This window comes from Bacteroides sp. GM023 (assembly GCF_014750685.1).
GTDB lineage: Bacteria > Bacteroidota > Bacteroidia > Bacteroidales > Bacteroidaceae > Bacteroides.
On record NZ_JAAXGE010000001.1, the window covers coordinates 288,357 to 346,027 of the forward strand.

Here is a 57,671-nt window from a genome sequence, read left to right on the forward strand (position 1 = left end):
ACCAGCGTGAACATTATATCAAGATATGTAAGATTGTCAATGGTGATGTGAGTGCCGAAGTGATAGCGACCGACTATGAAGGTATGATCCGTGAAGGCGAAGAACTTGCTGCACTCAATCCGCATATCGTAGTGAAAGTGCCTTGTATTGCCGATGGTATCAAAGCTATCAAGCATTTTAAGGAGAAAAAGATTCGTACAAACTGTACATTGGTCTTTTCCGTAGGACAGGCATTGCTGGCCGCTAAAGCCGGAGCTACTTATGTTTCACCTTTTGTGGGACGTTTGGATGATATTTGCGAAGATGGAGTAGGACTTGTTGGCGATATTGTACGTATGTATCGTACCTATGATTACAAGACGCAGGTACTGGCCGCCTCTATCCGTAATACCAAACATATCATCGAATGTGTGGAAGTGGGAGCAGACGTGGCTACTTGTCCGTTGAGTGCCATCAAAGGATTGCTCAAACATCCGTTGACCGATTCGGGATTGAAGACGTTCCTTGAAGACTACAAGAAAGTGAATGGCTGAATTTAAGTGAGATGCAATTATATAGTGTGGGTGGACATCCATGTAGTATATCTACAGGATGTTCACCTTTTTTCTTTTCGCTTCTCTTTATATTGCGTGGGCGTTTCTCCGGTATATTGCTTGAAAGCGGTACTGAAGTAGCGTGAAGTGGTGAATCCCACTTTCTCGGCAATTTCGGTAAACGTCATTTCTGTTCCGGTGATGAGTACGATTGCTTTTTCCATCCGGAACTTATTGATATAATCATTGGCTCCCATATCTGTCAGGGCTTTCAGCTTGTTATAGAGTGAAGCACGGCTCATTCCTATCTCTTTGCAGATGAAAGTAACATCTAAATCACTGCTATCCAGGTTTTCCTGAATAATCTGATTCAATTTCAACAGGAATGTTTCGTCTGCCTGGCTGAACGTACTCTCTTCCGGTGCGGGGATTAATCCTGCGTTCAGATATCTTTTCTTGGTAGACTCCCGATTCTTTAGTCGGTTGCGGATAATTTCCATCAGCATTTCTATCTCAAAAGGCTTTGTCAGATAGGCGTCTGCTCCATTCTTGTAACCGCTCAACTGGCTTTGTTTATCATCTCTTGCCGTCAGCAAAATGATAGGAATGTGGCTGATGGTAATATCTTCCTTGATGTTTTTACAAAGTTCATATCCGTTCATCCGTGGCATCATCACGTCGCTGACAATAATATCCGGGGTATGGCTCTTGATAAGTTGTAACGCTTCCACACCGTCCGAAGCAATGATTACCCGTTTGAAATACTCTCCTAGTGACTTTTTCAGGAAATCCGTCAAGTCAGAATTATCATCTACTACCAGGATAGTATATGGACTTGTGTCGAAATCATCATTATTGGGTATTTGCTCGTTGCTGTCGTCACTCATTAATTCGTTCAGATATGCTTTGGGTTGGCAGATAATCTCTTCCGATTTTTGTTTCAACGGCAGTTCAAAGAAGAAGGTAGCACCTGCTTCCTGATTGTCACGTGCACCGATAGAGCCACCGTGCAGCTCCACCAAAATCTTTGAATACGACAGACCGATACCGGTTCCGCTCTGTTCTCCTGTGCCTTGATAGAAACGGGTGAAAAGTCTTTGTGTATTTACTTGTTGCAGACCGCTTCCCTGGTCAATGATAGAAATACGTACGCTGCCTTCATTCGCAAGAAGCTCCGAAGTAATCGTTATTTCTGTGTCCTGCGGACTATGCTTCAGTGCATTGATAAGCAGATTACTCAAGATAATCTCGCATTTGTCCTTATCGAAACTTACTGTTTCTATTTGCGGGTCGAGCTGATAGCGGATGCGTACATTCTTTGCTTCCCCTTCACTGGTAAAGTCCTGTGATACGTGCTCAATCCATTTATTGAGGAAGTGCGGCTGTATCTGCAATTTACTTTCGCCGACTTCCATCTTGCGTACATCGAGCACCATATTTATCAAGTTCTTCATTCGCTGCGATTGCCTGTAAATAGCTTTTATAGGCAGGTATTGTGTCTCTTCGGGAGACAGCGATTTCAATATCCGGCTAAGTGGAGCATGTATCAATGTCAGCGGGGTACGCAGTTCATGGCTTATATTAATAAGGAAACGTACTTTTTCTTCATACACCTGTTGTTCGTGCTCCTTCATAGCCCACTTCAGCTTTTCTTCTTTGCGTTTCAGCGTTCTTCGGAAAGTTTCGATGATGGCGGCAGTGATGAAAACCGCGCAACTAAGGATGAACCACCATGTCCGGTACCAGGGAGGAAGAATTGTTAGCTCCAATACCTGCTGGCTGGGAATCCAACTACCGTCTTTTGCCGTGCACGAAGCCATTATTTTATAACTTCCCGGCGGAAGTGAACGTATGGCCAGTTCGGGACTGTAAGATTCAATCTGTTGGTCGTTCAGCCCTTCTATCTGATAGCGGTACATTTTCTGACGGAAAATATCTTCTTCCCTTGACATGATTCGAATCGTGATATTGCTGTTCCAGGGAGCGGAAATACCTGCCGGATCACCATCTATCTCATTATTGACAGATTCTCCGTTGATGACAACATCCGATAATTGTAGTTTGGGAAACTCGCTGGTGGCTAAAGGCAGGTTGCTGTTGATGTGTAGTAACCCTTTCACACCACCCATGTAGATGTTTCCCTGCGAACTTAATAAACGGGGCTTGGACAAATATTCATTTTGGATGGCTCCGTCCGATTCGCCGAATAGAACGAATTTTTTCTCATTGATTAGCCAGGCGAAAAGCATATTGTCCGTACCTATCCAAACTTTTCCCTGTTGGTCGCATACTAGCAGGGTGACTTCCGTAAAAAGAGAAGTCGGTATCGGAGTCTGTACTTTGGTAACGGGGTTGTAATGTATCAATCCATAATTGTTGCCTATCCAAAAACTGCCGTATTCGTCCAATGAAACAGAGTTGATTAGCGTGTCTTTACCACATTGGTACAATGTTTCCAGTCGGTTAGTCCGGTTGTCCAGGCTGAAAATATGTTTCGTGTCGTTCAGATACGTATAGTTTTGGTGATTGGTTATCGGTAAGGTGGCACCGATAATATCCAATCCCTGCTGTTCGGTCGCAACACTGAAAGTCTGTTCTTTCAGGTTGTACTGATAGACATGGTCTCCGAGTAGCAACACGCTGTGAGGAGTATTTTGAAATAGGTTCACCGTTTTTCCCCGGCTTCCGAGACGCGTAGATGTTTCAGTATCTATTATAATGAACGGAGTTTTCTTGCCGGTTGCCGGATTGAAGACAAATACGCCTTGGGAGAAAATAGAAAGCAGCAGGTTGCCGGAAGTAAAGGGGCTGATAGACGCTACCTTATCTTCCCATGTGGTAGGGTAGTGGGTGAATTTCTCCGTGTGGGGATTGAAGAGATTGATACCGCCGCCGTCTGTACCTATCCATACTCGGTCGTCCGCTTCCTGATAGAGACTTAGAACGGTGTTGTTACTTAATCCCCGGTCGCTGCCCGGCAATACATCCGTATAAGTTTTCATGGAAACTTCCCGGATGCTGATTAAGCCATTACGGATGCTTCCCGCCCACATATTATTGTTCCGGTCGTTGTACAGGCAAAGGATGGAATTAGCGGGAAGTGAGTAGTTGTCGCTTCCGGGAACGTGTTCCAATAAAGAGAGATGCCCTGTTTCAGGTTCAAGGATATTGATACCGCCACCGTCTGTTCCAATCCATATCTGTCCTTCCCGTTCGGCAAGGCTTAGTACTACATTATTACTTAAAGCGGAATTATGGGTGGTGTAGGATGCCAATCGTTTTCCGTCGTGAGTAAAACAACTTATTCCTGCATTGTAGGGGGCAATCCAAATCCTGTTTTGCGAGTCGATAAGCATATTCATAATCTCCTTTCCGCAATCGAAAGGGGGAAGGCGGTGCTGTCCGGTATTCAAATCCAGCAGAAGTAAACCCTGCCACCGGCTGCAACAAAGGAGCGTATGTTCATCCCACAAACTTAATAATGTAATATTAAAATTAGGTTCTTTATCTAACTTCTGTAAGAGACGGAGAGAGGAATCCTGATAGCTATAAAAATACACTTTGTTTTGAGAACCGAACAGGACTCCATCATCGGTCAGGCAGGTGGAATACACGATGATATGATTCCCCTTTTCATCCGTGGGGAGATAGAAATCATCACTTTGGCGCTGATAGCATGCCAGTCCTTTTTCAGTCAGAATCCATATGTTATTCTGCTTGTCTTCCGTGATTTGGTTGATTAGGTTATGAGGAAGGGAGTGGGGATTATCTGTCTGATGAATGTATTTCTTTAGTTCGTGTCCGTCATATCTTCCCAATCCCGACCGGGTACCTATCCATATAAAACCCTGTTCATCCGCCAGGATGCACCGTACGGTGGAGGGCAATCCGTCTTTCAGGGAGATTTGTTTGTAGTAATAGTGACCGGCCTGCAGGGGGAGTATACCGGCAAACTGTATGATAAATGTTATACATAACAGGACAAGGATTCTTATTCTCATGGGATTAGGTCAGTTAAACTGAAACAAAGATAATATATTCAGATGAATATTTGTTAAAACTACTGTCTTATTTTGTATTCCTTTGAATAAGAGGATAATAATTAAAAGAAAATTCTTTTCTTTGTAAAAAATAACGTGACTATGAAAGCTAAACCTATCTTTAATTTTATTTTATTGTCTATGTTGGCGCTGGCCTATACATCATGCAATGATGAAATAGATAATACGTTGCGTTTTGCTGATACGGCATCTATCGTAGATAACACGATTGATGTATGTTATCCGAACTCTGATCCGGAAGGAAGAGCAGGAGCTATAACCATTATTGGTGGAGACGGTGACTACTCCGTATATTGTGATAATCCATCCGTTCTTGAAGTAGACAAGAAATTCCCGAATGCGTTTGTTTTACATCCCAAAGGCTGGGGCAACGCGACTGTCATTGTGATAGACGGAACGAAAAAATCTATCCTGCTGAATGTACGTGTGAAACAGCAGGAACAAAAGATTGTTGTCAATGGATTGGGCGTGAAAATTATAGAACCGGACAACCAACCTCTGTCAGATGAAGTGAAAGAAGCAATCCGCCTGAAAGCATTGGAGTTTATTCCTGTGAAAAAAGTAGGTGGCGGCTATCATTTGGTGTGGGATGATAAAACGAATTATAAAGAGGGAACGCTGATTGTTTACCCCGAAGAATATGGTAAGGAGGAAGGGCAGCAGACAGGTACTTTCTCATTCAATCCTTTTGAACAAGGGGATGATTTGGATACTTATCAGTTCAAATATACTTTCAAGGCGGAAGAAGTGGAACATATCTTCTTTATGGATGAAGACCGTTCTCCTTTGAGCCGTACAAGCGTTATGACTCCGATTCCCTGGCTGGAAGATATCAGCGAACATTTTCAGAAAGACTATCCGGGAATAAAGGTATATACTCAGCAGATTTGGTAAAGTGTATCCGGTTTTATCGGTGAGAAGATAGCATTATTTATTCATAATCCCTATCTTTGCTCGAAAATATACGACTATGATTACCGAAGAACTACAGAAACTTTATCAGGCATATACGGGCGTTCCCGCTGAAAATATAACAGAATTACCATCTTCCGGTTCCAACCGCCGTTATTTCCGGCTGTCGGGCATACAGACATTGGTCGGAGTGTATGGAACTTCTATCGACGAGAATGAAGCCTTTCTCTATATGGCAGAGCATTTCCGCAAAAGTGGTCTGCCTATTCCCGAAGTTCACATCGTATCGGAGGATAAGACCTATTACCTGCAAGAAGATTTAGGTGATACCTTGTTGTTTCATGCCATTGAGAAAGGGCGTGCCACCAGTGTATTCTCCGAAGAAGAGAAAGAATTGCTCCGCAGAACGATTCGCCTGCTTCCCGCTATTCAGTTTGCCGGGGCGGACGGGTTTGATTTTTCCCGTTGCTATCCTCAGCCGGAGTTCAATCAGCGTTCCATTCTTTGGGATTTGAACTACTTCAAATATTGTTTTCTCAAAGCTACCGGAATGGAGTTTCAGGAAGACAAACTGGAAGATGATTTCCAAAAAATGAGTGATGTCCTGCTTCGCAGTTCTTCCGCTACCTTCATGTATCGTGATTTTCAAAGTCGTAATGTGATGATAAAGGACGGACAGCCTTGGTTTATCGACTTTCAGGGCGGGCGCAAAGGACCATTCTATTATGATATTGCTTCTTTCCTGTGGCAAGCCAAAGCGAAATATCCCGATAGCCTTCGCAAAGAACTTTTACAGGAATACATAGAAGCCCTTCGCAAATACCAACCGATTGACGAACCTTATTTTTATAGCCAGCTTCGTCACTTTGTTCTTTTCCGTACCTTGCAGGTATTGGGTGCATACGGTTTCCGTGGTTATTTCGAGAAAAAGCCTCATTTCATTCAAAGTGTTCCTTATGCCATCGCCAATCTGCGTGAACTGTTGAAAGAAGAATATCCTGAATATCCGTATCTCTGCAAAGTATTGCGTGAACTTACCGGGCTGAAACAGTTTACAGATGATTTGAAGAAACGCCAGCTTACTGTTAAAGTAATGAGCTTTGCCTATAAAAAAGGAATTCCCGAAGACCCGACAGGGAATGGCGGCGGTTATGTCTTTGATTGCCGTGCCGTAAATAACCCCGGTAAGTACGAACGTTACAAACCTTTCACCGGATTGGATGAACCCGTGATAACTTTCCTTGAGGAAGATGGTGAAATTCTTCACTTCCTCGACAATGTCTACGCCTTGGTAGATGCTTCCGTGAAACGCTATATGGAACGCGGATTCAGTAATTTATCCGTTTGCTTCGGTTGTACCGGCGGACAGCACCGTTCTGTGTATTCAGCCCAGCATTTGGCGGAACGCCTGAATCAGAAGTTCGGGGTAAAAGTAGAACTGGTACACCGTGAACAGAATATAGAACGTACGTTCGAAGCAACCGTATAAAGGATATTTATGAAAGCAATGATATTTGCAGCCGGTTTGGGTAGCCGGCTGAAGCCACTGACCGATACGATGCCCAAAGCCTTGGTGCCCGTAGCAGGGCGGCCGATGTTGGAACATGTAATAGTAAAGTTGAAAGCATCCGGCTTTACCGAAATAGTGATTAACATCCATCACTTCGGCGAACAAATACTTGATTTCTTGAAAGCGAATGATAATTTCGGGCTTACTATACATATTTCCGATGAACGCGCCCTGCTGCTTGATACAGGGGGGGGGGTAAAGAAAGCCCGCTCTTTCTTTGAAAATTCCAATGAACCTTTCCTTGTGCACAATGTGGATATTCTTTCGGATATTGACTTGAAAGAACTCTACGAATCTCATTTACAGAATGGTGGTGTCGCTACCTTACTGGCCAGCCGGCGCAAAACTTCCCGTTACCTGCTTTTTGATACAGAAAAGAAACTCTGCGGATGGATTAATAAAGATACGGGACAAGTAAAGCCGGAAGGTTTCCACTATGACGAATTACTTTATCAGGAATACGCCTTTAGCGGCATCCATGTTCTTTCTCCTTCTATCTTTCAATGGATGGATACCCCTCGTTGGGAAGGAAAATTCTCTATTATGGATTTTTATCTTGCTACCTGTCAGCAAATAAAATTTTTTGGTTATTTGACGGAGAATCTGCAACTCATTGATATAGGTAAACCGGAGACACTGGCCAAGGCAGAAGAATTTGTAAAAGGTTTGAACCTTTGAAATTTTATTTATACTACTAAAGTGCCACATTGAGATACCTAAAGGGCTTTTCTAATTCTATTTCTATTGTAATACAAAAGATTTGTGTAAGTTTGCTTGGATAAACAAACAATATTGTTGAACTACATAAATTTTGTAGCATGGGAAATGAATCTCCATTAGCTTTACTAAGTGGAGCGGCTGATAATTTATTGTATAATATCTTTGAGAACCTATCTGTAGGTCTAGAGTTATACGATAAAAGTGGCTTGATGATCGAAGTAAATCATACGGAATTACAATCAATGGGGATAAAGAACAGGGAAGAGCTTTTAGGGCGTAGCTTGTTTGACATTCCAAGTCTTTCTGATAAAGACAAACAGCAAATAATGAATGGAGAAACCATACATCTCTTGGCAGAGTATGATTTCGATAAACTGCATCGCTGTTTTCCAACCTATTTATCAGGTACCAAGCATTTTGAAATTACTGTTTCTTCCGTATTCAGCGAAGAGGGTAAAATAATAAACTACTTGGTAATCACCCAGGATATTACTGAACGTATTCTATGGCAACGTAAATACGAAAATCTCTACGAAGATGCCTTGTGCTCTAAGCAGGAACTAATCAAGAGCGAACAAAAAATGATAGAATTGCTCCATCATAATGAACTGGTATTGAACAATACCAATTCCGGACTCGCTTATATAACTAACGATTATATTGTACAGTGGGAAAACGTTTCGCTTTGTAGTAGAAGCCTTTCTTATGAAGCTTACAGAAAAGGGGAAGCATGCTATAAAACGGCTCATAACCGGACTACTCCCTGTGAGAATTGTGTGATGCAGCGTGCCCGGAAATCCGGTCAGGTAGAAACGATTCAATTCCTGCTCAATAATGAACATACCATTGAAGTATTTGCTACACCTGTATATAATGATTTAGGCGATATTGAAGGTGTCGTTATTCGTGTGGATGATGTCACCGAACGTCAGCAGATGATCGGTGAATTGGAAAAAGCAAGGAAACAGGCCGAGCAATCGGATAAATTGAAATCCGCCTTTCTTGCAAATATGAGCCATGAGATTCGTACTCCGTTGAACGCGATTGTCGGTTTCTCTGATCTGCTTATGATAACTGATAATCCGGCCGAGAAAGAAGAATATAGTAAAATCATTAATATAAATAATGAGCTTCTATTGAAGTTGATTAATGATATATTAGACCTTTCTAAGATAGAAGCCGGCTCAGTGGAACTGAAATACGAAGAATTCGATTTATCAGTTTACTTTGATGAACTGGCAACTTCCATGCAATGGCGTATCGGAAATCCCCAGGTTCGTCTGATTACTGTTAATCCATATGCTGCCTGCATGGTAAGACTGGACAAGAAACGTTTTGCCCAAATTCTCACGAACTATGTGACGAATGCCATCAAATATACTCCCGAAGGAACTATCGAGATGGGGTATGAAAAAGTGGAAGAGGGAATTCGCATCTATGTTCGCGATACAGGTATCGGCATACCGGAAGATAAAAAAGACAAAGTATTCTATCGGTTCGAGAAACTGGATGAGTTTGCACAGGGAACCGGACTTGGATTGTCTATCTGTAAGGCCATCATAGATGCTTGTGAAGGAAGTATCGGGTTTGAGTCAGAGCATGGAAAAGGTTCTTTGTTCTGGGCTATCCTGCCATGTATAGATGAAATAGAAGAGGAAGGGCTGACTGCTTCCCAACAGAGAAGCGGAAGAAAGTCGAGGAAAGATGCTGCTGTGGCTGCAAAAGAAGAAAAAGTAGAGAAAAAGACTATTTTGGTAGCGGAAGATATTCAAAGCAATTTCTCTCTTGTGTCTTCTCTATTGAAAAACAGATGTAATTTGCTACATGCGGCAAATGGGCAAAAAGCTGTTGAAATCGTACAAACCCAGTCGGTCGACCTTGTATTGATGGATATGAAGATGCCGATAATGGACGGCCGTATTGCCACTGCCGAAATCCGGAAGTTCAATACCCGTATTCCGATTTTAGCATTGACTGCCCATGCTTTTGAAGCCGACCGGGTAGCAGCTCTGGAAGTAGGTTGCGATGATTACTTAGTAAAACCTATTAATGGAGCAAAATTGATGCAAGCATTGAAGGAGTACGGCTGTTAGGCTGGCTCTTTCTTTCCGAAATAAGTTATATACGGCGGTATTCCACATCAGGAATACCGCCGTATTTTTCTTTGTAATCTTAAACATTGCGTACTTTACCATTAATGCTTTCTTTATTTGTATCGAAAGATGTTCAATAATGTCTAATGCAGGAGAAAAGGACGATGAAATGGACGATTTTAGACAAATTTGGATATAAAATAGCGATTTTGGAACATTCTATTTTTACAGCCTTCCTATTTTTGTGGCTGAAAATGTTGCTCGAAGTGATGATACTCGTCTAACATTCTCACTACTCGGTTTTTTGAGATTTATTTTTGTTAGCTAATAAATTTGTATCTTTATTATTAAATGTAATATTATGAAAAGAAAGAAGCTTATGAAAAAACAAAGCTACTTTGTTGTTCTTCTGATGCTGCTCCTATTATTCCCTTCAGGAGCATTTGCACAGCAACAAATGATTAAAGGACAGGTGGTGGACGATAAGGGGGAAACCGTTATCGGTGCTACAGTCATGGTAAAAGGAGGGCAAGAAGGCGCCATTACCGATATTGACGGAAATTTCTCCGTGAGAGGTAAAGTCGGAAGCACGTTGACCATTTCTTATGTAGGTTTTATTCCTCTCGAAGTGAAAGTGACGAAATTGGAAGGCAACCGTTTCGTTCTCAAAGAAGATTCTAAAGTACTTGATGAAGTTGTCGTAGTAGGTATGGGCAAGCAGAAACGTAACACGATAACGGCTGCCGTAGCTACTGTGAAGTCCGACGCAATTGTTAATCGTCCGGTAACCGACCTGACCAGTGCCCTGCAAGGTAATGTGGCCGGTTTGAACTTTGCTTCGGATGCCGCGGCAGATGGTGTCGGTGGTGAAACCGGTGCTGAAATCAAGTTCAATATCCGTGGAGTCGGTTCTATCAATGGCGGTGAACCTTACGTATTGGTGGACGGTGTGGAACAGAGCATGCAAAATGTGAATCCTGCCGATATTGAAACGATCAGCGTTTTGAAAGATGCTTCTGCATCGGCAGTTTACGGTGCGCGTGCTGCTTATGGTGTGGTATTAGTTACTACCAAAAGCGGACGGAAAGAAAAGACACGCGTCACTTATCGCGGAACGGTTGGTTTCAGTTCTCCTATTAATATGCCACAAATGATGAATTCATTGGAATATGCGAACTATTGTAATCAACGTGATGTGAATATGGGACGTACAGCGCAGATTTCCAATGCTACCATTGAAAAGATTAAAGGATTTATGGCTAACCCGTATTCGGCAGAGTTTCCCGGTATCGGCCCGAACCAGGCAGGCGATGGCTGGGCGGCATCCGATAATGTTCAGTATGGCAATACGGATTGGTTTGATTATTATTTCAAAGACCGTGCTATCCGTCATTCGCATAACCTGAGTGTACAGGGTGGTGGAGAAAAAGCCACTTACTATGTAGGTTTGGGATATACTTATCAGGAAGGTTTGATGGATCAGGTGCAGGATGACTTGAAGAAGTATAATATTAACACGAAGTTTTCAATTACGGCAACCGACTGGTTGAAATTCCACTTCAACAATAACGCGACGGTGAACATCATCAATCGTCCGATGGCTAATCAGACTATCTTTTATGGTACGATAGCGAATACGGCCCCCACTCGTGTCACTCACTTACCTATAGAACAGACAGAGTTTTCTACACCCACCTGGAATGAACAGCTTTATCTGAAAAAATCGAATTACAATCAGAATCGTATTTCGGATGCGCTGTCTTTCTCTGCTATTATCACTCCGCTGAAAGGCTGGGACATTATGGGAGAGATGAAAGCTCGTCTCGATGTCGAAAATAATAGTTTTAAACTGAAGAAAAGCAATCATGCATTACCTAACGGACAGATAATAGAAACTTCAGGAAACCGTCAGGGGTATCAATATCCGGGTATGAGATGGCAGAATACACGTTTCGGCTCATTGACACGGGGTAGCGCATTCAATTACTACTTGTCTCCCAGTGTCTCCAGTACCTATATGAATCAATGGGGCGATCATGAATTTAAAGCGATGGCAGGTTATCAGATGGAACTTCAGGAAAACTCCAGCGAATATATGTACAAGGATGGAATGTTAAGTGAAGATACCTATTCATTCGATAATGCCGACGGAACCATCTATGCAGGAGAAGCACGTACCCATTGGGCTACCATGGGATTCTACGCTCGTATGAACTGGAATTATCAGAATACTTATTTTCTGGAACTTAGCGGACGTTATGACGGCTCATCCCGTTTTGCACCGGGACATCGTTGGGGATTTTTCCCCTCTTTCTCTGCCGGCTATGACATTGCCCGTACCAACTATTTTATGAACTTGAATATGCCTGTATCACAGTTGAAGGTACGTGTATCCTACGGACGTTTGGGAAACCAGAATGGTGCCGGACTATATGATTACTTGGGAATGATGACTCTTGATCCGAATAATGTGAACGCATGGTTGCTTCCGGGCGGTGATGGGATTAGTAAAGGTACTATTTCACTGACTCCGAAAATGATTAGCCCCTATATCACATGGGAAAAAGTGGACACAGCTAACTTTGGTTTGGATCTTATGTTGCTGAAAAATCGTTTATCCGTAACGTTTGACATCTACCAACGTACGACAAAAGATATGATCGGTCCTGCAGAAGCTATTCCGGCAGTCAGTGGTATTATTCCGGATGACCGTGCAAAAATTAATAATGCGACTCTGCGTAACCGTGGTTGGGAACTTTCTGTTAATTGGCAGGATAAGTTGAAATGTGGTTTCAGCTATGGAATAGGATTCAATTTATTCAATTACAAGGCCGTTATTACAAAGTACAACAATCCCGAAGGTATTATCTACAATAACCACACAGGTTTGGATCGCAACAAAGGTTATTACGAAGGAATGGACCTGGGTGAAATTTGGGGGTTTGTGGCAGATGACCTGTTTATGACCAATCAGGAAATTGATTCATATCTCAACAGCAAAGACCTGTCTTTCTTCAAGAACGATAATCTTTGGCAGGTAGGTGATTTGAAATATTTGGATACGAATCGTGATGGAAAGGTAGACCCGGGAAAAGGAACTTTGGAAGATCATGGTGACTTGAAGGTAATTGGTAATGCTACCCCAAAGTATTCATTTGGTATTAACTTGAATGTGGGCTATAAAGGATTCTCTGTTTCTACATTATTCCAGGGCGTGGCTAAACGTGATTTCGCTTTGGCAGGAAGTACTTATCTCTTTGGTGGAAAGAACTTCTTCAAAGAACATCTCGATTATTTCAGCCCGTCAAATCCGGATGGGTATCTTCCTCGCCTGACAGACCCCAAGACAATAGATTATAATACAAATATTGGTTATAATACGAGCCGCTATTTGGTGAATGCCGCCTATATGCGTATGAAGAACCTGACAGTGTCTTATACATTCGATAAGAAACTCCTGAAAGCTATGCGACTGGAAAATTTGAGAGTATATTTCACGTGTGACAATCTGTTTACTATTACTAAGCTGCCTAAAGCCTTTGACCCCGAAACACTAAATCAGGTAAATACTTGGGCAGGTGGTAGTAATGCAACCGCTCCGGGACTTACTTCCGCAGCCAACGAAAATGGTAATGGTAAAGTGTATCCGATGAACAGAAATTTTGTATTTGGTCTTGATTTCACATTTTAATAACAGAGAAGTATGAAACGATTTTATTTATATATAGTATTGATGGCAGGTCTTGGAACATTTGTTTCTTCTTGTTCCGATTTCTTGGACCGCGAGCCGCTGACCGCTCCGAACAACGAATCGTTCCTGTCGGGGGAGGCGCAGGTACGGGGATATATCAATGGTCTTTATACAGCCCTTCCGTCATTGGCGAAATTCGGCATGGGAGTGCGTGGAGAAGAAAAGAACAGTGACAATATCCTTTCCGAAATTTACAACAAGCGCCTGAATGGTGAGGAAACCTTGTTCTCCAGCAGTGAAAGTTGGGAAATCGGTTATAAGAACCTGCGTAATGTGAACTATTTCTTTCACTATTACTTGGTACCCGAAGATTTGGAAACTGAAGAAGTGAAGTCATTCAAAGGTGAAGCTTATTTTTTGAGAGCTTACTGGCATTTCATTCAGTTGAAGAAGTTTGGTAATATACCTATTATGGATGGCTTTTGGGATGAACACGCTACAATAGCCGGTTTGCAGATACCACAGAAAGACCGTGGGGAAGTAGCCAAGTTTATTCTGGAAGATTTGGACAAGGCAGAGAAACTATTATTCGATAGAAGTAAGTATAGTGGTTTGCGTATTTGCAAAGAAGCGGCTATGTTACTTGCTATGCAGGTTGCCCTATACGAAGGATCATGGGAGAAATACCACAAGAATGATGAGTTTGCAGCCGCTACCGATCAATCCGCCTATTTCTTCGGAGAAGTATTAAGATGGGGAAATATGCTCTTTAAACAAGGGATAAAAATAAATTCCAAAGAAACGAGTAGTAGTATACTTAGTCCGGGAGATGCCTATGGGCGTCTATTCAATCAGAGAGATTATTCCGATGTTTCAGAAGTGCTGTTTTGGAGAAAATACTCGATAACTGACGGTGTGTTTCATGCACTGTCCGGTCTGCTGGGTGGAGGAGTTGTTGACCAGGATGGACCTGCCGGTATAGCAGGAGAGTTGGTGAACACCTATTTGTATGCTGACGGAACACCTGTTGATCCGAATGATAGCAAGTTTAAAGATTTCAATGAAACTTTCAAGAATAGAGATTTGCGTCTTACTGAAACTATTATGAGCAGCGGATATAAGTTTAAATCTACTGCCAAAGGCTCTCGTCCGATGAAAGTGGAAGATATCTCTAGCGGCGATAAGAAGATTAATCCTCCTTTCCTTGCCGGTGATGGTAGCGCAAAAAATGTGACAGGATACCATATCCGTTTGGGGGTAGATACTACTTATGTTTCGGGCGATAGCGAAACAGGACTTGTGATTATGCGTTACGCCGATGCGTTGTTGAGTTATGCTGAAGCTGCCGAAGAACTGGGTAAGTGTGATGATGACGTACTCAACAAGACATTGAAACCTCTGCGTGAACGTGCTGGAGTGACTTTTGTAACACCTGTTAAAGACCCTAATTTTACGGATTATGGCTATGCACTGACTCCCGTAATGCAGGAAATCCGTCGTGAACGTCGTGTTGAACTCGCTTTGCAGGGTTATCGTTTGGATGACCTGATGCGTTGGGCAGCCGATAAGGTAATTGTTGGCAAACGCGGCAGGGGAGCATACCTGGGGCATGATGGAGTCCTGTACAAATCGTTTTCTGAAGATCAGAAAGAAGCGTTAGCAAAAGTTTTGGTAGATGGTAATGGCTGGATGGATCCTTTGCAGGAGATGATACCGGGTGGTTACCAGTTCAATCCGAAAAGAGATTATTTGCTGCCTATCCCACCAAGTGAACTGGAACTGAATAAGCAAATGAAACAGAATCCGGGTTGGAAATAATAAGATGTTACAGACTCTATAAAAGATATAGTATATGAAAAAGATTTTAGAATGGACATATTTGTGGATGCTGCTCTTACTGGTAGTAGTGAGTATGTCAGGATGTTCTGACGATGATAATGTAAGCCCGTTGGCAGAACCTGTACCGTTGAAAATGACATTGAACAGTACGGATTTGGTAATGGGAGAGGTACTGGAAATCACTTTCGATGTGACAGGGACGGAAGAAGGGAAGAAAGCAATGAACGAAGATTTGAATATCAGATTGAGCGCTACTACGGATAAAGGAGCAGTGGATCAATTAGTGTTCGACGATTTTCCTTCAGTAGTAACCTTGAGCAAAGGCGAAGCAACTAAAAAGATTCAGATTCCTGTAAAGAAGGAAGGGCTCAACAGGGAACGTTCCGTTGAAATATCAGCTTTTGCCCGTGGATACAGAATGTCGGGTGCTTTACAGATTGTGACTGTAAGCGATTATCATTACTCCAAAGTATCCCTGAAGAACAATGCCGATAACACGGTGAAAGAAGGACAGACTTTTGTATTGGTAGCTTCCGTTAATACAACGTTGAAAGATGACCTGACTATTACGATTATTCCTAAAGCCGGAGAAGAGGAACGTTACGAGAATCTTCCTTCAGAACTGGTTATTCCTGCCGGAACGAACTCGATAGAAAGTGAACCGGTCACCATGAAAAAGGATGTGAACACGACCGAAGATGAAGAACTCACACTAGACCTTGCTACTGTTCCTGTTATGAGCCGTTATCCTTTGCAGGCAACGAAGTTGACTATAACGAAGATTGATATCCATAAGAACATGGGCAGTGAAGTGAGAGATGAACGTTGGCTGTATGAGGATGCCGACCAATTATTTGTTTCTCCAAAGAACGAAGCTGCCATTAAAACCTGGGGACAGACCAATTATGTAGTTATGAAAGAAGGAGACCCTCATCCGAATAGCGGTAAAGTACTTCCCGATGGTAAGTGGAAATTCTTCCGTGCGTATGAGTTCCATAAGATTTCTACGTGCCTGGCAACGAAAGAAAGTAATGATAAAACCTATGTCAGCAATGAATATCCTTTAGGTTTTGCCGATCAGAATACGGCAGCGGTAGAAACTGCCGGTTCCGTAGATAATGCCAAATACGCATGGGTGACAGATGAAGGATACTTGAGAATGATTTCATTGAAGGAGCGGACTCCGGGTAACAACGGTACTAAAGACTTCGGTACTTCTGCCTTCTACTCCTGTAAGTTTATGAGAGGGAACGTAAACAGTCCTACTTGGGCTTCATCAAATATCCGTATCTATCCGGGAATGCGTATTGAAACACGTGCACGTATCCGTGGAGCGGAAAATAGCGGAATGTTACCGGGTATTTGGTTGCAGGGTAACGAACAAGTGGGCGGTGACTCTCAATGGAATGTCTGGCCGGACTTTGGAGAAATAGATGTGATGGAGAATAATACGAAACATGGGAATCTTAGCTATCGCAGGTCTGCGGAACAAACTTTCCATATTGGAAATACAGCTCCCGGAACAGGGGGAAGCCAGCATTGGAATCCTACTATTGCCGTTACGGATATTGCAGGCACGATAGACCAGTTCCAAATTTATTGGATGGAATGGGTAGATAATCAAACGGTTCGCATGGGAGTCAATGGTAAGACAACAATTACTATAACCGAAGAACAGGCGAAGAGCAAAGGTGCCCGATGGCCGTTTACGGATAAAGTAAACTCCGAAGGACTCTATTACATCCTGACAATGATGTTTCTTGGCAAACAGGCTCCGGATTATCCTTCTATGGAAATGAGTTATCTGACAGCAAGAAATATGTTGAAGAATAATCCGAACGCACTTATTCCGCGTATGGAGATAGACTGGGTACGTTTCTATACAGACGACACTTATTCCGATCATGACATGCCGTATAGGAAAGACTTGATCCTTTATTAATAAACAGAATAAATAAACCTTTTTAATTAAGATAAGATTATGAAACTGAAATCAATTTTATGTGCAGTGTTTGCGGCAACTTTATTAGGTAGTTGTAGCTATGATGACGGAGATTTATGGGATGCAGTCAATGGACAGGAAGAGAGAATTTCCGCATTAGAGAAATGGCAAAAGACGGTCGTTGAGCAACTGAATTCTCTGCAGGGAATTATTACTGCTACAGATTATATTACTGATGTAGAGAAAGTAACAAAAGAAGATGGAACCGAAGGTTATAAAATATCTTTCCTTCACGCAGCACCCATTACGCTGTTCTATAACAAGGACGGTGAAGTAAGCGGTACAAATGAAGAAAGTATCGGCGTAGACAAAGGAGATGATGGCAAATGGTACTGGACGCTGGGTGGCGAACCTTTACAGATAGATGGCAAGACTGTGTATGTGAATAGTGGAGACGACATCAAGATGGAAACCAATCAGGATGGTTCTACTAAATTGACTATCGGCGATAATACGGTGACCATACCGGCATATCCGGTAGCTCATCCTGTGACGGGTGTTACTCAATCGGGTAATATTGTTACCATCACATTGAATGGCGGAGCAACGATAGAACTTCCGAAATATATCAATTGGAGTGGCTATTTATCAGCGGAATACAGTAAAGAGACTGCCGGAGAAGAAATCTATTCGATAATACTTCCCGAAGGTTGTATTATGAGAATGTTGGATACAAATCCTTCCAACTGGACGATAGGAGTGACAGGCTCGGGCAATAATACTAAATTGAGAGTTGTGTATCCGGTTACCGGAGAAGCTACCGTAGCTTTCTTGCTTTCGGATGGGGAAACACAATCGGTGATTAAGACTGTTACATTCAAGGCAGCAACAGACCCGGGAATCCAGTGGACTGCTATAGAATATACGGGGGCAGCTATTGTCATACCGGACGGTGCATCCAGTATAAAAGTGACAGGAACATGCTCCGGTGCTCCAGACTTTAGAGATCATATTGCTACTCCTTTGAAAACAGCAAGTGGCGTAGTAAACATTGATTTATCAGAATTGGTATATAGCGCTGCTATTCCTGCAAATGCGTTTTATATAAATCTTCCTGGTATTCCCGAGAAAGATAAGAATACATCTATTGAAACGATCATCCTTCCCAAAGGAACTATCAATATATTCAATCTTGCATTTAAGAATTGCGTTGCTTTAAAAAGTGTCACAATTTTGTCGACTGCTACTATAGGATACAATGCGACAGCTTTTGAAGGTTGTGATGCTTTGGAATCTATCTTTGTTGCAACAGATAAAGTGGAGGCATATAAGACAGGTTGGAGCGTATTGGCAGATAAGATTAAGCCGATTCCTGAATCAGGAGAATAGGAGTCGTATCTGAAATAAACCTCTTAGGCAGTTTTATTTCATCGCCTACCTATCCGGATGTATTTCATTAGGCTTTTTTACTTCGTATGACTATAGTCTCCCTTGCGGATGACTATAGTTATGCGCAAGGGAGACTATAGTTGTCTTTGCGAATAACTATAGTTATACGAAGTAATAATAGGCAATCAAAATAGTCTAATTAGGCAATACTAGAAGTCCGATTAGCGTCAAAACTATATATGGACTACTATTGATTCAAAACCGTACGAACATGAACGATAGGTTATTTTTACCTGCTGATTCGTATAAATAATGAATATTGGAAATTAATTGGTTAATAGTGGAAGCCGGAATAGCTATCTTCTGACTATCTTTGCCGCTACAACCTAATATAAAATTGAATATATGGAAAAACTACAACCAAATTTGTTCTATTCTTTAGCCGGAGTAGCAGCAGTAGCTTCCTTTGCCTCTTGTGCGAGTAAACAAAAGTCCGCGGAACAGCAACCTCTGAACATCGTCTACATAATGACAGATGATCACACCGCCCAAATGATGAGTTGTTATGACACCCGCTACATGGAAACTCCGAACCTCGACCGTATAGCCGCCGATGGAGTACGTTTCACACAAAGTTTTGTAGCCAACTCATTAAGCGGTCCCAGCCGTGCCTGCATGGTAACAGGTAAACATAGCTGTGCTAATAAATTCTACGATAATACCACTTGTGTTTTCGACAGTTCCCAGCAAACCTTCCCGAAGCTTTTGCAGAAAGTAGGCTACCAAACAGCATTGGTCGGTAAATGGCATCTTGAAAGCCTGCCGTCAGGTTTCGATTACTGGCAAATCGTTCCCGGACAAGGCGACTATTACAATCCTGATTTTATCACGCAGAGCAACGATACGATTCAGAAACATGGATATATCACCAATCTGATTACGGACGACGCCATCGACTGGATGGAAAACAAGCGTGACCCGCAGAAACCTTTCTGCCTTTTGATTCATCACAAGGCAATTCATCGCAACTGGATGGCAGATACCTGCAATCTTGCATTGTATGAAGATAAAACTTTACCGCTGCCCGATAACTTCTTTGACGATTACGAAGGACGTCCTGCCGCAGCCGCCCAGGAAATGAGTGTCGTAAAAGATATGGATATGATATACGACCTCAAAATGTTGCGCCCTGACAAGAACTCACGTTTGAAATCCCTTTATGAAAGATTCCTGGGACGGATGGACGAAGGACAGCGTGCCGCATGGGACAAATTCTACGCCCCGATTATAGCCGACTTCTACGAAAAGAATCCGCAAGGCAAAGACCTTGCCAATTGGAAATTTCAGCGTTATATGCGTGATTATATGAAGACAGTGAAGTCTCTTGACGATAACGTAGGCCGTGTGCTCGACTACCTGAAAGAGAAAGGACTCCTGGATAACACCCTCGTAGTCTATACGTCCGACCAGGGCTTCTATATGGGTGAACACGGCTGGTTCGACAAACGCTTCATGTACGAAGAATCCATGCGTACACCGCTTATCATGCGCTTGCCGAAAGGTTTCGACCGTAGGGGAGACATCACCGAAATGGTACAGAACATCGACTATGCGCCCACCTTCCTCGAATTGGCAGGAGCAGAAGTCCCGTCAGATATTCAGGGAGTTTCCCTTCTTCCTTTGCTGAAAGGCGAACATCCGGAGAACTGGCGGAAGTCACTCTATTACCACTTCTATGAATATCCCGCCGAACATATGGTGAAACGCCATTACGGAGTACGTACGGAACGCTATAAATTGATTCATTTTTACAATGACATCAATTGGTGGGAACTCTATGATATGCAGGCAGATCCGACAGAGATGCACAATCTTTACGGACAACCTGAATACGAACCGGTAGTGAAAGAATTGAAAGAAGAAATGCTAAAACTACAAGAACAATACAATGACCCTGTCCGCTTTTCACCGGAAAGAGACAAGGAATAACCCCTGAACAACAATGATGATAAAATATACCTTTATACTATTGGCCAGCCTTCTGCTGCCGATGGTAACGGGCTGTACTGACACTAACTTGACACATGACATACCTGTGGTTCCACGTCCGGCACAATTAGTGCCGGGTAGTGGCAACTACCTTTTCTCCGACAAAACCACGTTTGTGGTAGAGAACGAAGAACAGGCAAAAGTGGCAAATAGCTTGATTTCCCGGTTTACCAACACCGCCGGCTTTACCCCCAAACTGAATATAGGAAGCACAGAAAAAGGAGAAATCCGCCTCATCACCGATACTTCTTTGAAGAGCGAAGCATACCTGCTAGACGTCTCTTCCAAAGAAATTATCATCAAAGCCTCGGACAGCAAAGGGTTTTTCTATGCTTTGCAAACCATTCGCCAGTTGCTCCCCGCATCTATCGAAAGACAAAGCCCGTCCGATGCAAAAGTCGAATGCGTCATTCCTGCCATGAACATTCAGGACGAACCGCGTTTCGGCTACCGTGCCTTGTTATTAGACGCATCCCGTTTCTTTATCCCTAAAGAAAACGTATTGCGTATCATTGACTGCATGTCGATGCTTAAACTTAACACCCTCCACTTTCATCTGTCGGATGACAACGGTTGGCGAGTGGAAATAAAGAAATACCCCCGTCTGACGGAAATAGGCGCCTGGCGGGTAGACCGTCCTGATACGCCTTTCCCGGCTCGCCGTAATCCGAAAAAAGGAGAACCGACACCCATAGGCGGCTTCTATACACAAGAAGATATAAAAGAAATGGTAGCCTATGCCGCTGACCGTCAAGTCGAGATTGTCCCCGAAATTGATATGCCCGCACATAGCTGTGCCGCATTGACAGCGTATCCCCAACTGGCCTGCCCGGTAGTGAAAGACTATATCGGCGTACTGCCCGGCCTGGGCGGACGAAACGCAGAAATCATTTATTGTGCAGGAAACGACAGCGTCTTCACCTTTATGCAGAACGTGATGGATGAAATAATGGAACTATTCCCTTCCCGCTATATCCACATCGGTGGCGACGAAGCCCAAAAGACATACTGGAAGAAATGTCCGTTGTGCCAGGCACGAATGAAAAAGGAAAAGCTGGCAGATGAAGAAGACCTGCAAGGCTACTTCATGAAATGGATAAGCGACTATGTACGTAGCAAAGGCCGCGAAGTCATCGGCTGGGACGAACTGACCAACAGCAGCTTTCTGCCGGAAGGTTCCATTATCCTCGGCTGGCAAGGTCATGGACAGGCAGCACTGAAAGCAGCAGCGAAAGGCCATCGCTTCATCATGACTCCGGCACGCATCATGTACCTGATTCGCTACCAAGGTCCGCAATGGTTCGAACCCTTGACCTACTTCGGCAATAACACCCTGAAAGACGTATATGATTACGAACCGATACAGAAAGACTGGAAACCGGAATATGCTTCATTACTGATGGGAGTACAAGGCTCCATGTGGACGGAATTCTGCAATAAGCCGGAAGACGTAGATTATCTCTTATTCCCCCGCCTGACCGCAGTGGCTGAAGTAGCCTGGACACAACCCGAAAAGAAAGACTGGGCTTTGTTCCTGAAAGCAGTGGATAACTACAATGAACATCTCGCAGAGAAAGGAATCGCCTATGCCCGTTCCATGTACAATATCCAGCATAAGGTAACTCCTGAAAACGGTGTATTAAAAGTGACTTTGGACTGTATCCGCCCCGATATGGAAATCCGTTATACAACCGATGGCAGCGAACCGGCAACAGATTCATCTATCTACGCCGACTCACTGATAGTCACAAATTCCCAGACCATCAAAGCCGCCACCTTTGCGCAAGGCAAACAGATGGGACAAACACTCGTCCTGCCGATTGTATGGAACAAAGCGACCGGCAAAACCATGCTCGGCAATAAACCGAATGAGAAAGTCCTGACAAACGGCATCCGTGGAAGTTTGAAGAATACCGACTTTGAATGGTGCTGTTGGGAGAAGAATAACCGCATCTCTTTCACCATAGACTTGCAAAAGACAGAGAAACTCAATACCTTTACAATCGGCTGCATTACAAACTATGGTATGGCCGTACAAAAACCGAAATCAATCCGCATAGCCGTATCCGACGATAACGAAACTTACCGTGATATAGCCGGACTGAATTTCACTCCTGAAGAAATATTCCGTGAAGGTACATTCATTGAAGACCTTTCCATGGATTTGAAAGGAACAGATGCAAGATATATCCGTGTGACGGCGGAAGGAGCAGGGCCGTGTCCTGCCGACCATGTACGTCCGGGACAGGAATCAAGAGTATATTTTGATGAAATCATTCTTGAATAGTACAACATATCGTCAATAACAATAACCATGAACAACCTAAAGAAACGAACTTTTTTAATCTTGCTGGCAGGACTGATTGCTACAACTTTCGCTTCGGCACAAGGACAGCCGTTGCCCGAATGGCAAAGCCAGTATGCTGTGGGACTGAACAAACTCGCTCCTCACACCTATGTATGGCCTTATGCCGACGCTTCCGACATTGAAAAGCCGGGAGGGTACGAGCAGTCTCCCTACTACATGACCCTCAATGGAAAATGGAAATTCCACTGGGTGAAGAATCCCGATAACCGTCCGAAGGACTTTTATCAACCTTCATACTATACAGGGGGATGGACAGACATCAATGTGCCCGGCAACTGGGAACGTCAGGGTTATGGTACCCCCATCTACGTCAACGAGACGTATGAATTTGACGACAAAATGTTCAACTTCAAGAAGAATCCCCCGTTAGTGCCTCATGCCGAGAACGAAGTCGGTTCCTATCGCCGTACCTTCAAAGTACCTGCCGACTGGAAAGGGCGCAGAGTCGTACTTTGCTGTGAAGGCGTGATCTCCTTCTACTATGTATGGGTAAACGGAAAATTACTGGGATACAATCAAGGCTCAAAGACAGCCGCCGAATGGGATATTACCGATGTCCTCGATGAAGGCGAGAATGTAGTTGCCCTGGAAGTGTATCGCTGGAGTTCGGGAGCCTATTTGGAGTGTCAGGATATGTGGCGTTTGAGCGGCATTGAACGCGATGTATATCTTTACAGCACCCCCAAACAGTACATTGCCGACTATAAACTGAACGCATCCTTAGATAAAGAAAAGTACCAAGACGGTCTTTTCGGACTCGAAGTAACCGTAGAAGGACCTTCCGCCACAGCTAGTTCCATCGCCTATACACTCAAGGACGATTCGGGCAAAGCCATCCTGCAAGATGCTGTCAACATCAAATCCCGCGGACTAAGTAACTTTATCGCATTTGATGAAAAGACCATCCCCGGTGTGAAACCCTGGACGGCCGAGCATCCCAATCTCTACACATTGATACTCGAATTGAAAGACGCACAAGGCAAAGTCACCGAACTGACAGGTTGCGAAGTCGGTTTCCGTACTTCGGAAATCAAAGACGGCCGTTTCTGTATCAACGGCGTCCCCGTATTGGTAAAAGGAACCAACCGCCACGAACATTCCCAACTGGGACGCACCGTGAGCAAGGAATTGATGGAACTGGACATCCAACTGATGAAACAGCATAACATCAACACAGTCCGCAACTCGCATTATCCCACCCATCCTTACTGGTATCAGCTTTGCGACCGCTACGGATTATATATGATTGACGAGGCTAATATCGAATCGCACGGAATGGGATACGGCCCCGCTTCCCTTGCCAAAGACAGCACCTGGCTGACGGCACACATGGACCGCACGCACCGGATGTACGAACGTTCCAAGAACCATCCCGCCATCGTCATTTGGTCATTGGGCAATGAAGCCGGAAACGGCATCAACTTCGAACGTACCTACGACTGGCTGAAATCCGTTGAAAAGACCCGCCCCGTACAATATGAGCGTGCCGAACTGAATTACAACACGGATATTTACTGCCGTATGTACCGCAGTGTAGACGATATAAAAGCATATGTAGCGAAGAAAGACATCTACCGCCCTTTCATCCTCTGCGAATACCTGCACGCGATGGGCAACAGTTGCGGCGGCCTGAAAGAATACTGGGATGTCTTTGAAAACGAACCGATGGCGCAAGGTGGTTGCGTATGGGACTGGGTAGACCAATCTTTCCGCGAGATAGACAAGGATGGCAAATGGTACTGGACATATGGCGGTGATTACGGTCCCAAAGGAGTTCCCAGCTTCGGCAACTTCTGTTGTAACGGACTAATCGGAGCCAACCGCGAGCCGCACCCGCATCTGCTTGAAGTGAAGAAAGTATATCAGAATATCAAAACAACTTTGGTGAATCCGAAGAACATGAAGCTCCGCATCAAGAACTGGTACGATTTCTCCAACCTGAACGAATACGAACTTCACTGGAATGTGACCGCTGACAACGGAGAAAGAGTTGCCGAAGGCACAAAAGTCATAGATTGCGAACCACACGCCACCATAGACCTGTCATTAGGAAATGTAATGCTCCCTAAAACCGTTCGTGAAGCCTATCTGAACATAAGCTGGACACGTCGTGCAGGCTCCGCGATGGTAGATAAAGACTGGGAAGTGGCATATGACCAGTTCATATTGCCGGGCAATAAGAACTACACAGGCTATCGCCCTCAGAAAGTGGGTGAGACAACCTTCAGCGTTGACAAAGCAACGGGTGCCCTGACTTCTTTATGTCTGGATGGCAAAGAATTGTTGGCTACTCCGGTCACATTGAGCCTTTTCCGTCCTGCCACCGATAATGACAACCGCGATAAGAACGGTGCCCGTCTCTGGCGCAAAGCAGGACTGGACAACCTGACGCAGAAAGTCGTTTCACTGAAAGAAGGAAGAGCAGCCACCACCGTAAACGTTGAGATTCTCAACGCCAAAGGAGAAAAAGTAGGAACCGCTGATTTCAATTACGCACTCGATAAGAACGGCGCACTGAAAATAAACACTACGTTCCAACCGGATACGGCCATCGTGAAATCTATGGCTCGCCTGGGACTGACATTCCGTGTGGCAGATACATACAACCAGGTTTCCTACCTGGGACGCGGTGACAATGAAACCTATATCGACCGTGACCAGTCCGGTAAAATCGGTCTGTATCAAACCACTCCCGAACGAATGTTCCACTACTACGTCATTCCGCAATCGACGGGTAACCGGACAGATGTACGCTGGACAAAATTGACAAATCCTTCCGGTGAAGGTCTCTTTTTTGAGTCCAATCGTCCTTTCCAGTTTAGTATGATTCCTTTCTCGGATGTATTAGTAGAGAAAGCCCGCCATATAAATGACCTGGAACGTGACGGATTGGTAACAATACATCTCGACGCGGAACAGGCAGGAGTAGGAACAGCGACTTGCGGCCCCGGAGTGTTGCCGCAATACTTAGTACCGGTAAAGAAACAGAGTTTTGAATTTACCCTTTATCCGGTGAAGTAAACTCCATATCAATAGGCTATCAGATTAAATATCAAGATGCGGGTTACACTGGTTTTATAGAATATCGTCAAAAAGTATTCCGTTGAAGTCGTGTAATCCGCACCTTTTATTTTATCTTTGTAGTCTTGACACCAATAAATAATATGTATCATGAACAAACTACTGATTTCCCTTTTTCTATCTTCAGCTTTTATCTTGAGCGGACAAGCTCAAAAGAAAGAAAACTATTATGTGAAGCATCTTGAATTTCCTCAAAATGCCACCCTCGAACAGAAAGTAGATATGGCCGCGCGCCTTGTACCCACTCCCCAGCAATATGCCTGGCAGCAAATGGAACTGACGGCTTTCCTTCATTTCGGCATCAATACCTTTACCGGACGCGAATGGGGAGACGGAAAAGAAGACCCCGCTATCTTTAACCCGACCGAACTGGATGCCGAACAATGGGTAAGCACCCTTAAAGATGCCGGCTTTAAAATGGTACTTCTGACAGCAAAACATCACGACGGCTTCTGCCTTTGGCCGACAGCTACCACCAAGCATTCCGTAGCTTCTTCCCCCTGGAAGAGCGGACAGGGCGACGTAGTCAAAGAACTTCGGAAAGCCTGCGATAAATATGATATGAAATTCGGCGTCTATCTTTCCCCCTGGGACCGTAATGCGGAATGTTATGGAGACTCTCCCCGCTACAATGAATTCTTTATCCGCCAATTGACAGAACTGCTCACCAATTATGGCGAAGTGCATGAAGTATGGTTTGACGGAGCGAATGGGGAAGGACCGAACGGAAAGAAACAAGTCTATGACTGGGACGCTTTCTATAAAACCATCCAACGCCTGCAACCGAAAGCTGTAATGGCAATTATGGGAGACGATGTACGTTGGGTAGGAAATGAAAAAGGACTGGGACGAGAAACCGAATGGAATGCCACCGTACTGACTCCCGGAATATACGCCCGCTCGCAAGAGAACAACCAACGCCTGGGTGTTTTTAGCAAAGCGGAAGATTTAGGCAGCCGCAAAATGTTGGAGAAAGCTACGGAACTATTTTGGTATCCTTCGGAAGTAGATGTATCTATCCGTCCGGGATGGTTCTATCATGCCGAAGAGGACGCGAAAGTGAAGTCCCTCAAACATTTATCGGATATTTATTTCCAGTCGGTAGGCTACAACTCTGTACTTTTGCTGAACATACCGCCCGACCGTAAAGGATTAATCAATGCAGCAGATGTAAACCGTCTGAACGAGTTTGCTACTTATCGTCAACAGATATTTGCCGACAACCGGGTGAAAAAGGGAAGAAACTACTGGAATGCTACTCCGGGTAGTGAAGCCGTTTACGACTTAAAACCGGGTTCGGAAATAAACATGGTGATGCTTCAGGAAGACATCACGAAAGGGCAGAGAGTGGAATCCTTTGCTGTAGAAGTATTGACAGATAACGGTTGGAAAGAAGTAGGAAAAGGCACTACGATAGGATATAAACGTATGTTGCGTTTCCCGACTGTAAAAGCCGGCAAACTTCGGGTGAAAATAAACGAATGTCGCCTGACCGCATATATAAATCAGGTTGGCGCCTACTATGCAAAACCTTTGCAGGAAGAAGCGAAGGCAGAGAACTGGAACAACCTGCCCCGTTCCGAATGGAAGCAGGTAGCCGCTTCACCATTAACCATTGATTTGGGTAAGACCGTGATATTGGGCAGTTTTACTTATGCTCCTTCAAAGGCGGAAGCAAAACCGACAATGGCATTCCGCTATAAATTCTTTGTCAGCACAGACGGTAAGAACTGGAAAGAAGTTCCGACCAATGGAGAGTTCAGCAATATCATGCACAATCCGCTGCCGCAAACAGTCACCTTTGGCGAAAAAGTACAAGCACGTTATATTAAACTGGAGGCCACTACGCCTACTGCCACAGTTGCAAAAGTAGAAATGAATGAAATAGGAGTGGTGGCAATGCCTTGATGGGAGTCATCATTAAAAGATATGCTTAGAGAGTAGCAGTGGAGACTGGTGTCTTGATTCTTTTAGAATCGGATGCCAGTCTTTTTTTTTCTAAACCAAATGAACCTTTTACTGTTATTAATTAAAAAAGGACAGAAGTTATGCTAGTAGTAGATTTAGGAAAATGGATGAACAAAATCCTGATAGATTGGGGAATAGACCCGAAAGTTGCCGACCGTTTTGATGAGACTATTATTGCTATACTGATGATTGCAATTGCCATCGGTCTGAATTATCTCTGCCAGGCAATTCTCATAGGCGGAATGAGACAGTACACGCGTCGGAAACCACATCAGTGGAATACGTTATTGATGAAACGTAAAGTATTTCATCATCTGATACATACCATTCCGGCTTTCCTTGTTTATTCTTTGCTGCCAATGGCTTTTATGCGTGGGAAGGAGTTACTGCTGATTTCCCAAAAGGCTTGTGTTGTTTATATTATTTTCTCTTTATTGTTGGCTATCAATGGGATTCTGTTGATGATAATGGACATCTACGATGGAAAAGAATCCATGAAAGACCGCCCGATGAAAGGATTTATCCAAGTGTTGCAAGTAATCCTTTTCTTTGTGGGCGGAATTGTTATCATTGCTATTATCGTGAATAAATCACCTGCCAGCCTGTTTGCAGGATTGGGAGCTTCAGCAGCCATCTTGATGTTAGTTTTCAAAGATTCCATATTAGGCTTTGTAGCAGGTATCCAGCTTTCCGCCAATGATATGGTGCGTCCGGGAGACTGGGTTACGCTTCCTTCCGGTGACGCTAACGGTATCGTACAGGAAATAACACTGAACACAGTCAAAATCCAAAACTTTGATAACACCATTTCTACCATTCCACCTTACACGCTAGTGAGCAGCCCTTTCCAAAACTGGCGCGGAATGACACAATCAGGTGGCCGTCGGGTAATGAAAAGCATCACATTGGATTTGACTACCTTACAATTCTGTACACCGGAAATGCTTGACCGCTACCGGAAAGAAGTTCCTTTAATGGCAGATTATCAACCCGATGAAGGTGTAGTACCTACTAACTCCCAGGTTTACAGAGTATATATTGAACGCTATTTATGCAGCCTGCCTGTGGTGAATCAGGACTTGGACTTGATTATCAGCCAAAAAGAGGCTACCATGTATGGAGTACCTATCCAGGTTTACTTCTTCTCCCGAAACAAAGTTTGGAAAGAGTATGAACGTATCCAGTCGGATATCTTCGACCATTTGCTGGCAATGGTTCCTAAATTCGACTTAAAGGTCTATCAATATTCAGATTAACTAATAAAAAGTTCCATATAAGTTGAACGATGATTTAACTTATATGGAACACAAATTTCTTAGAACTATAGAGAATAGATTTACTCTTCTGCTATATTTAGTTATTCAATAACTATATCAAACTGGTCATAAGATGCTGTTCTCCAAGCTTTATCCGCACTTTGTGGGGAAAGAGCGAACAGTGGAGAAAAAGTTTTAATCTTGATAGTTTTGCCATTAGGCATGAATTCCATAATCCGTAGCCAGCAGTCACCACCGTTTCCAAACCATTGTCCGTCGGCTGTCTGAGCATTGAACATCATTTGAGGAATATTCTTTCCATATTTATTCTTATCGGTACGGAAGCTGACATTGTGTTCATTATCAGTAATGTTGCATTCGTGCCCACAAACGACTAACTTAATGTTCTTTGAAGGATAAACAAGTTTCTGCCATACAGCTTCTGCATAATTGGCAGGAGTTAGCTTATAATCCTCTTTTATGAATCGCTCTCCTTTGTAATCAAGAAAAGAATGTGTTAATAAAATCACTTTATGATTAGCATACTTATCCTTTTCAATAACTTTTTTTGCCCATTCTATAGCTTCATCCCTTGGAGCAAATTCCAAGGATAGAACCAATATCTTTCCCCAAGTATCCGTAATAAACTCATAAGCTGCATTTTCTAAAGTCGGAACACCTTTAGAATCAAGTCCTACTTCAACCAATGTCTTTCGCCAGCAACTGTTTCGTTCGGAAGGAAAATAATCAGGGAAATGACAAAGCCGATTTTCTGATTTCTCATAACCGTAGTCGTGATTCCCTGTGCAGATTACATAAGGCAGTTTGTTGTCCAGCCGTTCGAAAGCACGTGAAGCAGCTTTCCATTGTTCTTCACTCGTCTGATTTCCGTTCACACCATCAGGAATACGGATTTCGTTCTGCTCTACCAAGTCTCCCGTGCATAGTGCTGCTTTGATGTTTAGTGATTCGATGCTATTGGCTACCCATGCTGTTTGTAGTTCGAAGAGTGGCTGATTAGCGTCGAATTTTGTGTAACTTTGTGGGTCAGGTATCAGAATCATAGTAAAAGAATTCTTATCCGTTAGTTCGGCGCGTACCGGATAAATTTGTGCAGAAGCATACAAGGCTTGCATACAAAAGGCTAATACAAATAATATTTTTTTCATACTTATGATAATTTATTTAATGTAAAATGTTGCCATAACTGCCTTATGGTCGGTCGGCCATACGTCAATTGGCTCTATAAACCAGTCACGGCTGTTTTCTTTTGTCCTTTTACCCCGGACAATTGATTGAGAAGGCCCGATAATCACGGCATCTTTTAGCTTCATCCTTTTGGAAGGCATATAATAAATAAAATCAATCCTGTCTCTTTCATCGGATTCCGGTGCCCATGACAACTTTTGTTCTGACACTCCCTTGTTGTCCGACGGAAATGTAAATCCCGGATGCGTGACTGGATTGGGGTATTTAGTTCGGTAAGCATCTTTAAAGCCGGCTTCCATTAGCATAGTAGAGCAATCCCAGCGAACGACTGTGCCATGATGATCCCACAAATCTTTCGTCTTCTCATTCCAATCGAGATGCGAAGGTTCATTAAAATCTCCACCCAGCAAAATTATATTGCCTTTTTCTTTCTTTGAATCTTCAATAAAGTGATAAATGGCTTCGTCACGCATGGATTCTCGGTTGGCTTTTTCTACTTCTATTCCGTTGGTCACCGGTGCTTCCAGTTTTTTCCATGTTACTCCGCTATATCCTCTCGGCAGATAACAAGCATAATGCGTATAATCTAAATGTGCCGAATAAACTACCACTGTCTGACCATTGATACGTATCCGTGCTTTTAGCACGGAACCGGCGTCTTTTTCAGAGGGACAGTTGGGGGCTTGTTCTTCTATCGGATATTTGGATAAGATTCCGATATCTAAAGGACTGTTTTCACCATAATACATCTTACCTCGCTCCTTAAGTGCGTGGAGTATGCGGGAAATGAACATTTCACCATGGTAGTTACGTACTTCACTGAACATAACGATATCCGGCTCTAGCCGGGAGACTTCATCCGCGATAGCTTCGAACCCTCCCTTGACCATGGTTCCTTCCTGCCAAATATTCATTTGCAGCACTTTTATCGTTACTCCTTTTGCACAGGCTGCGCTTACGCATAACCAAATAAGTATTCCTGTCAGCTGAATTCTAAGCATATGCCTGTTATTGTAAAATCCACATTAATTTGTTAACATCATCCACGCCATTGAATTGTCGTTGTAACGCTTCATCAATATTTTCCTTATTATAATCAGACTCGCTTTGGGGATACATCCAGCGCATGGGTAATTGGTCTTTTACGTCATTACGATTGGTTTCAGGATTAATGGGAAAAACCGGATATCCAGTACGGCGGTAATCATAATATGTATCCCAGGGATGCTGCATGAAGGAAGCCAAATACCTTTGGGTGATGATTTTTTCAATATCATGCTCCTTGTTTCCGGTTAGTTGTATTGCAGGTGTTTCGAGGAAAGCGGCTATACTCTCTTCTGTAATAGGATGCCCGTGATGATATATGATATCATTCGGCGTATTATCTGCGATGAAGTTCATACTGGCTTCGATCCCTTTTTTATAGTAAATGGAGGCATCTCCTTGTATCCACCCTCTTACAATGGCTTCAGCAAGAATAAAGTTTTGTTCGGCATAGCCTAGGCGTATGACAGGTTCACCTGCTGGATAATCTGTATATCGAGGATTTAATCCTGAATATTCGAGAGCTGCATAGGCTTTGTTTATTTCCTCAAAGGGGGCAGATGGATCAATTCCGATATATGCGCTCCAATCGTCGGCTTGTAATCCACTTTTTAGTTTGGCCTCCGACGGTTTAGCATAGTAGAACATACGTATATCACCAGTTCCTTTAAATATGTCGATTATTATATTTGTTAGTATTGGATTGTCGGTGTATTTATGGTTTGTTTTGTTGAAAGGATACAATGTATTTGCTTTGTCCATATATATCATTTGCAGATTGTCTGTATTGGATTCCATGAGATTACCTGAAGTAGCAATTTCGGAAAAACGCTGTTTAATGTTCAGGTCGGAATCATTTTCTTTTTTTGAAAGATGCATCAAAACTTTGAGTTGGAAAGCTGTAGTCGCTTTTTTCCATAGTTCTATTTTTCCTCCTAAAATAGGATCTCCAGTGAAGTCTTTACCATTGGAGAATAATTCATAGGCTTTAGCTAAATCCTCAAGAATAAAGTTAATTACTTCTTTTTGCGTATTATAGCGCGGTTTTACTAATCCTTTTTCTCCTAGCAAAGCTTCTTCATAAGGGATATCACCCATTTCCAAAGACATATAGAAAAGCTTGTAAGCTTTGATGAAATGTGCTAATCCGTCGTAAGCATTCACATTATCATCAGAAACGGACTCGACCATTTTTTGTGCATTAATCAAGGTATTGTATCCCCCAAAACTGGAACGTCCGAATATATTATATTGGTAGTCTTCCATGCCTTCACCACCCCATGCCAGTTGTTTGGATAAGAGCGCGCTATTGACAAAAGATTTACCACTACTGGAACTGGTGATATTCAATAATAGCCCGGTTGCCAATAGTGAAGAGGTAACTTTTGTTGTTGCGTCCGGGTTGGTGTTTATTTCATCGAATTTGTCACAAGAGCTTAATAAAGCAATTATCAACAACAAGGATAAAAAATTATTCATATATTTCATTGTTTTATCATTTTAAAAATCTAGTTTGACATTAAATCCTACATAGCGTGTGGAAGGTGAGCTCAGATTATCCGAATCACCATCAGGATCGGTGAAGCGAAACTCTTTTGTCCAGATAAGTAAGTTTTGCCCTACTAAAGCGAGTGACAGACCTTTCATGCGTAGTTTCTCACAAATGGATTTTGGCATTTGATAGGTAATGGAAAGATCACATAGTTTAAAGAACGTCTCATCAAAGACATTTTGGCTGGTAACAGTATACGGGGATGGATTTAAAGTTTTTGTATATGTTTCGTAGGATACTTTTACATCATTAGGAGCAAACACACGATTGTCGTATGTAATATTACCGTTGGAGTCATACTCAACTTTGCCAGAAACTATTTTGACCCCTTTTCCTATATAATTGGTCTGGCGATTGACTACTTCATCATATCTCCATTCGTTGTCGGAATCTATATGTGCCCCTGAATTCCACATACCTTGATTTGTTTTTGAATGTGCCAATCCCCCTACGCGTCCGTCAAAGGAGAAGGAGAGGGTTATATTTTTAAAAGAGATAGTGTTACTCCATCCCCATATCCAGTCCGGATACTCATAACCCATGACAGACTTGTACTGGCTTTGTTTGGGGTAACCTCCATAATTAATGATATTTCCGTCGGGATCTCGTTCCCAGTCGTAGACGCCATACCAGTCCCAACGTTTGCCGGGTGCTACCCACGGTTTTTGAGTGGAATACTTGGGGGCAACTTTGGTGTAATACCAACGGTCCCGTGACCAGTTGAAGGTGGATTCCCAATTCCAGTCTTTCGTACGAATAATGTTTCCGGATAGTGTCAGTTCTACTCCTCTTCCTACATATTCTTCATCAATATTGATTAGTGTTGAGTTAAAACCTGATGCACTACTGATGCCCGCACTTCGAGTGAGATTATAATATAGTTTGTTATAATAGGTAAAATCTACTTTCAGGCGACTGCCGAAAAAATGTGCGGCCGTACCGATTTCATAGGAGCGTGTAGCGGATGGTTTTACTGCCATGCCACGGATGGATGAAGGATAGTAGGCGGCACTTTCACCGTTCCATAAATCAGTCGAAACACTGTAAGTGTTATTTGTATCATATACTCCCAAATCGCTTTTAGTCACCGTCCATGCTCCTCTAACTTTCCAGAAATCAATAAATTTAGGCATTGGAATAAGTTGGGACATCACTACACTACCAGCAACTGATGGGTAGAAGTAAGAGCGAGTCTCTGATGGTAATGTAGATGACCAGTCGTTACGAGCCGTTACGTCTAAGAATAAGGTGCTCTTCCAAGATACGGAGGCTTTTCCATAGATACTAGTTGTTAGTTTTTTTGTGATCCCGCTAGTCGTTTTTAGTGGGTCTACCGAAGCTTTCAATGAATAATACCCGGGGATAGTTAATCCATTCTGTGTCTCGGACAGAATATTATCACTCTTCCAATAATAGATTGTACCTCCGATGAAACCGTCCACATTGAAATTACCAAATTTATGATCAGCGGAAAGCATCAAATCATTATTAAGACTGTATCCACCTAAACGTTGCAGAGCATAATATCCTAATTTGTCCCATCCTCCCAAGGCACTTATCGGATTACGCCACTCTTTTTTTTGTGAGTAGGAATCTAAACCGGAGCGCAATGAAAGTTTCAGCCAGGAAGTAAAGTCATAATTGGCAGAAAGATATCCGTTGATTAGGTCATAATCACTACTTGATATAACTTCGTATGCAGTTATATAAGGATTGTCATACCATTTGCTGTCCATCCAGTTCTGTTGCTCGTCAGTTTTAATCCAATAATCTTTATAATCACGGATATCATATTCTGTTCCTGACCAAACTAACAAGTTGTACAAGAAACCGGCACTACTATATCCAGCTCCTGTATCATTCGGATAGAAACGTTTGTTGTAGGTAAGTCCACCTTCAAAGGAAAACTGCTTCCATTTCATATCTCCTGAAACGGAATATGTAATCTTATTTAATTTTTGATTGGGATACTGTCCTTTGTTATATACATGTGTTAATGAAGTACGTACACTTCCATATTTTCCTTTTTGAGCTACACTTACGTTGTTGTTGGTAATCAGACTCAACTCCTGGAAATTTTTCAGATTGTTTTTTCCTTTTGAAACTAATGGCATTTCTATCCATTCATGTGTGTATGGGTCATATTGTTCTGCGGTACGACCAATGTCAAGTTTATCTCCCCATACATAACTACCTGTACTATAATATCCTCCGGAGCCGGTACTGTATGCACTCTGAACTTCAGGCTTTTTCAGATAGCCTGCGGCAAACATTGTGCTGCTGTTCACTGTAACTGTCAGTCCTTCCTGGCTTCCTTTTTTGGTTGTAATCATTACTGCTCCTGCTCCTCCGCGTGCACCATATAGTGCAGAAGCAGTAGCGCCTTTCAATACGTCTATAGATTCGATGTCATCGGCAGCGATGTCATTCAGTCCTACGTTTCCATACGGTACTCCGTCAATGACTAAAAGAGGAGAGGAGGCACGAAGCGAAAGTGAAGGTGATGTATTAAATTCAGTACTGTTCTTTACATTTAAGCCTGCAATCTTACCGGTCAATGAAGTGGCTACATTTACGTTTTTCACTGTCGATAGCTTGTTGCCATCTACCTTTTGCACTGCATATCCCAATGCCTTTTCTTCACGCTTAATGCCTAATGCGGTCACTACTACCTCTTCCAATGCTGCTGCATTTTCTTCCAGGTGGATATCGAGTAATGTAGCATTATTTACTGCTATTTCTTTGGTTTGGTATCCAATATATGAAATAGTAAGGGTACTTTTGCTTCCTACAGAAAGCGAAAAGTTACCTTCAATATCTGTAATTGTTCCATTTCCGGCAGTTCCTTTTTCTTTGATATTTGCACCGATAATGGGTTCACCATTTTTATCTTTTACTGTTCCTCTTATTTTTCTATGTTGCTGTTGTTGAGCTAACTCGCTGTTTTCTAAAATAGCTTTAGGAGATAGTATGATACTATTTTCCAATACTTTGTATCCGATATTAGTTCCGGCAAACAGTTGGTTAAGTACTTGCTTGAGCTCTGTTTGGTTACTCTTTATACTTACCTTTCGTAAGATATCGACTTGCTTATTGTTATAGAAGAAATGATAATCGGATTGTTTCTCAATTTCATCCAGTACTTTTTGTAAACTGCCGTTATTGACGTTTAAGGTTACACGTGCCGATTGCCCATAGGTATTGGCGGCAAGCGTCAGACTTGCAAATATAAACAACATAATTGCTGATAGCTTCATACACAATGGTATTTTTTTCAGGAGTACGAATGCATTCATTCCCCCCAAAAGTTGGAAGTTCAAATAATAAATCATAGATTTGTAATGAATTTGATTAAAAAATTACTATAGACATCATACTTGTCGCCAAACAAGTATTCTGTAGTTTTTTTCATACGGAAAAATACGCCAATATTTTTCCGTATGTTTTTTGTTTTTAAGGAGGATGTGTTATCATTTGTATATTCATTTAGGGTTAAAGTATTGTGTGAATTAGTAAAGTTCGATTCGTGTTTTCTTATCTATGGATTCGTCTGCACTTTCCTTTAGTCTCAGGATTTTGTATTGTATATCTGCTGCCAGCCTGAAGTGCTCCAGTATGAGAGGAAGATGTTGGCTGTCAAATACTCCGGTGAAGGAGCTATTATATAAGGTAGAATCTTTCACAATAAATTCTGCATCGAATCGTTTGCTCAGTATTTTGAGCGCTTCGTTTAATGGAGTGTCTCTGAATACCACTTCGCCATCTTTCCATGCAGTATAAGTCCGTACATAAAGAACTTCTGTTTTTGTCTCCTTCGTCTCCGTGTTATAGGCAAATTCTTCGTTAGGCTTGATTACATGTGATTGTTCTTTGTTGTCCTTATCAAGGAAAGATAGCCGCACAGAGCCGGAAACGAGTGTCGTTTTAACTACACTATCCTTCTGATATGCTTCCATATTGAACTCAGTTCCTAACACTTCGGTTTGGATTTGGAATGGAGTTGTGACAATAAACCGCTTGCTTTTGTCTTTATACACCGAAAAATAAGCCTCTCCATTTAGCTCAACATGGCGGGTATCATTTTCAAACTTTACCGGATATTTGAGAGTAGAACCTGAGTTTAGCCATACTTTAGAACCGTCTGGTAAATCAGTTGTGGCCACCATTCCCGGATTTGTTTTGAGTACTATATATCCGGTAGGGCTGCTTTTTAATGTCAGATATAGAGTGATAGCCAGTAAAGGTATAGCCAAACAAGCGGCGACACGTTGCCCCCATATGAACCATGAGATTTTCTTTTGTCGCCTGTATATCTTGTTTTTTACTTTTTTTAAAGCTGCCGGGGCATCTATTTGCTTCATATAGTTTAAAGTGTCTGCTGCGCGGTATAGTTGAAATATGTCGCGTGCAGTTTTCTCATTATCCTTTGACAAATGAATCCATTCCTCAACTTCTTTTCGGTGTTCCGGAGAAAGTTCACCTGCAAAGTAATTGAGTAAAACTGACTCATTAATATAATCTAACTTGTTCATATTTCCTGCTTTTATAGATATGACTAATGAAAGAGAAAAACTCCTATCCAAAAAATGACTTTTTTTCAGAAATAATAGTATTTTTGCTGAAAACATGACTGATATGCATAGCAACGCTTTTGATACAGTGACCGATGAGGGTCTTTTTTTTCAGGTTCAACAAGGACGTGAAGATGCATTCGAAGCACTGTTTCTCAAGTATTATCCTTCTCTTTGTGCGTACGCCCGCATGTTTGTAGAACCGGATGACGGACAGGAGATTGTTTCGGATGTGATGGTTTGGTTGTGGGAGAATAAAGAGATGCAGGCGTTTGAGCTGTCTTTGAAAAGTTATTTGTTTAGGGCGGTAAAGAACCGCTGTTTGACACTTATCAGACATAATCAAGTGAAGCAAAGGGTAGAAGAAGTTATTTTCAATAATTTGCAGTCACAATATGAAGACCCGGATTTTTATGTTGTTGATGAACTGACTAAAAAAATAGAGGAAGCATTGGCAAGTCTTCCTGATAAAGTGCGCGAAACTTTTGAAATGAATCGTTTTCAGGATTTGACTTATAATGAAATAGCTGACCGTTTGGGTATTTCTCCTAAAACAGTAGACGCTCGGATTCAACAGGCTTTGAAATTGTTGCGGATTAGTCTGAAAGATTATTTGCCTTTGGTTATTCCTTTTCTGATGAGAATGCACTGAGAAGTGTAATGCTTGGTCGCTCCGATTAATATAAAATCTTAATATGGAATTAGTATGAAATCAGTATAGATTGGCAAGTGGTCGCTGATACCCCCTTGATATTTCATTCCTTTATAGGTGCGGAAAGGTTCTTTATCGCTGTACTTATTATCCTCTTTCAGCAGAAAAGGGAGAAGGCAAACATTTGCTTTTTCTTCACTGGTGAAGAAGTTACCGGACTGATTCAGCAAAGTGCCGGATACAATCAAGTGGTCGAGTAATCCCCATTCTCCACGATATTTGTAAGAACCAAAGTCCCTGGATTTGGCTTTTCGAGCAAGTAAATGATAGAGTTTCGACGAAGACAGCGTATCTGATGAAGGCGCTTCCGCTTCCAGTACTTCCCGAATGGATTTATTTGTCGGGTAATCATTGAAATCTCCCATAATAATGACTTGAGGATGAAGTCTTGCGTTCAGAATACTATCAGCTTCAGTTCGCAGGATTTGTGCTGCATGGAGTCGATAAGGTTCAGACACTTCAGCGCCACCGGAACGGCTTGGCAGATGGCAGACAAATACATCCAGCGTATCTCCTGTCAGTAACAGGCCGCTGACATGTAATAAGTCTCTTGTTGGACGATGTTCTTTCAAAGGTGGGATAGAGATAGAACGGGATGATAATAGCTTGAACAAATCCCGTTGATAAAGCAGAGCTACATCAATCCCTCTTAAATCAGGAGAATCTGTCATGACATAGCGGTAATCAAGTTCTTTTAAAGGAGAACGGCGGGTGAGGTCGCGTAGCACCGAGTCATTTTCTACTTCGCATAGGCCTACAAGCGCAGGCGGGTTCCATTCGCCAATCGCCGTGATAACACGTGCAATATCAGCTAACTTCTTCTTATATCTGCTGTAATTCCAATGACGCATCGCATCGGGAAGAAATTCGTGGTCATTCTTCAAACTGTCATGGTGAGTATCAAACAGGTTTTCTATATTCCAGCTTACGACACGAAAAGGGATTCTTTCTTTGGAAAGAGAGTCTTGCTTGTCATGAGCCCCTTGCTTATAAGAAAAATCTTGTGCAACGACACAAAAAGGAGTAAGAAAACCGATTCCCCATGCGCACACAACAAAAAAGATTATGGTAACAGCTACTCTTTTTTCGCTGTTACCATAACCCTTTGATTGTGGACTTATCTGTCTGTTATTTCTTAACAGGAACATGTACCAGAATATCCAATAAGTGTTTCCAGAACTTATCTACGGTAGGGATAAGCATCCGTTCGTCGGGAGAGTGAACACCTGTGAGAGTCGGTCCGAAAGAAATCATATCCAACGTCGGATACTTGTCAAGGAACAGGCCACATTCCAATCCGGCATGAATCGCTTTCACTTTGGCATCTACGCCAAATAAACGTTTATAAGATTCGGCAGCCACTTCGAGAATAGCCGAATGCGGATTCGGTTTCCATCCCGGATAACCTTCACCGAAGGTAACATCAGCTCCTGCCAACAGGAATACGGCACGTACAGTATTCGCCATATCATTGCGTGCAGACAAAATAGAACTGCGCTGGCTGGTTTCGATGCGGATGATATTATTCGGTTTCATCTTCACAGAAGCAAGATTAGTAGATGTCTCCACCAATCCCGGAATATCCTGGCTCATCGCATATACACCATGAGGAGCGGCATACAACGCTTTCAGTAAACGGTCGGTTGTACTTTGGTCGATAGCCATCTTGCGTGGAGCTTCAGATTCAAGAACCAACTTCAAGTCCGGTTCAACAATGGATAATTCATCTTCCATTTCACTGGCAAAGATATTCAGTTCAGTACGAATATCGTGTTTTGCGTCTTCGGGCACTGCACAGATAGCATACGCTTCACGCGGAATAGCGTTGCGCAGATTACCTCCGTTGATTTCGCAAAGATACAAGTCATGGTTGTTGGCGATACGGGTGAGGTAACGATTCAGAATCTTGTTGGCATTTCCCCGTCCCAAGTGGATATCACCACCGGAGTGACCGCCTTTCAGCCCTTTCACTTCCACCTTGAAGAAGAAATATCCGGCAGGAACCTCTATCTCCTTATAAGTAAACTGTGCCACGGAATCAATGCCACCGGCACATCCGATGTAGATTTCTCCTTCATCTTCTGAATCGAGATTCAGGAGAATATCACCGCTCATGAACCCTTCTTTCAAGGCAAAAGCTCCGGTCAGTCCCGTTTCCTCGTCTACGGTAAACAGACATTCCAGCGGGCCGTGCTCGATAGTGTCATCAGCAAGGATAGCCAGCTCCGTAGCCACACCGATACCATTGTCCGCTCCGAGAGTCGTTCCTTTGGCTTTCAGCCATTCTCCATCTATTTCCGTTTCGATGGGGTCGGTGAGGAAGTCGTGCTGAACGTCATTGTTCTTCTCGCACACCATGTCGATATGCGATTGCAGTACGACAGTTTGCAGATTCTCTTTCCCCGGAGTAGCAGGCTTTTTAATCAATATGTTGCCAACTTCATCTACGTTGGTTTCAAGATTATGTTTAGCTCCGAATGCCTTCAGATAGGCAATCATTTTCTCTTCCTTCTTTGAAGGGCGCGGCACCTGGCAGATTTCTTCGAAATACTTGAATACGCCAGCCGGCTTTAAGTCTTTTTTTTCCATGCTGTTTTCTTTTTTATAATAAGGAATAGAAGGATGGTTTTAGTTTCTTCTATTGCTAAATATGGTTAATTTGATTGGCTTATCTGAACTCATATCTCATTAAAGCCTATCTTTGCACTCACAAAATTAATAGAAATGGTTGAGACTATACTGATAACTTTGTTAATAGTTGCTATTTCCCTGGCATTATTAGGGGTAAGAGTATTCTTTACGAAGGGTGGGAAGTTCCCGAATGGTCACGTGAGCGGGAATAAAACGTTGCGTAAGAAAGGTATCGGATGTGCACAGTCTCAGGATAGGGAAGCACAAAAGAAACCACGTTTTTCTATTGATGAGTTGGAAAAAGCCTTGAACGATAGTATGAATTAAATTTTTAAAAAACAATACTTATAGATTATGAATAGAATGAACTACCTCATGAATGGTTTGGCTGCTCTTGCGTTTATCGTTTTATTTTCACAATGTGCCGGCAAAGCTGACAATCAAACTACTACTGCTCCGTCTCAGTCTAACGCCGAATTGTCAGGAATGAAAATTGCCTATGTTGAAATTGATTCGCTGCTTGCTAAATACAACTTCTGTATTGACCTGAATGAGGCAATGGTAAAGAAGAGCGAAAACGTACGCATGACGTTGAACCAAAAGGCTAACGCTCTGAATAAGGAAAAACAAGACTTCCAGAAGAAAGTTGAGAATAACGCGTTCTTGTCACAAGACAGAGCTCAACAGGAATACAACCGTTTGGTGAAGTTGGAACAAGACCTGCAGGAATTGAGCAACAAACTTCAGAATGGTCTGATGGAAGAAAATAACAAGAATAGCTTGCAGTTCCGCGATTCTATCAATGCTTTCCTGAAAGAGTATAACAAGACTCACGGATATAGCTTAATCTTCAGCAACACAGGTTTCGACAATCTGCTTTATGCTGACAGCACATTCAACATTACAAAAGAAATTGTAGACGGGTTGAATGCAAGATATTCTCCGGTAAAGAAATAATGATGTTGTTAAAAATGATTTTTTGAAAAAAATAGTATTCCGCTCTTTGCATAAAGGGGCGGAATATGAAAGAAACAAAATTTTGTTTGTGTTGGTGCCTGTTCAAGACTGTGAAGCTATGAGCGGGCTTTTTTATGCCCTTTCCTTTTCTTCTTCCTGCGGGATACGGAAAGCAGTGTAAAGTTCGAGTATAGCGGCAATAGTAAGACAGGCAATCCACTCATTGCCACGTGTGGTGAACATGAAAGCTCCGGTTAGTATAAGAGCCAATGCTCCGAATATCTGCTGGATGCGCAGGCGTTTCAGTGTTTTGCTTTTCCCTTTGACGGGTGTGTTCACCTGTGCCAATGCGATGAATCCGGCTCCGATGGTATAGATATAAGGAGCATACATCCATCCGGTGATAAATACGGCAGCTCCGGCAAGAACCATGACAGCGCCGACGACGAAAAGTGCGGGTACTAATTGTTTCATTTTTTATTCTTCAAAAACGTAAATATCTTCGTTGGGTTTCTTCATCAGATACTTCTCACGGGCAATCTGCTCGATGGCATCCGGATTGGTGCTTATTTCGTTGAGACGTTTCGTGTTCTCCTCATAATCCACCCGGTACTTTTCTATTTCTTCTTTCAGTTGACTGATTTCACGCTCATATCCGAAACGGCGAACCAAACTGTTCTCGTCCAGAAAACCTATGATGACAGCAAATGCCACAACCGTAATAAGATACTTACGTCTGCATATGAAATTCCAAATACTGATTAGTTTACCCATAACTTCTCTTTATTAATATTCGCATTAATATCCGCAAAGATAAAACTAATAACTTAAAAACTTATCGCTTCGGCTTCAAAACTTCTCTCTATATCCCTTATTACTTATCACTTTTTTGTGTACATTTGCAGCAAAAGCAAAAAACAGAGAGAATCCCGGATATGGAAAACTATATTGTATCAGCCCGTAAGTACCGTCCATCCACGTTCGAGTCAGTGGTAGGTCAGCGGGCGCTGACCACTACGCTGAAAAATGCGATTGCCACTCAAAAACTCGCCCATGCTTATTTGTTCTGCGGGCCGCGTGGAGTAGGAAAGACTACTTGCGCACGTATCTTTGCCAAAACCATTAACTGTATGACGCCCACCGCCGACGGCGAAGCTTGCAACCAGTGTGAATCCTGTGTGGCTTTCAACGAGCAGCGGTCGTACAATATCCACGAACTCGATGCCGCTTCCAATAACTCGGTAGACGATATCCGTCAGTTGGTGGAGCAGGTGCGTATTCCGCCACAGATTGGAAAATATAAAGTGTATATCATCGACGAGGTACATATGCTCTCTGCATCTGCTTTCAACGCATTCTTGAAAACGCTGGAAGAACCACCCCGTCATGCTATCTTTATCTTGGCTACCACAGAAAAGCATAAGATTCTTCCCACCATCCTTTCCCGTTGTCAGATTTACGACTTCAACCGGATTAGCGTGGAAGATACGGTGAACCATTTGTCATACGTTGCCTCCAAAGAAGCCATTACCGCAGAACCGGAAGCATTGAATGTGATAGCGCTGAAAGCGGACGGTGGTATGCGTGATGCCCTGTCCATCTTCGACCAGGTAGTGAGTTTCACGGGTGGAAACATCACGTATAAGAGCGTGATTGATAATCTGAATGTACTTGATTACGAATATTATTTCCGTCTGACGGATTGCTTCCTTGAGAATAAGGTAAGCGATGCGTTGCTGCTTTTCAATGATATATTGAATAAAGGCTTTGACGGAAGTCACTTTATAACCGGCTTGTCCTCTCATTTCCGTGACTTGCTGGTGGCCAAAGATGCGGTGACCTTGCCTTTGCTGGAAGTAGGAGCGAGCATACGCCAACGTTATCAGGAGCAGGCGCAGAAATGTCCGTTGCCTTTCTTGTATCGGGCGATGAAGCTTTGTAATGAATGTGATTTGAATTACCGCATCAGCAAGAACAAGCGTTTGCTGGTAGAACTGACCTTGATACAGGTTGCACAGCTTACCACCGAGGGGGATGACGGTAGTGGTGGGCGTAGCCCTAAGAAGACTATAAAACCCGTATTCGCTCAACCTGCCGCAGCACAGCAGCCGCAGGTCGCTTCTGCAACATCAGCACAGCAGAATCCCGTTCATTCGTCTCCGTCTTCAACTTCAACACAGGCTGCTGGTAATGTTACTGCTGCCAGTCAACCGCAGGCGTCTGCGGCGGCACAGCCCGCATCGTCTTATCCGAATGCGACTTCTTCTGCTCCTTCACAGGGGGCGGGTGCTCCTCAGGTAGTGAGGGAAGAGCAACGGAAAGTTCCGGTGATGAAGATGTCCAGCCTGGGTGTGTCTATCAAGAATCCGCAGCGTGACCAGGTGGCACAGAATACGACTGCAACCACTGCTCCTACGGTGCAGATGCAACCGGAAGAAGACTTGATTTTCAATGACCGTGATTTGAACTATTACTGGCTGGAATATGCTGCGCAATTGCCGAAGGAACAAGATGCCTTTACAAAGCGTATGCAGATGCTTCGTCCTACATTATTCAAGAACTCCACAACCTTTGAAGTGGTGGTGGATAATGAAATGGCTGCGAAGGACTTTACCTCTATGATACCTCAATTGCAGGATTATCTTCGTAGTCGGTTAAGGAATAGTCAGGTGACAATGAAGGTGCGTGTCAGTGAACCGTCGGAAACGGTACGTCCGGTAGGACGCGTAGAGAAGTTCCAAATGATGGCTCAAAAGAATCAGGCATTGATGCAACTAAAAGAAGAATTCGGGCTGGAATTATATTAGTCTTCGGCTTTTGAAAATAAAACAGGCCTTGTCAACTTGTTGTCATATACAAGATTTGGCAAGGCTTTCTTTTAATATACTTTCTCTTAATATACTTTTGACGGCATGATAATCCATAAAATGATATAGATGATTAGTCCGGCGAAAGCTGTAAAGAATGTGGCTAATACATATACTATTCTCAATAAAGTTGGGTCCCAGCCGAAATACTCTGCAATTCCGGCACATACTCCTGCAATCATCCGGTTGGAAGAACGGGTTAGTTTCTTGTTATTTTCCATATATGGTATAGTTTTTAGTGCGAATGTTGCACAAATATAAAGAATATATTTGTTCTTGTGTTCTTTTGTCCGAAAGATTTAGCTTATAGTTCGTACATCTTCAGGCTTCACTGCTTTGAAAAAAGCATACGGTAAGGGGCGAATTCTTGAAGCTCTGACGAACGCTCCGTTTCCCTATAGGGAAACGCTAGTATCCATACTGGGAAACGCCAGTGTCCTCGTATAGAAACGCGCGTTCCCTCGGTGAGAAACTGGAGTTTCCATCGCAGGAAATTGAAGGAAACTATAAGGGGTTGAATTTTAAGTATATAGCTATTTACTTGTTAACTATGTTCTTTCTTGCTTATGTGGTTTGCTGATATAGTGTTATATGTAGCTGAAAATTGAAAATATTTGCTTTTGTATTGAAGAAATTAGGCACTGGAGACTACCACCAATAAAGAGAAAACCCTCATAAGTATGACTTATAAGGGCTTTTTTGTTGGGTGGAAGACCGGACTCGAACCGGCGACATTCAGAACCACAATCTGACGCTCTAACCAACTGAACTACATCCACCATGTCTGCGTTTCTCTAACGCGGTGCAAAGATAGATATTATCTTTTAATCTCCAAAAGATTCTACTACTTTTTTTGATAAAAAGTATATTCTTTTATTCCCCGATTGTGCTTGCTGAAAAGGGTTCGCGCGTCATTCGTGAAGATTTTCAACGAGTTACGTGCTTGTAAAGGAATTGAGTCAACGGGTAGGTTGACGGGGAGTAATTGATGATTTTTTTTCCCGGATTGCATTGGGCGGGCAGTCCATACTAAACTGTACTCACAATTATTGAGACGTGTGGTACTATCTTTTACTAATTCCATCCTTACCATAAGTCCGCCATCCGTGCGGCGGGCAGACATATTGGAGATATAATTTCCCAGTGAATAGACGACGAGATGCTTGTCGTTTGTCAGACTATCCGTGCGAACTTCGATCGGTTGTACCACGTGCGGATGCGAGCCGATTACGTGACTGACACCTTTTTGGAGTAACCAGTCGGCCAGGAACTTCTGCTCTTTGTCGGGCAATGATTGATATTCTATTCCCCAATGCATACAGGCAATGATTGCGTCCGGCTGCAAGGCTTTGCTCGCTTCGATGTCTTTGGCGATAATCATTGTGTCGATATAATTCACAATGTTGGGCGGAGTGACGGGTATTCCGTTTGTGCCATACGTGTAATTGAGCAGGGCGATGCGGAATCCGTTTTTCTCCAATAGGAGAGGATATTGTTTCTCACGTGCTTCGGCGTTGACGTATGTTCCGGCATGAGGAATCTTCAGTGTGTCGATTAACTGGATGGTACGTTCCAGTCCGGTTCTGCCACGGTCGAGGCTGTGATTGTTGGCAGTTACGAGGACGTTGAAACCGGCATCATGAATGGCAGTCAGATATTCATCCGGCGCGCTAAAGGCAGGATACCCTTTATAGGGCTTTCCGCCTAGTGTAACTTCCAGGTTGGCGATAGCGAAGTCCGCTCTGCCTATTTCTTCTTTGACATATTCGAAACAAGTGGAATAGTCATAGCCTTTTGCAGTACGGGCGGCATTGATTTGACCTTGATGCTGCATCAAATCCCCTACGAAAAGGAGTCGCAATGTGTCGGCAGGTATAATACTGTCAACTGCGGAGAGGGTATCAGATGAGGTATTATTAATAGAATCTCTCCTTGCCTGCGACCGTGAGGAGCAGGACAGGGAGAGAAATATGATTACCAGAAACAAGGTATGTCTCATTGATAAATAGCTTTCTTACCGGCTAGCAGCGTATTTTTCATTAACGATACAATCGTCATTGGGCCGACACCTCCCGGCACGGGAGTGATGTATGAGCACTTCGGAGCTACTTCGTCGAACTTCACGTCACCGGTCAGTTTGAAACCGGATTTCTTGGTGGCGTCCGGCACACGGGTAGTACCTACGTCGATTACTACGGCACCTTCCTTTACCATTTCGGCTTTCAGGAAGTTGGGTTGTCCCAGGGCAGCAATGATAATGTCAGCTTCCTGACATTCTTTCACCAGGTCTTTGCTTCGGCTGTGGCATACAGTCACGGTGGCATCGCCCGGATAAGCCTTCTGCATCATCAGTGCAGCCATCGGTTTGCCGACGATATTACTGCGTCCGAGTACGACACACTTCTTGCCTGAAGTTTCTATTTCGTAACGTTTCAGCAATTCGAGGATACCGTTGGGAGTAGCAGACACATAGCAGGGGAGTCCGATGGACATACGGCCTACGTTAATCGGGTGGAAACCGTCTACATCTTTACGGTAATCAATGGTTTCGATTACTTTCTGTTCGGAGATATGTTTCGGTAACGGGAGTTGCACGATGAAGCCGTCCACATCGCTGTCTTCGTTGAGTTCGCGTACTTTCGCAAGCAGTTCTTCCTCGGTCACGTCGCTTTCGTAACGGATGAGTGAGGATTTGAATCCGCAAACTTCGCAGGCTTTTACTTTGGCAGCTACATACGTTTCGCTGCCACCATCGTGTCCTACAAGGATAGCTGCCAGGTGCGGACGTTTTCCGCCACGAGCCACAATTTCGGCTACTTCGGCTGCAATCTCTTGTTTTACTTGTTCGGAAATGGCTTTTCCGTCTATCAGAGTCATATTTTCAGAGTATTTATTGGTGATGGGCAAAAGTAAAATAAATAACTGAACTGTCCAAAAAGATTGGAGCATAAAAAAAAGAAGATGCTGTTGCCGACATCTTCTTTCTTAGTAGATAATTCGCTCTTTTATTGTTTAAATCATGTTCTTATTGGTCAGCAGTTTGCCTTTGTATTCGCCTGTCAGCGTACGAAGGAAACCGACGATTTTGTCCACTTCCTGTTGTGGCAGGTCGATGCCCAACTGATACTTGGCCATGGCACGGACAGCATCGTCCATTGTTGTCATACTGCCGTCGTGGAAGTAAGGAGCGGTAAGTTCGATGTTTCTCAAACCGGGAACTTTGAAGCGGTGACGGTCGCGCTCTGTCTGCGTTTGTTTGAACCGTCCGTTGTCTTCTTCGGTCATTTCTGCCTGTCGTTCGGCAAAATAATCATGCTTTACTCCAATCAGTTCGTAGGACTGTCCGCCCAGGATTTCTCCTACGTGGCAAGTAGCGCAATCGTATGTCTTGAAAAGCTCGTATCCGGCGATTTCATCTGCGGTGATAGCGTCTTTCTGACCTTTCAGGTAACGGTCGAAACGTGAATTGGGAGTTAATAATGTCTTTTCAAATTCCTGGATGGCGTTTGTGATATTCTTTTCGCTAAGTCCGTCGGGATATACTTCATTGAAGGCTGAAACAAAGTTCTTGTCTTCCGCCAGTTTGCCGATAATCTGGTCGAAAGATTCGCAAGCCATTTCCACCGGATTCAACGGAGGGCCGGCAGCTTGTTCGGCAAGAGTTCCGGCACGTCCGTCCCAGAATTGAACAAAATTATAGGCTGCGTTATAGACTGTCGGAGCGTTCACGCCACCAAACTGGCCGCCTACACCTTCGGAATATTGTTTGTTGTCTACACCACCGGTATCCAATCCGTGACAACTGGCACATGATACGGTGTTGTCGGCTGACAAACGGGTGTCATGGTACAATAAATCTCCGAGAACCACCTTGCGTACATCTACCGCAATAGAGTCGGCGATGGGGCGGATGGGCTCGTTGGTAAAGTCGGGAGCGACTGCTACGTCTGTGTATAGTCCCATGCGATGGTTCTTTACCCAACTGAGTGCCACTTCTTTTTTGGCATCATTAAAGGAAGCTCCCCAGTGTACGAGATAATACTTTGCCTGCGGCATTTTTCCGTCGAGGATTACTTTCTCTACTTTTGCCAGGTCTACCGGATTGAGAGGACGCCCTTCTTTCAGGTCCTTTTCCATTTGAGTCATGTCGAAAGCACGGTAAGCTTCACTCACATCTTCCATTACGATTTTTCCGGCAACGGGCATACTTGCATAGAACGGTAGGTCAGGAGTCGATGTGTGGCATCGGAGACATCCTGCGTCCGTAATGATTTGCTGCATTTGGGCGTTTACTTCCAAATCACTGGAAGGAACCCGGTGCATGAGTCGGTAGGTAACTGCCAGTGCTGCCACTACCACCAACAGTGCTACGATTAGTTTTGTACTTTTTTTCATTTCACATTTGAATTAAATTAGTTGTTATTACGATTATATAAGTGCACGCTTTGTTGGGCGGCCGGCAAGTAGTTAACTCCATACCAGCACATTTGCAGGGCGAGGAAGGAGATGATGAGCAATGCATAGAGGCTTTTCCGTCCGGCTTTTCTGAAAAGACGGAGATGTATGTAGAGCAGATATCCCATCCAGGTGATAACTGCCCAGGTTTCTTTGGGGTCCCAGCTCCAGTAGTTTCCCCAGGCTTCCTTTGCCCAAAGGGAGCCGAGTAGCATACCGATGGAAAGAAAGGCTACGCCGGCATACACGAGATTGTCTGCCGTATGCAGATATTCTTCTTTGTGGCGGAACAATCCGGTCACTGCAATAATAAATGCGCATCCTAAAACCGAATAAGAGAACATATATACGGTGACGTGCGGGATGAACCATATGCTCTGCAAGGCCGGCATCAATGACTGGTCGTGTATCTCGGGTTTCAGCAGATTGATGATGACAAAGACCGTGGAGAGTAGCGTCGAGAAAGACAGAATCCAACGGTATTTCCATCTTATATACGTAAGCAGTCCCGCCACTCCCATAAAGAAAGAGTACCACAGGCGGGTTTCTCCCATGGTGCGCAAGGGCGGACGTTGAAGGAACATCCATAATCCGGCAATGAAGATGCCCAAAACAATAATGCCTGCTGATGTGAAGCCGATTGCCGCTTTGCTTCTCGATGATGAACGAAGGGCAAAGATAGCTCCTGCCAGCCACAAGCAGACGGACACTGCTGCGAATACATAAAAATTATCCCAGTTTATCATACTCTTTTAGTTCCGTTAATGAATAAAAGGACAGCTCCTGCCAGCATCATCAAGATGCCTGCTACCATAACATACTTCCAGGGTTGCTTCACTACTTGAAGGATGCAATAATTACTTTCGTTACCTTTGGCTACGTCGTAACCGGTAAGGTAAACGTCTTCTCCCAACCGATAAGCATACGGATGGTTCACTTCCAGCAAAGCCATTTCGTTTCCCAAACGTACGTCAGCCGCAAAGCGGGAAGGGCGTCCGTTCGGATAATACTCTACGGCAAATGAATCGAGCTCGATTTCATAATCCAAATAATGGGCGGAACCGTTCATATCAAATGCTTCTCTTGTCGGTTCACCTTTATATATAGGTATACGCAATGTTTGAGTGTCACTACTGCCAAAGAATCCTGCAAACAGGGCGAGCCATAGGCCGGTGTGGTTCAGGATAAAACGCCATCGGGCTTGTTTGCGATGTTGGTATGCACGGATAGTAATCATTGCAAGGTTGCTCATCAGTAATAAAAGGATGGCTATGAATATCCAGGAAGTCATGAAGTTGTAACACCCTAAAGATGCTGATATGCCCTCACGCATTTTTGCTTCCGCATCGGATAACTGGGGAAAAAGCCCTATCACCAAGCAACCGCCGATAAATAATCCGATAGATAATGCACTGGTTTCCGGAGCGCAGAGGAAGCGGGTGAATGTAGAACTTTTGTATTCCTTATATAGAATCCATAACAGGAACAACCAAGTCACAGCGAATATGATATTCAGCGGAAAGGCGAGAAAGGAAACTGGAAAGTTTCCTGTGAGTAGCTGAATGACTGCTGCTAATATAATATAACTTGTTACATATAGATGGCGCATATCGTGCTTACGTTTGTTTTCTTTTGCAAAGAAACGAAATAAAACTGAATAAAGATATATATTCTTTTTAAAATTGTAATGATTACAAATAATTAAAAGCTTAGGAAAGATTTATAAGGAGAAAGATAATCCAGTTAGTGGAAGTCTTGTAGTGTGAGCCTATGTTTGTGGCAATAGGAAAAAATAAAAGAGGAAGCCGTAGCTCCCTCTTTTATTTGGAAATAAAAAAGAATCTTTATTCTTATTTTTTCATTTTCGGCATCATCTTGCCCATTTTGCTGCTGGTTACCATCTTCATCATTTTACGAGTCTGGTCAAACTGTTTCAGCAGGCGGTTTACTTCCTGGATAGTTGTTCCGCTACCTTTGGCGATACGTGTGCGGCGTGAACCGTTCAGTATTTCCGGGTTAGAACGTTCTGCCGGGGTCATGGAGTGAATGATAGCTTCGATGCTCTTGAAAGCATTGTCGTCAATATCAATGTCTTTGATTGCTTTGCCCACTCCCGGAATCATGGAAGCAAGGTCTTTCAAGTTACCCATCTTCTTGATTTGAGCGATTTGGCTAAGGAAGTCGTTGAAGTCGAACTGATTCTTGGCAATCTTCTTTTGCAGGCGTTTGGCTTCTTCTTCATCATATTGTTCCTGGGCACGTTCTACCAGTGAGACGATGTCACCCATACCGAGAATACGGTCGGCCATACGGGCAGGGTGGAACTGGTCGATTGCTTCCAGCTTTTCTCCCGTACCTACGAATTTGATTGGCTTGTTGACTACCGAACGGATAGAAAGAGCCGCACCACCACGGGTATCACCGTCGAGCTTGGTCAGTACCACACCATTGAAGTTCAGGCGTTCGTTAAATTCTTTAGCAGTGTTTACGGCATCCTGACCGGTCATAGAGTCTACCACGAACAAGATTTCGTCCGGGTTGATAGCTTCTTTGATGGCGGCAATCTCGTTCATCATCTGTTCGTCTACTGCCAGACGTCCGGCGGTATCGACGATAACAAGGTCATATCCTTTGGCTTTGGCTTCCTGAATAGCGTGTTGTGCGATTTCTACCGGATTCTTGCTATCCAGTTCGCAGTACATCGGAACTTCAATCTGTTCTGCCAGTACACGCAACTGTTCGATAGCAGCCGGACGGTAAACGTCACAAGCTACGAGTAACGGCTTGCGATTCTTCTTGCTTTTCAGCATGCGTGCCAGCTTACCGGAGAAGGTAGTCTTACCCGAACCCTGCAAACCTGACATCAGGATTACTGCCGGACGGGAGTCGATATTGATTTCGGCCGTCTCTCCACCCATCAACTGGGTCAGTTCGTCGTGCACAATCTTCACCATCAACTGGCTCGGCTTCACAGCCGTAAGTACGTTCTGTCCAAGAGCTTTTTCTTTCACCGTATCCGTGAAATTCTTTGCAACCTTGTAGTTTACGTCGGCATCGAGAAGTGCCTTACGTACGTCTTTCAGCGTCTCCGCCACGTTGATTTCGGTGATTTTGCCTTCACCTTTCAGAATCTTGAATGATCGTTCTAGTCTTTCACTTAAATTATCGAACATAGTTGTTTAATTACTAATTAATTATTTGAGCCTGCAAATGTACAAAAATCTCTCGTATTTATATCTTTTTATTCTGCCATTTTGCTTTTTTGAGGTAAATATAACTTGTTATCAACAGCAAGGTATAGTACACTATCTCAATCGTAAAGCAGATTTCAATGGGGGCTTTCAGCCACATTCCGATGAATATGATGTACGAACCGTAGATGATGATTGTAATTGTTTCGAGCAATAAGGCGGCTTGCGTATTTCCTGTACCGGAGATTCCGTTGAAGACGACATTGGCTACCGATGCGATGAGCATGGCACCGCAGATGACATATACCGAGGGTACAGACTCTGTGATAAGTGCGGCTTCACTGGTATAAATGGATAGGAGGAACTGTGGAAACAGTGCCGACAGCGCTACCAGTCCCAGCATAATGAAGAACGAGAACCGGGCGATTTTATTGATAAGCGGCATCACGAACTTGATTCCACCCGCACCGATGGCGTTGCTTACAAGGCTGTTGGTAGTGGTGGCCAGTGCATTGACTGGAATCAGCAGTACGACGTAGATGCTCCGGACGATATTGGCGATTGCCAGTTCCCGTTGTCCCAGTCGCTCTACGGCTACAAAGAAAACGAACCAAGTAGCCATCGACAGGAAATATTGCAGCATCGTGAAACAGGAGATGCTGAGAATACGCATCAGCAATGCGGGGTCGAACGAGCGCAGGCGGTTCAGTCCATATTTCTTCAAGTCGACTGTGATATATGTATAAATCAGGAAGAAAAGTATTGAAGAAGCTTCTGCCAGCACGGATGCGATAGCGGCTCCCTTGATACCCATTTCGGGCATACCGAACTTACCGAAGATTAATACATAATCCAGTACTACGTTTGTCAATGCCATGACAACTGCGTTGATTGTGAGTACTTTGGTTCGTGTGATACCAATGTATAGTGCCCGGAACATGACGTTGATAAAGGAGAAGAAGAATCCGTAGATACGCCAGTCAAGAAATTCCATTGTTCCTTCGTAGATGGATTCTGAAGATACGAGCAACCGCATGATGTTGCCACCGAATGCTTTGGTGAATCCGAATAGCAGCAATGCCATAGCAAAGAGGAACATGACTCCCTGAATCATGACCGGACCTACATCCGTATAGCGCCCTTCTCCATTGCGTCTTGCAATGACGATTTGCGAACCGGTACTGAATCCGAATGCAATGGTGAATACACATATATAGAATAGTCCGCCCATGGCCGAAGCTCCGAGGGCTACTTCACTCACATGTCCGAGGAATGCCGTGTCGGTGACGTTGATAACATTTTGCGCCAGCAAGCTAAGCAGTATCGGGTAACTGACACTCCAAATCTGTTTGTTGGTATACATAATTAAGGGATTAAGTTTACAGTTTGCAAAGATAACGCTTTATTTCGATTCGGAAGTAATGGGGTAGATGAAAACTATTTCCGGTTCTTCGGAAGTTTTATCATTGACAAGGTAGCTACCACCGAAGTGTTTCAGTAACAACCGGTTTATATCGTGCCGGATAATGGTTTCCTGTGATACGAAACTGTGCTCTGCTAACGGAGAATTACTTATTTGAAAACGAATCATGTCTTTATGACGACTCACAACGAACCGGATAATTCGTTCCTGTTGACATTCTTGTCCTTCGGGATAGACTAGTGCGCTGAGTAGTGCTTGTGTCAGCCGCATCGTGTCGGTATGGATAATTTGAGAATCCGTATCGGCGGAGAACAGGACTTTGATGCCTGTTTGCTCGTTCTTTATGCGTGCCATGTAGTATATTTCCCTGCATAGCTCGATGACATCGTAATCTTGCAGTTGGAATTTCATCATTTGAGCTTCCAGCCGGGATAAGTCGAGGACATCATTAACGAGTCTCATCAGTTTTTCCGAACTTCTGTGGATGATATGTGAATATTCCTGTCTTGTTGCCTTATCTATATCCGGTTCACAGGCAATCAACTGTGAGAAACCCACTACATTATTGAGTGGAGTGCGGATATTGTAGCTCATGTTTGATAAGAAGCGATTCTTCATTTCATTGGTTTTCCGTACGGTTTCTGTGGCTTTCCGAATCTCGTTTTCCGCATGTTTCAGTGCTTTTCGTACCATGAACAGCCGTGACATAAAGATGAACAGCAGAATCAGGATAACAAAAATGAAAGTCAGATAGATAAGCTGGGTTCTGTTGTTTTGCTTTTCTAACTCCAGTTCTGTTTTTTCAATATTGTATTTGCTTTTTATCTGTTCCATCTGTGTGTTTGAGAGCGCGGTTGCAGTCGAATCCTTGATGGCTAATGCCTGTTTATACAAAGGGATGGCTTTTTCGCTTTGTCCTGCTTGTTTCCATATTCTTGCTTTTTCGAGCAATTGCTCGGCGTAGTCGCTTGGGAAATCTTTTTTCAGCATCGTTAATGTCGTGTCGATATAATCCGATGCTTGCATATATTCTCCTATTTCCTGATAGTATTTGGCATACGTATCGAAATAGAGTACTTTGTACATGAAATAGGTGTCCTCGTTCAGGTATTTCCCGGATTTCAACAAATGGGAATAAGCGCGTTGCGGTTGGTGGATATTCAGATAATAATAGCCGTAGAAAAGCTCATTGAATAGATACACGTCGGCAAATCCTTCTTTTAAAGAGGGATTCTTGCTGATATGCTTATTCAATGCATTCTCCAGTTCATGCAAATATTTGAATAGCTTTTTATTTTCTTTCCTTTCTTTGGTGACGGATACCAACTGTGACAATACCGAGATGCGAACTACGGGATTCTCTTGGGGAGTAAGCATCTGATAGGCATTTTCCAGGGCTTCGATTCCTTTGTCCCACCGCTGACTGCCGATGTAAGCGCTGCTCAAACATTGATAGGCAGCTATGATTCCTTGGTTGCAATTTTGCTTGTCAGCTTGCTGCTTCATCTTTTTTGCTTCGCTGATAGCCAGTTCGTACTGCTCGTTGTAAGTGTACAGGTCTATTTGAAAGCGTTTGGCGTCAAAGAGAAACTCCCAGATGTCTGATTTGTGGACATAAGGTTCCATGATGTTGAGCCATTTGCTTACGCTGTCCTGGTTGCTGTGGTTGTAATAGTACAGGACGTGATAGTACGCTGCCATACCGGCATATTTATCATTTTTCAGTTGCAGCGCTTCTTTCATTAATGTATCTGAGTATTGGACGCATTGATGGTTGTTCTGCTCTATTCTGATAATTTGGTTCAGGACATTCAGACGCATGGTGTCGCGGGGAAGGGTTTGCAGCACTTTCAGCAGACTGTCTGTTTTTGAAATAATTTTAGTTCCGGCTTTTCCTGTCAGGGTGCACAGTAAGAGGGCGGTTATAAAGAATATGGTTTGTTTCATTCTGCTTCCTCCTTTCTTTCTTGCTTGTGATGCCGAATGGGGTGCGTAAACAGAAAGCGTGCTCCTTCATTGTAATCGGGGTCAATCCATATTTTACCACCCAATTGTTCGATAATGAGTTGGCAGATAGACAGGCCGAGTCCCGTGCCTTGTGCGCTTTCGTTCAATTTCTCGAAACGATTGAATATTTTGTCTTGATTGTCTTTAGGGATTCCGCAGCCTGTATCGGTTACGGAAAACAATGCCACATCTTCCGACTGTCTTTCAAGTTTCATAATGATAGAGCCTTGCGGAGTAAATTTAGTAGCGTTAATGAGCAGGTTGATTAATAGTTGCTGCAACCGGGCATTGTCTGTTGTCAACTCCAACGATGGGAGTGAGGTGGAGAAACGGACGCTGGCATTGGTCTGCTTTATCTTCTCGACCATGTCGATTACATTTCTGCATATGGCTACTGCATCGCATTGCTCGTATTTGAATGTCATTTTGTCTACTTCGAGATTGGACAAGTCGATTACATCGTTAATCAGCTTAAGCAGCAGTTCGGAGTTTTGCTGGATAATATCGCTGCATTGCTGCCGGGTTTCGTTGTCGATGGATTCTTCCGTTAAAATGGTGGAGAAACCGGATAATGCGTTGAGTGGCGTACGGATTTCGTGACTCATATTAGAAAGGAACAGGCTTTTCGTGCGGATAGAGTTTTCTTCTTGCTTTCTTACCTTTTCCAATTCTTGCTGCGATTGCCGCAGTCTTTTATTACTTCGTCTTATCAGAAGGATGAAAAATAGAATTAACGTGACTATGCACAGAATTGTAAACCAACTCCAGTAGAGAATCGTTTTCTGCCTGTTCAGATTATCCAATTCTTTTTTGTCGATTTGGTAAAGGGTATGCAGGTCGTTGATTTGCCTGATATAGTTCATAGCTTCCAAAGAGTCTTTGAAGGCATTGAGTGACTCAAAAACTTCGCATGCTTCTTCGTTTTTACCCATAAGTGCCAATATTTGTGCACGTTCTTGTTGGATAAAAAGCGCATTGTAGGAGTCGATGTTTCTCATGTGTGAGAGTATGTCTTCACATATATTTAATGCCTGAAGGTATTCTTTGGATTCGGTATAGTAGCAGGAATACAGATACTTAATCATTAAAAGATAGTAGGAATGTGGATGTTGCTGATTGATTAGCTCAGCTTGTTGTAGATAGTTTAATGCTTCAGGAAGATGTCCTGTTTGAATATGATAGAATGCCTGACAATAAGCAAGATAGAAAGCGTCATGAGGATTCTTTTCTTCGTCCGAGAGTGATTTAAGCCTTTGTATATAGTCTTCTATATCTGTCATCTGACGATATTTGAGCTTAGTCAGAATAAGTTGGGACAGGATTGTTTTTGCATATGGGTCTGCATGGGGAATCCTTTGGGCGATTTCCAATGCTTCTTCATAAGATTCGATGGCTGCTATAGGAGTTGCTGAACTTTGGTAAGTGCTTCCGATGGCTTGTAGTGAGAGTGCAGTTCCCAACGGGTAATTCATATCCTTTGCTTCTTGATACATTAGGTTGGCTTTGTCTATGGCCAGACTGATGTTACCTTCTGTAATGAGTGCCTGAACGGTCAGATGTTTTAGTTGGAACAGGAATGA

38 protein-coding genes and 1 tRNA gene (2 of these 39 cut by a window edge) are annotated in these 57,671 nt (G+C 43.2%); 18 read left to right on the forward strand and 21 right to left on the reverse strand.

Annotation, left to right across the window (positions count from 1 at the left end; all coding sequences use genetic code 11):
* A protein-coding gene (fsa, locus tag HC965_RS01020; RefSeq protein ID WP_191029681.1) for a fructose-6-phosphate aldolase crosses the window boundary here: on the forward strand, window positions 1–533 show its 3' portion. Its footprint begins 124 nt before the window's first position; 533 of the gene's 657 nt are visible here — the last part of the coding sequence; its start codon lies beyond the left edge, outside the window; its stop codon occupies window positions 531–533.
* A 62-nt stretch (window positions 534–595) separates the two neighbouring features.
* Here fsa and HC965_RS01025 read toward each other — a convergent pair whose 3' ends face one another.
* The gene (locus HC965_RS01025) at window positions 596–4,534 is read right to left on the reverse strand and encodes a two-component regulator propeller domain-containing protein (RefSeq protein WP_191029682.1); all 3,939 of its coding nucleotides are present in this window, start codon (window positions 4,532–4,534) and stop codon (window positions 596–598) included.
* Window positions 4,535–4,675: 141 nt separating this feature from the next.
* Here HC965_RS01025 and HC965_RS01030 point away from each other — a divergent pair, with 141 nt between their 5' ends.
* The 13 genes from HC965_RS01030 (at window position 4,676) to HC965_RS01090 (ending at window position 29,472) form a co-directional block, all read left to right on the forward strand.
* Window positions 4,676–5,488, forward strand: coding sequence for a hypothetical protein (locus HC965_RS01030; protein WP_191029683.1), 813 nt, complete (start codon window positions 4,676–4,678; stop codon window positions 5,486–5,488).
* A gap of 76 nt (window positions 5,489–5,564) precedes the next feature.
* Window positions 5,565–6,995, forward strand: coding sequence for an RNase adapter RapZ (locus tag HC965_RS01035; RefSeq protein WP_191029684.1), 1,431 nt, complete (start codon window positions 5,565–5,567; stop codon window positions 6,993–6,995).
* A gap of 9 nt (window positions 6,996–7,004) precedes the next feature.
* Window positions 7,005–7,754: a nucleotidyltransferase family protein gene (locus HC965_RS01040; protein WP_191029685.1), complete on the forward strand. Its 750-nt coding sequence runs from the start codon at window positions 7,005–7,007 to the stop codon at window positions 7,752–7,754.
* Between the two features lie 140 nt (window positions 7,755–7,894).
* The gene (locus HC965_RS01045; protein ID WP_191029686.1) at window positions 7,895–9,889 is read left to right on the forward strand and encodes a response regulator; all 1,995 of its coding nucleotides are present in this window, start codon (window positions 7,895–7,897) and stop codon (window positions 9,887–9,889) included.
* Window positions 9,890–10,250: 361 nt separating this feature from the next.
* Entirely contained in the window at window positions 10,251–13,580 is a 3,330-nt protein-coding gene (locus tag HC965_RS01050; RefSeq protein ID WP_191029687.1) for a TonB-dependent receptor, read from the forward strand.
* A 12-nt stretch (window positions 13,581–13,592) separates the two neighbouring features.
* Window positions 13,593–15,398, forward strand: coding sequence for a RagB/SusD family nutrient uptake outer membrane protein (locus HC965_RS01055; protein WP_191029688.1), 1,806 nt, complete (start codon window positions 13,593–13,595; stop codon window positions 15,396–15,398).
* Window positions 15,399–15,432: 34 nt separating this feature from the next.
* Window positions 15,433–17,361, forward strand: a complete 1,929-nt coding sequence (locus HC965_RS01060; protein WP_191029689.1) for a DUF5006 domain-containing protein — start codon at window positions 15,433–15,435, stop codon at window positions 17,359–17,361.
* A gap of 39 nt (window positions 17,362–17,400) precedes the next feature.
* The gene (locus tag HC965_RS01065) at window positions 17,401–18,750 is read left to right on the forward strand and encodes a PL29 family lyase N-terminal domain-containing protein (RefSeq protein ID WP_191029690.1); all 1,350 of its coding nucleotides are present in this window, start codon (window positions 17,401–17,403) and stop codon (window positions 18,748–18,750) included.
* 405 nt (window positions 18,751–19,155) lie between these two features.
* Window positions 19,156–20,739, forward strand: coding sequence for a sulfatase (locus HC965_RS01070; protein ID WP_191029691.1), 1,584 nt, complete (start codon window positions 19,156–19,158; stop codon window positions 20,737–20,739).
* A 16-nt stretch (window positions 20,740–20,755) separates the two neighbouring features.
* Complete coding sequence (locus HC965_RS01075; protein WP_191030032.1) at window positions 20,756–23,086, forward strand: family 20 glycosylhydrolase; 2,331 nt, start codon at window positions 20,756–20,758, stop codon at window positions 23,084–23,086.
* Window positions 23,087–23,113: 27 nt separating this feature from the next.
* Complete coding sequence (locus tag HC965_RS01080) at window positions 23,114–26,188, forward strand: glycoside hydrolase family 2 TIM barrel-domain containing protein (RefSeq protein ID WP_191029692.1); 3,075 nt, start codon at window positions 23,114–23,116, stop codon at window positions 26,186–26,188.
* Window positions 26,189–26,338: 150 nt separating this feature from the next.
* Window positions 26,339–28,156, forward strand: a complete 1,818-nt coding sequence (locus HC965_RS01085) for an alpha-L-fucosidase (RefSeq protein WP_191029693.1) — start codon at window positions 26,339–26,341, stop codon at window positions 28,154–28,156.
* A gap of 140 nt (window positions 28,157–28,296) precedes the next feature.
* A complete protein-coding gene (locus HC965_RS01090; RefSeq protein ID WP_191029694.1) occupies window positions 28,297–29,472 on the forward strand; it encodes a mechanosensitive ion channel family protein in 1,176 nt (391 codons plus the stop codon).
* Window positions 29,473–29,573: 101 nt separating this feature from the next.
* Here HC965_RS01090 and HC965_RS01095 read toward each other — a convergent pair whose 3' ends face one another.
* The 5 genes from HC965_RS01095 to HC965_RS01115 all read right to left on the reverse strand — a co-directional run bounded on the left by HC965_RS01095 (window position 29,574) and on the right by HC965_RS01115 (window position 37,809).
* Entirely contained in the window at window positions 29,574–30,641 is a 1,068-nt protein-coding gene (locus HC965_RS01095; protein ID WP_191029695.1) for a metallophosphoesterase, read from the reverse strand.
* A 12-nt stretch (window positions 30,642–30,653) separates the two neighbouring features.
* Complete coding sequence (locus HC965_RS01100) at window positions 30,654–31,682, reverse strand: endonuclease/exonuclease/phosphatase family protein (RefSeq protein WP_191029696.1); 1,029 nt, start codon at window positions 31,680–31,682, stop codon at window positions 30,654–30,656.
* 7 nt (window positions 31,683–31,689) lie between these two features.
* Entirely contained in the window at window positions 31,690–33,213 is a 1,524-nt protein-coding gene (locus tag HC965_RS01105; RefSeq protein WP_191029697.1) for a SusD/RagB family nutrient-binding outer membrane lipoprotein, read from the reverse strand.
* A 12-nt stretch (window positions 33,214–33,225) separates the two neighbouring features.
* Window positions 33,226–36,534 carry a SusC/RagA family TonB-linked outer membrane protein gene (locus HC965_RS01110; RefSeq protein ID WP_191029698.1) on the reverse strand — a complete coding sequence of 1,103 codons (3,309 nt, stop codon included), beginning with the start codon at window positions 36,532–36,534 and terminating at the stop codon, window positions 33,226–33,228.
* Between the two features lie 252 nt (window positions 36,535–36,786).
* On the reverse strand, window positions 36,787–37,809 hold the full coding sequence (locus HC965_RS01115; RefSeq protein WP_191029699.1) for a FecR domain-containing protein: 1,023 nt from the start codon (window positions 37,807–37,809) through the stop codon (window positions 36,787–36,789).
* Window positions 37,810–37,912: 103 nt separating this feature from the next.
* Here HC965_RS01115 and HC965_RS01120 point away from each other — a divergent pair, with 103 nt between their 5' ends.
* The gene (locus HC965_RS01120) at window positions 37,913–38,500 is read left to right on the forward strand and encodes an RNA polymerase sigma-70 factor (RefSeq protein ID WP_191030033.1); all 588 of its coding nucleotides are present in this window, start codon (window positions 37,913–37,915) and stop codon (window positions 38,498–38,500) included.
* Window positions 38,501–38,538: 38 nt separating this feature from the next.
* Here HC965_RS01120 and HC965_RS01125 read toward each other — a convergent pair whose 3' ends face one another.
* Both HC965_RS01125 and HC965_RS01130 read right to left on the reverse strand, forming a co-directional pair.
* On the reverse strand, window positions 38,539–39,708 hold the full coding sequence (locus HC965_RS01125) for an endonuclease/exonuclease/phosphatase family protein (RefSeq protein WP_191029700.1): 1,170 nt from the start codon (window positions 39,706–39,708) through the stop codon (window positions 38,539–38,541).
* The gene (locus tag HC965_RS01130; protein ID WP_191029701.1) at window positions 39,689–41,149 is read right to left on the reverse strand and encodes an aminoacyl-histidine dipeptidase; all 1,461 of its coding nucleotides are present in this window, start codon (window positions 41,147–41,149) and stop codon (window positions 39,689–39,691) included. Before HC965_RS01130 ends, HC965_RS01125 begins: the two co-directional genes overlap by 20 nt.
* A 135-nt stretch (window positions 41,150–41,284) precedes the next feature.
* On the opposite strand from HC965_RS01130, the gene HC965_RS01135 reads away from it, so the two are divergent.
* Window positions 41,285–41,518, forward strand: a complete 234-nt coding sequence (locus HC965_RS01135; RefSeq protein ID WP_191029702.1) for a hypothetical protein — start codon at window positions 41,285–41,287, stop codon at window positions 41,516–41,518.
* A 27-nt stretch (window positions 41,519–41,545) separates the two neighbouring features.
* A complete protein-coding gene (locus HC965_RS01140; RefSeq protein ID WP_022136760.1) occupies window positions 41,546–42,148 on the forward strand; it encodes an OmpH family outer membrane protein in 603 nt (200 codons plus the stop codon).
* Between the two features lie 132 nt (window positions 42,149–42,280).
* Here HC965_RS01140 and HC965_RS01145 read toward each other — a convergent pair whose 3' ends face one another.
* Window positions 42,281–42,622, reverse strand: coding sequence for a hypothetical protein (locus tag HC965_RS01145; RefSeq protein ID WP_191029703.1), 342 nt, complete (start codon window positions 42,620–42,622; stop codon window positions 42,281–42,283).
* Between the two features lie 3 nt (window positions 42,623–42,625).
* Window positions 42,626–42,922, reverse strand: coding sequence for a septum formation initiator family protein (locus tag HC965_RS01150; protein WP_191029704.1), 297 nt, complete (start codon window positions 42,920–42,922; stop codon window positions 42,626–42,628).
* A gap of 161 nt (window positions 42,923–43,083) precedes the next feature.
* Between HC965_RS01150 and HC965_RS01155 the strand changes: the two genes are divergently transcribed.
* Window positions 43,084–44,955 (forward strand): DNA polymerase III subunit gamma/tau, encoded by a 1,872-nt coding sequence (locus tag HC965_RS01155; protein WP_191029705.1) that lies wholly within the window; start codon window positions 43,084–43,086, stop codon window positions 44,953–44,955.
* Window positions 44,956–45,041: 86 nt separating this feature from the next.
* Here HC965_RS01155 and HC965_RS01160 read toward each other — a convergent pair whose 3' ends face one another.
* The 11 genes from HC965_RS01160 to HC965_RS01210 form a co-directional block, all read right to left on the reverse strand.
* Window positions 45,042–45,236: a PspC domain-containing protein gene (locus HC965_RS01160; protein WP_191029706.1), complete on the reverse strand. Its 195-nt coding sequence runs from the start codon at window positions 45,234–45,236 to the stop codon at window positions 45,042–45,044.
* 483 nt (window positions 45,237–45,719) lie between these two features.
* A tRNA-His gene (locus tag HC965_RS01165) sits at window positions 45,720–45,795 on the reverse strand.
* Between the two features lie 64 nt (window positions 45,796–45,859).
* Window positions 45,860–47,014 carry a CapA family protein gene (locus tag HC965_RS01170; RefSeq protein ID WP_191029707.1) on the reverse strand — a complete coding sequence of 385 codons (1,155 nt, stop codon included), beginning with the start codon at window positions 47,012–47,014 and terminating at the stop codon, window positions 45,860–45,862.
* Window positions 47,011–47,892 (reverse strand): bifunctional methylenetetrahydrofolate dehydrogenase/methenyltetrahydrofolate cyclohydrolase FolD, encoded by an 882-nt coding sequence (gene folD, locus HC965_RS01175; RefSeq protein ID WP_191029708.1) that lies wholly within the window; start codon window positions 47,890–47,892, stop codon window positions 47,011–47,013. Before folD ends, HC965_RS01170 begins: the two co-directional genes overlap by 4 nt.
* 135 nt (window positions 47,893–48,027) lie before the next feature.
* On the reverse strand, window positions 48,028–49,410 hold the full coding sequence (locus HC965_RS01180) for a cytochrome c peroxidase (protein WP_191029709.1): 1,383 nt from the start codon (window positions 49,408–49,410) through the stop codon (window positions 48,028–48,030).
* 17 nt (window positions 49,411–49,427) lie between these two features.
* Window positions 49,428–50,216: a cytochrome c biogenesis protein gene (locus HC965_RS01185; RefSeq protein WP_191029710.1), complete on the reverse strand. Its 789-nt coding sequence runs from the start codon at window positions 50,214–50,216 to the stop codon at window positions 49,428–49,430.
* Window positions 50,213–51,079 (reverse strand): cytochrome c biogenesis protein ResB, encoded by an 867-nt coding sequence (locus tag HC965_RS01190; RefSeq protein WP_191029711.1) that lies wholly within the window; start codon window positions 51,077–51,079, stop codon window positions 50,213–50,215. Before HC965_RS01190 ends, HC965_RS01185 begins: the two co-directional genes overlap by 4 nt.
* 241 nt (window positions 51,080–51,320) lie before the next feature.
* Window positions 51,321–52,643, reverse strand: coding sequence for a signal recognition particle protein (gene ffh, locus HC965_RS01195; RefSeq protein WP_191029712.1), 1,323 nt, complete (start codon window positions 52,641–52,643; stop codon window positions 51,321–51,323).
* A gap of 58 nt (window positions 52,644–52,701) precedes the next feature.
* On the reverse strand, window positions 52,702–54,024 hold the full coding sequence (locus HC965_RS01200) for an MATE family efflux transporter (protein WP_191029713.1): 1,323 nt from the start codon (window positions 54,022–54,024) through the stop codon (window positions 52,702–52,704).
* Window positions 54,025–54,063: 39 nt separating this feature from the next.
* Complete coding sequence (locus HC965_RS01205; protein WP_191029714.1) at window positions 54,064–56,031, reverse strand: HAMP domain-containing sensor histidine kinase; 1,968 nt, start codon at window positions 56,029–56,031, stop codon at window positions 54,064–54,066.
* Window positions 56,028–57,671, reverse strand: the 3' portion of a protein-coding gene (locus tag HC965_RS01210) for an ATP-binding protein (protein WP_191029715.1). It continues 213 nt past the right edge of the window; only the last 1,644 of its 1,857 coding nucleotides appear in the window; its start codon lies beyond the right edge, outside the window; its stop codon occupies window positions 56,028–56,030. The genes HC965_RS01205 and HC965_RS01210 overlap by 4 nt, the downstream gene beginning before the upstream one ends.

Excerpts from the sequence above, each read along its gene's own strand:
- HC965_RS01025 (WP_191029682.1), bottom strand. The coding sequence starts at position 4,534 with ATGAGAATAAGAATCCTTGTCCTGTTATGTATAACATTTATCATACAG.
- HC965_RS01030 (WP_191029683.1), top strand. The coding sequence starts at position 4,676 with ATGAAAGCTAAACCTATCTTTAATTTTATTTTATTGTCTATGTTGGCG.
- HC965_RS01035 (WP_191029684.1), top strand. The coding sequence starts at position 5,565 with ATGATTACCGAAGAACTACAGAAACTTTATCAGGCATATACGGGCGTT.
- HC965_RS01040 (WP_191029685.1), top strand. The coding sequence starts at position 7,005 with ATGAAAGCAATGATATTTGCAGCCGGTTTGGGTAGCCGGCTGAAGCCA.
- HC965_RS01045 (WP_191029686.1), top strand. The coding sequence starts at position 7,895 with ATGGGAAATGAATCTCCATTAGCTTTACTAAGTGGAGCGGCTGATAAT.
- HC965_RS01050 (WP_191029687.1), top strand. The coding sequence starts at position 10,251 with ATGAAAAGAAAGAAGCTTATGAAAAAACAAAGCTACTTTGTTGTTCTT.
- HC965_RS01055 (WP_191029688.1), top strand. The coding sequence starts at position 13,593 with ATGAAACGATTTTATTTATATATAGTATTGATGGCAGGTCTTGGAACA.
- HC965_RS01060 (WP_191029689.1), top strand. The coding sequence starts at position 15,433 with ATGAAAAAGATTTTAGAATGGACATATTTGTGGATGCTGCTCTTACTG.
- HC965_RS01065 (WP_191029690.1), top strand. The coding sequence starts at position 17,401 with ATGAAACTGAAATCAATTTTATGTGCAGTGTTTGCGGCAACTTTATTA.
- HC965_RS01070 (WP_191029691.1), top strand. The coding sequence starts at position 19,156 with ATGGAAAAACTACAACCAAATTTGTTCTATTCTTTAGCCGGAGTAGCA.
- HC965_RS01075 (WP_191030032.1), top strand. The coding sequence starts at position 20,756 with ATGATAAAATATACCTTTATACTATTGGCCAGCCTTCTGCTGCCGATG.
- HC965_RS01080 (WP_191029692.1), top strand. The coding sequence starts at position 23,114 with ATGAACAACCTAAAGAAACGAACTTTTTTAATCTTGCTGGCAGGACTG.
- HC965_RS01085 (WP_191029693.1), top strand. The coding sequence starts at position 26,339 with ATGAACAAACTACTGATTTCCCTTTTTCTATCTTCAGCTTTTATCTTG.
- HC965_RS01090 (WP_191029694.1), top strand. The coding sequence starts at position 28,297 with ATGCTAGTAGTAGATTTAGGAAAATGGATGAACAAAATCCTGATAGAT.
- HC965_RS01095 (WP_191029695.1), bottom strand. The coding sequence starts at position 30,641 with ATGAAAAAAATATTATTTGTATTAGCCTTTTGTATGCAAGCCTTGTAT.
- HC965_RS01100 (WP_191029696.1), bottom strand. The coding sequence starts at position 31,682 with ATGCTTAGAATTCAGCTGACAGGAATACTTATTTGGTTATGCGTAAGC.
- HC965_RS01105 (WP_191029697.1), bottom strand. The coding sequence starts at position 33,213 with ATGAAATATATGAATAATTTTTTATCCTTGTTGTTGATAATTGCTTTA.
- HC965_RS01110 (WP_191029698.1), bottom strand. The coding sequence starts at position 36,534 with ATGAAGCTATCAGCAATTATGTTGTTTATATTTGCAAGTCTGACGCTT.
- HC965_RS01115 (WP_191029699.1), bottom strand. The coding sequence starts at position 37,809 with ATGAACAAGTTAGATTATATTAATGAGTCAGTTTTACTCAATTACTTT.
- HC965_RS01120 (WP_191030033.1), top strand. The coding sequence starts at position 37,913 with ATGCATAGCAACGCTTTTGATACAGTGACCGATGAGGGTCTTTTTTTT.
- HC965_RS01125 (WP_191029700.1), bottom strand. The coding sequence starts at position 39,708 with ATGTTCCTGTTAAGAAATAACAGACAGATAAGTCCACAATCAAAGGGT.
- HC965_RS01130 (WP_191029701.1), bottom strand. The coding sequence starts at position 41,149 with ATGGAAAAAAAAGACTTAAAGCCGGCTGGCGTATTCAAGTATTTCGAA.
- HC965_RS01135 (WP_191029702.1), top strand. The coding sequence starts at position 41,285 with ATGGTTGAGACTATACTGATAACTTTGTTAATAGTTGCTATTTCCCTG.
- HC965_RS01140 (WP_022136760.1), top strand. The coding sequence starts at position 41,546 with ATGAATAGAATGAACTACCTCATGAATGGTTTGGCTGCTCTTGCGTTT.
- HC965_RS01145 (WP_191029703.1), bottom strand. The coding sequence starts at position 42,622 with ATGAAACAATTAGTACCCGCACTTTTCGTCGTCGGCGCTGTCATGGTT.
- HC965_RS01150 (WP_191029704.1), bottom strand. The coding sequence starts at position 42,922 with ATGGGTAAACTAATCAGTATTTGGAATTTCATATGCAGACGTAAGTAT.
- HC965_RS01155 (WP_191029705.1), top strand. The coding sequence starts at position 43,084 with ATGGAAAACTATATTGTATCAGCCCGTAAGTACCGTCCATCCACGTTC.
- HC965_RS01160 (WP_191029706.1), bottom strand. The coding sequence starts at position 45,236 with ATGGAAAATAACAAGAAACTAACCCGTTCTTCCAACCGGATGATTGCA.
- HC965_RS01170 (WP_191029707.1), bottom strand. The coding sequence starts at position 47,014 with ATGAGACATACCTTGTTTCTGGTAATCATATTTCTCTCCCTGTCCTGC.
- folD (WP_191029708.1), bottom strand. The coding sequence starts at position 47,892 with ATGACTCTGATAGACGGAAAAGCCATTTCCGAACAAGTAAAACAAGAG.
- HC965_RS01180 (WP_191029709.1), bottom strand. The coding sequence starts at position 49,410 with ATGAAAAAAAGTACAAAACTAATCGTAGCACTGTTGGTGGTAGTGGCA.
- HC965_RS01185 (WP_191029710.1), bottom strand. The coding sequence starts at position 50,216 with ATGATAAACTGGGATAATTTTTATGTATTCGCAGCAGTGTCCGTCTGC.
- HC965_RS01190 (WP_191029711.1), bottom strand. The coding sequence starts at position 51,079 with ATGCGCCATCTATATGTAACAAGTTATATTATATTAGCAGCAGTCATT.
- ffh (WP_191029712.1), bottom strand. The coding sequence starts at position 52,643 with ATGTTCGATAATTTAAGTGAAAGACTAGAACGATCATTCAAGATTCTG.
- HC965_RS01200 (WP_191029713.1), bottom strand. The coding sequence starts at position 54,024 with ATGTATACCAACAAACAGATTTGGAGTGTCAGTTACCCGATACTGCTT.
- HC965_RS01205 (WP_191029714.1), bottom strand. The coding sequence starts at position 56,031 with ATGAAACAAACCATATTCTTTATAACCGCCCTCTTACTGTGCACCCTG.